Source organism: Streptomyces sp. NPDC049813 (assembly GCF_044465085.1).
GTDB lineage: Bacteria > Actinomycetota > Actinomycetes > Streptomycetales > Streptomycetaceae > Streptomyces.
In genome coordinates this window covers 110040-152766 of record NZ_JBITLI010000020.1, presented here as the reverse complement: position 1 = coordinate 152766, position 42727 = coordinate 110040, and the positions used below count along the sequence as shown (strand labels likewise).

Annotated in this window: 40 protein-coding genes (1 of these 40 running past the window's edge); 25 read left to right on the top strand and 15 right to left on the bottom strand. The window is 73.3% G+C overall.

The window, feature by feature from the left end:
- Positions 1 to 159: 159 nt before the first annotated feature.
- From ACIBW6_RS31730 to ACIBW6_RS31720, 3 genes are all read left to right on the top strand, one after another.
- Positions 160 to 1215 carry a Ppx/GppA family phosphatase gene (locus tag ACIBW6_RS31730; protein ID WP_399065742.1) on the top strand — a complete coding sequence of 352 codons (1056 nt, stop codon included), beginning with the start codon at positions 160 to 162 and terminating at the stop codon, positions 1213 to 1215.
- Positions 1216 to 1308: 93 nt separating this feature from the next.
- Complete coding sequence (locus tag ACIBW6_RS31725; RefSeq protein WP_399065739.1) at positions 1309 to 2166, top strand: AAA family ATPase; 858 nt, start codon at positions 1309 to 1311, stop codon at positions 2164 to 2166.
- Positions 2163 to 3518 (top strand): VWA domain-containing protein, encoded by a 1356-nt coding sequence (locus tag ACIBW6_RS31720; protein ID WP_399065737.1) that lies wholly within the window; start codon positions 2163 to 2165, stop codon positions 3516 to 3518. The genes ACIBW6_RS31725 and ACIBW6_RS31720 overlap by 4 nt, the downstream gene beginning before the upstream one ends.
- Positions 3519 to 3570: 52 nt before the next feature.
- Here the strand turns inward: ACIBW6_RS31720 and ACIBW6_RS31715 are convergent, their stop codons facing one another.
- The gene (locus tag ACIBW6_RS31715; RefSeq protein WP_399065735.1) at positions 3571 to 4827 is read right to left on the bottom strand and encodes an amidohydrolase; all 1257 of its coding nucleotides are present in this window, start codon (positions 4825 to 4827) and stop codon (positions 3571 to 3573) included.
- Positions 4828 to 4989: 162 nt separating this feature from the next.
- On the opposite strand from ACIBW6_RS31715, the gene ACIBW6_RS31710 reads away from it, so the two are divergent.
- Positions 4990 to 5529, top strand: a complete 540-nt coding sequence (locus ACIBW6_RS31710) for a two-component system response regulator (RefSeq protein WP_399065734.1) — start codon at positions 4990 to 4992, stop codon at positions 5527 to 5529.
- An 87-nt stretch (positions 5530 to 5616) separates the two neighbouring features.
- Positions 5617 to 6570, top strand: a complete 954-nt coding sequence (locus ACIBW6_RS31705) for an FUSC family protein (RefSeq protein ID WP_399065732.1) — start codon at positions 5617 to 5619, stop codon at positions 6568 to 6570.
- Between the two features lie 12 nt (positions 6571 to 6582).
- Here the strand turns inward: ACIBW6_RS31705 and ACIBW6_RS31700 are convergent, their stop codons facing one another.
- The 5 genes from ACIBW6_RS31700 to ACIBW6_RS31680 form a co-directional block, all read right to left on the bottom strand.
- On the bottom strand, positions 6583 to 7641 hold the full coding sequence (locus ACIBW6_RS31700; protein WP_399065730.1) for a chitinase: 1059 nt from the start codon (positions 7639 to 7641) through the stop codon (positions 6583 to 6585).
- 207 nt (positions 7642 to 7848) lie between these two features.
- Positions 7849 to 8964: an XdhC family protein gene (locus ACIBW6_RS31695; RefSeq protein WP_399065728.1), complete on the bottom strand. Its 1116-nt coding sequence runs from the start codon at positions 8962 to 8964 to the stop codon at positions 7849 to 7851.
- On the bottom strand, positions 8957 to 11125 hold the full coding sequence (locus tag ACIBW6_RS31690; protein WP_399065726.1) for a xanthine dehydrogenase family protein molybdopterin-binding subunit: 2169 nt from the start codon (positions 11123 to 11125) through the stop codon (positions 8957 to 8959). Before ACIBW6_RS31690 ends, ACIBW6_RS31695 begins: the two co-directional genes overlap by 8 nt.
- The gene (locus ACIBW6_RS31685) at positions 11122 to 12114 is read right to left on the bottom strand and encodes an FAD binding domain-containing protein (RefSeq protein WP_399065724.1); all 993 of its coding nucleotides are present in this window, start codon (positions 12112 to 12114) and stop codon (positions 11122 to 11124) included. The genes ACIBW6_RS31690 and ACIBW6_RS31685 overlap by 4 nt, the downstream gene beginning before the upstream one ends.
- Positions 12111 to 12665: a (2Fe-2S)-binding protein gene (locus ACIBW6_RS31680; protein ID WP_399065722.1), complete on the bottom strand. Its 555-nt coding sequence runs from the start codon at positions 12663 to 12665 to the stop codon at positions 12111 to 12113. The genes ACIBW6_RS31685 and ACIBW6_RS31680 overlap by 4 nt, the downstream gene beginning before the upstream one ends.
- A gap of 206 nt (positions 12666 to 12871) precedes the next feature.
- On the opposite strand from ACIBW6_RS31680, the gene ACIBW6_RS31675 reads away from it, so the two are divergent.
- On the top strand, positions 12872 to 13465 hold the full coding sequence (locus ACIBW6_RS31675; protein WP_399065720.1) for a TetR/AcrR family transcriptional regulator: 594 nt from the start codon (positions 12872 to 12874) through the stop codon (positions 13463 to 13465).
- 46 nt (positions 13466 to 13511) lie between these two features.
- Here the strand turns inward: ACIBW6_RS31675 and ACIBW6_RS31670 are convergent, their stop codons facing one another.
- Positions 13512 to 14297: a LysR family substrate-binding domain-containing protein gene (locus tag ACIBW6_RS31670; RefSeq protein WP_399065718.1), complete on the bottom strand. Its 786-nt coding sequence runs from the start codon at positions 14295 to 14297 to the stop codon at positions 13512 to 13514.
- A gap of 68 nt (positions 14298 to 14365) precedes the next feature.
- On the opposite strand from ACIBW6_RS31670, the gene ACIBW6_RS31665 reads away from it, so the two are divergent.
- Complete coding sequence (locus ACIBW6_RS31665; RefSeq protein ID WP_399065716.1) at positions 14366 to 14773, top strand: DUF5997 family protein; 408 nt, start codon at positions 14366 to 14368, stop codon at positions 14771 to 14773.
- Here the strand turns inward: ACIBW6_RS31665 and ACIBW6_RS31660 are convergent.
- Both ACIBW6_RS31660 and ACIBW6_RS31655 read right to left on the bottom strand, forming a co-directional pair.
- On the bottom strand, positions 14718 to 16004 hold the full coding sequence (locus tag ACIBW6_RS31660) for an MFS transporter (RefSeq protein WP_399065714.1): 1287 nt from the start codon (positions 16002 to 16004) through the stop codon (positions 14718 to 14720). The genes ACIBW6_RS31665 and ACIBW6_RS31660 overlap by 56 nt on opposite strands.
- The gene (locus tag ACIBW6_RS31655; protein ID WP_399065711.1) at positions 16001 to 16570 is read right to left on the bottom strand and encodes a helix-turn-helix domain-containing protein; all 570 of its coding nucleotides are present in this window, start codon (positions 16568 to 16570) and stop codon (positions 16001 to 16003) included. The genes ACIBW6_RS31660 and ACIBW6_RS31655 overlap by 4 nt, the downstream gene beginning before the upstream one ends.
- Here ACIBW6_RS31655 and ACIBW6_RS31650 point away from each other — a divergent pair.
- Positions 16569 to 17090 carry a GNAT family N-acetyltransferase gene (locus tag ACIBW6_RS31650; RefSeq protein WP_399065709.1) on the top strand — a complete coding sequence of 174 codons (522 nt, stop codon included), beginning with the start codon at positions 16569 to 16571 and terminating at the stop codon, positions 17088 to 17090. The two genes, ACIBW6_RS31655 and ACIBW6_RS31650, sit on opposite strands and share 2 nt — an antisense overlap.
- A 21-nt stretch (positions 17091 to 17111) precedes the next feature.
- Here ACIBW6_RS31650 and ACIBW6_RS31645 read toward each other — a convergent pair whose 3' ends face one another.
- The gene (locus tag ACIBW6_RS31645) at positions 17112 to 17423 is read right to left on the bottom strand and encodes an ANTAR domain-containing protein (protein ID WP_399065707.1); all 312 of its coding nucleotides are present in this window, start codon (positions 17421 to 17423) and stop codon (positions 17112 to 17114) included.
- Positions 17424 to 17642: 219 nt separating this feature from the next.
- On the opposite strand from ACIBW6_RS31645, the gene ACIBW6_RS31640 reads away from it, so the two are divergent.
- From ACIBW6_RS31640 to ACIBW6_RS31620, 5 genes are all read left to right on the top strand, one after another.
- Entirely contained in the window at positions 17643 to 18560 is a 918-nt protein-coding gene (locus ACIBW6_RS31640) for a helix-turn-helix transcriptional regulator (RefSeq protein ID WP_399065705.1), read from the top strand.
- A gap of 76 nt (positions 18561 to 18636) precedes the next feature.
- Positions 18637 to 18987, top strand: a complete 351-nt coding sequence (locus ACIBW6_RS31635) for an ANTAR domain-containing protein (RefSeq protein ID WP_399065702.1) — start codon at positions 18637 to 18639, stop codon at positions 18985 to 18987.
- A 161-nt stretch (positions 18988 to 19148) separates the two neighbouring features.
- Positions 19149 to 19820: a hypothetical protein gene (locus tag ACIBW6_RS31630; protein ID WP_399065700.1), complete on the top strand. Its 672-nt coding sequence runs from the start codon at positions 19149 to 19151 to the stop codon at positions 19818 to 19820.
- 2 nt (positions 19821 to 19822) lie between these two features.
- Positions 19823 to 20014 carry a hypothetical protein gene (locus tag ACIBW6_RS31625; protein WP_399065698.1) on the top strand — a complete coding sequence of 64 codons (192 nt, stop codon included), beginning with the start codon at positions 19823 to 19825 and terminating at the stop codon, positions 20012 to 20014.
- A 92-nt stretch (positions 20015 to 20106) separates the two neighbouring features.
- On the top strand, positions 20107 to 20916 hold the full coding sequence (locus ACIBW6_RS31620; RefSeq protein ID WP_399065697.1) for a hypothetical protein: 810 nt from the start codon (positions 20107 to 20109) through the stop codon (positions 20914 to 20916).
- A gap of 79 nt (positions 20917 to 20995) precedes the next feature.
- Here the strand turns inward: ACIBW6_RS31620 and ACIBW6_RS31615 are convergent, their stop codons facing one another.
- Positions 20996 to 21421 (bottom strand): secondary thiamine-phosphate synthase enzyme YjbQ, encoded by a 426-nt coding sequence (locus ACIBW6_RS31615; protein WP_399065695.1) that lies wholly within the window; start codon positions 21419 to 21421, stop codon positions 20996 to 20998.
- A 157-nt stretch (positions 21422 to 21578) separates the two neighbouring features.
- On the opposite strand from ACIBW6_RS31615, the gene ACIBW6_RS31610 reads away from it, so the two are divergent.
- The 6 genes from ACIBW6_RS31610 to ACIBW6_RS31585 all read left to right on the top strand — a co-directional run bounded on the left by ACIBW6_RS31610 (position 21579) and on the right by ACIBW6_RS31585 (position 27207).
- Positions 21579 to 21662 (top strand): putative leader peptide, encoded by an 84-nt coding sequence (locus ACIBW6_RS31610; protein WP_356490289.1) that lies wholly within the window; start codon positions 21579 to 21581, stop codon positions 21660 to 21662.
- A 119-nt stretch (positions 21663 to 21781) separates the two neighbouring features.
- The gene (locus ACIBW6_RS31605; RefSeq protein ID WP_399065693.1) at positions 21782 to 22660 is read left to right on the top strand and encodes an ABC transporter permease; all 879 of its coding nucleotides are present in this window, start codon (positions 21782 to 21784) and stop codon (positions 22658 to 22660) included.
- Positions 22633 to 23619, top strand: coding sequence for an ABC transporter ATP-binding protein (locus ACIBW6_RS31600; RefSeq protein WP_399065691.1), 987 nt, complete (start codon positions 22633 to 22635; stop codon positions 23617 to 23619). Before ACIBW6_RS31605 ends, ACIBW6_RS31600 begins: the two co-directional genes overlap by 28 nt.
- A gap of 45 nt (positions 23620 to 23664) precedes the next feature.
- Complete coding sequence (locus ACIBW6_RS31595) at positions 23665 to 24723, top strand: ABC transporter substrate-binding protein (RefSeq protein ID WP_399065689.1); 1059 nt, start codon at positions 23665 to 23667, stop codon at positions 24721 to 24723.
- 4 nt (positions 24724 to 24727) lie between these two features.
- A complete protein-coding gene (locus tag ACIBW6_RS31590; RefSeq protein ID WP_399065687.1) occupies positions 24728 to 25891 on the top strand; it encodes an LLM class flavin-dependent oxidoreductase in 1164 nt (387 codons plus the stop codon).
- A 236-nt stretch (positions 25892 to 26127) separates the two neighbouring features.
- Entirely contained in the window at positions 26128 to 27207 is a 1080-nt protein-coding gene (locus ACIBW6_RS31585) for an NAD(P)-binding domain-containing protein (protein ID WP_399065760.1), read from the top strand.
- A 31-nt stretch (positions 27208 to 27238) separates the two neighbouring features.
- Here the strand turns inward: ACIBW6_RS31585 and mltG are convergent, their stop codons facing one another.
- On the bottom strand, positions 27239 to 28090 hold the full coding sequence (mltG, locus tag ACIBW6_RS31580) for an endolytic transglycosylase MltG (protein WP_399065685.1): 852 nt from the start codon (positions 28088 to 28090) through the stop codon (positions 27239 to 27241).
- A gap of 107 nt (positions 28091 to 28197) precedes the next feature.
- Complete coding sequence (locus ACIBW6_RS31575) at positions 28198 to 30009, bottom strand: ABC transporter ATP-binding protein (RefSeq protein WP_399065683.1); 1812 nt, start codon at positions 30007 to 30009, stop codon at positions 28198 to 28200.
- A 120-nt stretch (positions 30010 to 30129) separates the two neighbouring features.
- Here ACIBW6_RS31575 and ACIBW6_RS31570 point away from each other — a divergent pair, with 120 nt between their 5' ends.
- The 3 genes from ACIBW6_RS31570 (at position 30130) to ACIBW6_RS31560 (ending at position 35293) form a co-directional block, all read left to right on the top strand.
- Positions 30130 to 30597 (top strand): MarR family winged helix-turn-helix transcriptional regulator, encoded by a 468-nt coding sequence (locus tag ACIBW6_RS31570; protein ID WP_399065681.1) that lies wholly within the window; start codon positions 30130 to 30132, stop codon positions 30595 to 30597.
- Between the two features lie 92 nt (positions 30598 to 30689).
- Positions 30690 to 33620 carry an FAD-binding and (Fe-S)-binding domain-containing protein gene (locus tag ACIBW6_RS31565; protein ID WP_399065679.1) on the top strand — a complete coding sequence of 977 codons (2931 nt, stop codon included), beginning with the start codon at positions 30690 to 30692 and terminating at the stop codon, positions 33618 to 33620.
- A gap of 143 nt (positions 33621 to 33763) precedes the next feature.
- Positions 33764 to 35293, top strand: coding sequence for an ArnT family glycosyltransferase (locus ACIBW6_RS31560; RefSeq protein WP_399065677.1), 1530 nt, complete (start codon positions 33764 to 33766; stop codon positions 35291 to 35293).
- A gap of 39 nt (positions 35294 to 35332) precedes the next feature.
- Here the strand turns inward: ACIBW6_RS31560 and ACIBW6_RS31555 are convergent, their stop codons facing one another.
- Positions 35333 to 36079: a L,D-transpeptidase family protein gene (locus ACIBW6_RS31555; protein WP_399065675.1), complete on the bottom strand. Its 747-nt coding sequence runs from the start codon at positions 36077 to 36079 to the stop codon at positions 35333 to 35335.
- A gap of 333 nt (positions 36080 to 36412) precedes the next feature.
- Between ACIBW6_RS31555 and ACIBW6_RS31550 the strand changes: the two genes are divergently transcribed.
- Together ACIBW6_RS31550 and ACIBW6_RS31545 are read left to right on the top strand one after the other, a co-directional pair.
- Entirely contained in the window at positions 36413 to 38278 is a 1866-nt protein-coding gene (locus ACIBW6_RS31550) for an ABC transporter transmembrane domain-containing protein (RefSeq protein ID WP_399065758.1), read from the top strand.
- Positions 38275 to 40074, top strand: coding sequence for an ABC transporter ATP-binding protein (locus ACIBW6_RS31545; protein WP_399065673.1), 1800 nt, complete (start codon positions 38275 to 38277; stop codon positions 40072 to 40074). The genes ACIBW6_RS31550 and ACIBW6_RS31545 overlap by 4 nt, the downstream gene beginning before the upstream one ends.
- 29 nt (positions 40075 to 40103) lie before the next feature.
- Here ACIBW6_RS31545 and ACIBW6_RS31540 read toward each other — a convergent pair whose 3' ends face one another.
- The gene (locus ACIBW6_RS31540) at positions 40104 to 40898 is read right to left on the bottom strand and encodes a metal-dependent hydrolase (RefSeq protein ID WP_399065670.1); all 795 of its coding nucleotides are present in this window, start codon (positions 40896 to 40898) and stop codon (positions 40104 to 40106) included.
- A gap of 25 nt (positions 40899 to 40923) precedes the next feature.
- On the opposite strand from ACIBW6_RS31540, the gene ACIBW6_RS31535 reads away from it, so the two are divergent.
- Positions 40924 to 42727 carry the 5' portion of a DUF3516 domain-containing protein gene (locus ACIBW6_RS31535; protein WP_399065668.1) on the top strand. 842 nt of this gene lie beyond the right edge of the window, so the window shows 1804 of its 2646 coding nt (coding positions 1-1804); it begins with the start codon at positions 40924 to 40926; the stop codon falls past the right edge of the window.

The following is a 42727-nucleotide window of genomic DNA, read 5'->3' as shown; positions in this document are numbered from 1 at the left end:
CGGCTGGCTGCACACCTACAATCACCACCGCGGACACACCGCGCTCGCGGGCCAACCACCCGCCAGCCGCGTCCCCAACCTCACGGGTCAGTACACCTAGGGCACCTCGCGCGGCGGACCCGGCTTTGCCGGACCCGACTTACGGGTAACCGAACGATCATGCGAATCAGTGTGGTGGATGTCGGTTCGAACACGGTGCGGCTGGCCATCGCGGACGCGCGGGACGGCGCGCCGCTGCCGGTGCACACGGCCAAGCGCCGACTGCGCCTGTCCGAAGAGGTGGGCGGCGACCGAAGACTCGGGCCGCGGGCGGTGGAGCGGATCGTGGCGGCGGTGGCCGAGGCGTACGCGGAGGCCGAACGGTGGGGCAGTGACGAGCCGTTCGCCTTCGCCACGGCCATCGTGCGCGACGCGCCCAACCGGGACGAGGTGCTGCGCGCCGTCGAGGAGGGCACCGGGGCGCGGCTGCGGGTGCTGCCCGGCGAGGTGGAGGCGGAGCTGACGTTCCTCGCCGCGCGGCGCTGGATGGGCTGGCGGGCCGGGCCGCTCGGGGTCCTCGACATCGGCGGCGGCACGCTGGAAGTCGCCCTCGGCCGGGGCCGGTTGCCCGACTTCGCCGTCTCGCTGCCGCTGGGCGCCCGGCGGCTGACCCGCGAGCACCTGCCCGGCGCGGAGGCACCCACGCAGGCCGCTCTCAAGGAGCTGCGCCGCCATGTGCGCCACCAGCTGCGGGACGTCGCGGCGCGGGTCCGCTGGGAGGGCCCGGTCACCATGGTCGCCACGTCCCGGACGTTCACACAGCTGGCCCGGATGTGCGGGGCGCCGGCCGGCCGGCACGGGCCCTTCGTCGACCGGGAACTCACCCGCAAGGCCCTGCGCCACGCCGTCGGGGAGCTGGCCGCGCTGCCCGCCGCCCGCCGGGCCGAGCTGCCCGGGATCTCGGCGCCGCGCGCGACCCAGTCCCTGGCCGGTGCGCTCGTCGGCCACACGGCGATGCAGCTGATGGACGTCCGCGCGCTGACGGTCTGCCCCTGGGCGATCCGCGAGGGCATCCTGCTGCGGCGCATCGAGGGCGACACGCAGTGGTGGACCGGGGACCCGGCGCCTCTCACCCAACGGGCGGCGGCCACCGCCACGTTGCGGCTCGCGCAGCGGTACGGGGAGGAGATCGGCGGTGCGCACCGGACGCGGCAGCCGGTGGCGGGCCCGGCGTGACGTGACGTTCGCCATGAAGGGCGCGGGCCGGTTGTGAGGACACCGGGCAGCTGATCAGCTGGCACTCCGCACCCTGACGAGCTGGAGGACCCGGTGTTCGCTTCCGTGGACGATGTCACCGCACGGCTGGCCGGGACCGGCTACCTGGCCTCGCCCGCGGTCGCCACCACCGTCTTCCTCGCGGACCGGCTCGGCAAGCCGCTGCTCGTGGAGGGCCCGGCGGGCGTCGGCAAGACGGAGCTGGCCAAGGCGGTCGCCGCGATCGGCGGTGCGCGGCTGATCCGCCTCCAGTGCTACGAGGGCGTCGACGAGTCGCGTGCGCTGTACGAGTGGAACCACGCCAAGCAGCTGCTGCGCATCACGGCGGGCCGGGACGAGACCTGGGACCAGACGCGCACGGACATCTTCAGCGAGGAGTTCCTGCTGGCGCGGCCGCTGCTCGCCGCGATCCGCGGCGACGAGCCGAAGGTCCTGCTCGTCGACGAGATGGACAAGGCGGACGTGGAGGTGGAGGGGCTGCTGCTCGAAGTGCTCTCGGACTTCCAGGTGACCGTGCCGGAGCTGGGCACCATCACCGCCACGCGCCGCCCCTTCACCGTGCTCACCTCGAACGCGAGCCGGGAGCTGTCGGAGGCGCTGCGCCGCCGCTGTCTGTTCCTGCACATCGGGTTCCCCGAGGAGGAGCTGGAGCGGCGGATCGTCGCGCTGAAGGTGCCGGAGCTCGACGCGGTGCTCGCCGAGTCCCTGGTCCGGGTGGTGGGCGCGCTGCGCGCGATGGACCTGCGCAAGGTGCCCTCGGTGGCGGAGACGGTCGACTGGGCGCGCACCCTGCTCGCCCTCGGCGCGGACCGGCTGGACGAGGAGGTCGTCCGGCAGTCGCTCGGCGTCGTCCTCAAGCACCAGGAGGACGTGGAGCGCGCCACGGCCAAGCTCGACCTGGACGCGGTGTGAGCACCCCGTCGGTCGCGGACCGGGTGACGTCCCTGGTCCGCAGCCTGCGCACGCACGGCATCCGGATCGGCACCGGCGAGAGCGTGGACGCCGCGCGGGCCGTGGCCGCGCTCGGTCTCGACCGGCGCGAGCACCTGCGCGAGGGTCTCGCCGCGGCGCTCCTGCACGACCAGGGGCAGCGTGCCGTCTTCGACCCGGTCTTCGACCTGTACTTCCCGCGCGACGTCGGGGCCCCTGGGCAGGACGGGGACGCCTTCGACCGGGACGCGCTGCGCGAGCAGCTCGCCGCGGCGCTGGCCGCGGGCGACCGGACGGCGACGGCACGGCTGGCCGCCGAGGCCGTCGAGGGGCTCGGCCGCTACGACGCGGACGGGTTCTCCTCGATGCAGACCCTGGACCGGCTGCGGCCGCAGACCCTGCTCGCCGGGATCATGGCGGGCGTCCGGGGGGCCGGCGGGGGCGGCTCCGACGCGTTCACCGACCGGATCGAGGCGGACGAGATCCGGCGCCGGATCGAGGAGTTCCGCGAGCAGGTCCGCTCCGAGGCGCGGCGCCGGGTCGCCGAGCGGCGCGGCACGGACGAGATGGCCCGGCGCGTCCCGGTGCGCACCCCCGACCGCACGGTCTTCCTATACGCGAGCAAGGAGCAGCTCGCCGAGGTGCGCCGGACCGTCCACCCGCTGGCCCGCAAGCTGGCGACCCGGCTCGCCGCCCGCAGGCGCCGGGCCGCGCGCGGCCGGATCGACCTGCGGCGCACACTGCGCGGCTCGCTCTCCACGGGCGGGGTCCCGATGCGCCCGGTGCTGCGCAGGCGCCGCCCGGCCCGGCCCGAACTCGTCCTGCTCTGCGACGTGTCGGGCTCGGTGGCGGGGTTCGCGAACTTCACGATGCTGCTGGTGCAGGCGGTGCACGACGAGTTCAGCAAGGTCCGGGTCTTCGCCTTCGTGAACCGGACCGACGAGGTCACCGACCTCATCGCCCGCGGCACCGCCGACCCGGAGGGGCTCGGGGACCGGATCGCCGCCGAGGCGAGCGTCACGGGGTGGCACGGCAGCAGCGACTACGGGTCGGCGCTCGGCGAGTTCGCCGAGCGGTACGCGTCGGCGGTCACCCCGCGGACCTCGGTCTTCGTCCTGGGCGACGCCCGCACCAACCAGCTGGACCCGAACGTGGCGGCGCTGCGCCGTGTCGCCCGCTCGGCCCGCCGCGTGCACTGGCTCAACCCCGAGCCCCGCTCCCAGTGGGACACGGGCGACTCGGCGGCCGGTGCGTACGGCGAGGTCGTGCCGATGTACGAGTGCCGCACCGTACGCCAACTGAGCACGCTGATCGGCCGGTTGCTGCCGGTGTGAGCGGTCGGGCCGAGACGGCGGGCCCCAGCCCGGCCCGGGCTCCGGGCCCTGTTCAGGCCGGGGCGCCGAGCCAGGCGAGGGCCGCGACGACGAGGGCTTCGACGCCGGTGCTGAGCGTCGGCTCGACGAGCGGCGCGAAGTGCGGCGAGTGGTTGCTCGGCAGCGTGTCGAGGCGGCCCTCTTGCAGTGCGCCGAGCACCGTCTGCGTCTCGAGTCCGCCCCAGAACCAGAACACGGTGGGCACGCCGAGCGCCTCGCCGAAGACGCCCACGTCCTCGCTCGCGTTGACCTGCGGCATCGGCAGCAGACGCTCCCGCCCGAAGTGCGCGGCGAACGCCTCCACCGTCCTGGCGGTGGCGTCGGGGTCGCTCACCAGGGCGGGGGCGCTGGGCAGCCACTGGAGGGTGGGCTCGGCGACCGCCGCGCTCGCCTGCGACTCGGCCCGCACGACGCGCTCCACGGCGGCGAGGACCAGCGCCCGCACCTCCGGCGTGTAGGTGCGGATGTTGATGCCCAGCTCGGCGGTGGCCGGGATGATGTTCTCCTTCGTGCCGGCCTGCAGGCGGCCGACGGTGACCACGGCCGTCTCGGCGGCGGGCACCTCCCGGCTGACGACGCCCTGCAACCGGGTCACGACGTTCGCCGCCATCAGGACGGGGTCCACGGCGGCCTCGGGCCGCGAGCCGTGGGCGCCGCGGCCGTGCAGTGTCACGTCGAGCGAGTCCGACGCGGCCATGACCGGACCCGAGCCGTGGCCGATGAACCCGGCGGGCAGCGGGCCGACGTGCTGGCCCAGCACGATGTCGGGCTTCGGGAAGCGCGCGAAGAGGCCGTCCTCGACCATGTCGCGGGCGCCGCGCACCAGTTCCTCGGCGGGCTGGAAGACGGCGAGGAGCGTGCCCGACCACTGGTCGCGGGCCCCGGCCAGCAGGGCGGCGGCGCCGGACAGGCACGCGGCGTGCATGTCGTGCCCGCAGGCGTGCATGACCGGCACGTCGCGGCCCTGGGGGTCGACGCCGCGGACCTGGCTCGCGTAGGGCAGGTCGGTCCGCTCCTCGACGGGCAGCGCGTCGATGTCGGCGCGGACCATGACGACCGGTCCGGCGCCGTTGCGCAGTACGCCCGCCACGCCGGTGCCGCCGATCCGCTCGACGACCTCGTCGAAGCCCGCGTCGCGCAGCCGCCCGGCGAGCAGCGCGGCCGTCCGCGTCTCCTGGAGCGAGAGTTCCGGATGCTGGTGCAGGTCCCGGTAGAGCGCGGCCAGGTCGTCCTTGATCGTGGCCAGCCCGGCGGTCACCGTATGGGTCATATGTCCTGCCTCCTCGCGCGCCGTCGGGGGCACGCTACTCCTGTGATGATCATGTCGCCAACGCTCGGCAAGGGGCCGCTGTGCTCCAGGTGAGGGCCGTCCGGCCCCTGTCGTCACGCGGATGGCATCGCGCATCGTGGAGAAAAGTTCCTGGACGGTGCCATGCCCACGCAACTCACGGTTCTGCTCGTGGACAACCACGAGGAGTCGCTCTTCGCCCTGGAGAGCGCCCTGGCCCCGCTCGGCTGTGCCACGCGGCGGGCGCAGAGCGGCGAGGAGGCCCTGAAGGCGGTGCTGCGGGGCGGGATCGACCTGATCATCCTGGATGTCGTCATGCCGGGCATGACGGGGGTACAGGTGGCCCGGCACCTGCACCGGCTCGACCAGACGGCCCACATCCCGGTGCTCCTGCTGACCGGCCTGTTCCGGCACACGCAACTCGCCGAGGAGGCGTACGAGTTACAGGTGCGGGACATCCTCACCAAGCCGCTCGACCCCTGGCTGCTGCGCGTCAAGGTCGCCTCCCACCTGCGCTACCTGAGCCGCATCGGACGCCTGGAGGCGGAGGTGGCCCGGGGCTCGGCGGCGGCGGGCGGGAACGGTGGGCCGGGCGCCGGGAGCGGCGCTGCCGGGCCGGGGGGCGAGGGCGGCGGGACGGGCGGGCCGTCCGCCCGGCGGGCAGGGCCTCCGCCGCCCCTTTAGGGTGGGGCGGAGCGGACGCCGGAGCGGCCCGACCCGTGTCGTCGCAGGTCAACGGCGTGCGCCCGCCCCACAGAGAGGGAGCCTCCCGTGACCGGTCCAGCCGTGCGGTGGCTGCCGCCGCCGGGGCTCGTGGCGCGGGCCGCCGCGCTCGTCCTGGCCGCGGTGGTGCCGGTGGTGGTGGCGTGGTGGCTGCTGGAGGGCGGCATCGCCCAGTCCGTGTACCTCGGGATGACCTTCATGACGGTCGCGGCCGGCCGGCTGACGCCCGTCGAACAGTGCGCGGCCGGCCTGTGCGCGGGGCTCGCCGCCGCCGCGGGCACGCTGGTCGCCGGGCACACCCCGGCCCTGCTCGTCGCCGTGGCCGCCGCCTGCGCGGCGCAGGCCGCCTTCAACCGGCGCAGCGCGGGCACCGCGGCCCTGCTCCCCTCGAACCTCGTGCTGTACGCGGCCCTGGCCCCGGACCACCCCTGGAGCGTGGCGGCGGCCACCTGGCTCGGCGCGGGCATCGTGATCGTCCTGGCGGCCGTCCTGCGGCTTCGGCTGCCCGCCTCGCCCGCCTCCGCCCGGGAGGTCGCGGTGCACGCCGCCGAACTCACCATCGGCTGCGTGGCGTTGATCCTGCTGAGCGACGCCCTGGACCTGCCCCGGGGAAACTGGGCCGTGCTCACCCTGTGCCTGGTCTTCGTACCGGCCGTGCACGAGACGCGGGCGCGCGTGCTGCACCGCGCCCTGGGCACGGTGCTCGGCGCGGTGGCGGCGGTCGCCGTGGCGGTCGTCGCCCCGTCCGCGCTCTGCTTCGTCCTGGCGGCCCTGTGCGCGGTGCTCACGGTCGCCTACGCGCTCCTCCCCGACGACCTGCTGTACGCCGCGTTCCTCACCCCGACCGTGCTGCTGCTGTTCTCCTCGGGCCGGGCGCACGCGACGGTCGAGGTCGCCGTCGAGCGGGTGGAGATGACCGCGGTCGGCGGCGCCCTCGCTCTCGCCCTGACCTGGGCGGCGGCGTGGTGGCTGCGGCGCGGGCCGGGGCCCGCCGCGCCCTGACCGCGGGTGCGGCTACCGCCCCTGCAGTGCCTTCACGTTGTCGCCGAAGGTCCAGTTCTTCGACCCGTCCCAGTTCATCGACCAGGTCATCAGCCCCTTGAGGCCGCCGCGGTAGGTGTTCCAGGCCTGCGCGACCTGGGCGGGCGTCAGGTGGCCGCCGCCCGCGCCGGGCTGGGCGGGCAGGCCGGGGACCTGCTTGTCGTAGGGGACCTTGATGGTGGTGCCCTGGACGACGAGCCCCTTGTTGAGGCAGTCGGTCTGGGCGGTGAAGCCCTGGACGGTCCCGGCCGCGTAGGAGTCGCCGGAGCAGCCGTACATGCTCCCGTTGTAGTACTGCATGTTCAGCCACCACAGGCGGCCGTTGTCCGCGTACTTCTTGATGACGGGCAGGTACGCGCCCCAGATCGACCCGTACGTGATGCTGCCGCCGGTCACGTACGCGGTCTCGGGCGCCATCGTCAGGCCGAAGCCGGCGGGCATCTTCGCGAGGATGCCGTCGATGATCCGGACCAGGTTGGCCTGGGAGGCGGAGAGCTGTCCGATGGCGCCGCTGCCGGTGAGGCCCGTCTCGATGTCGATGTCGATGCCGTCGAAGTTGTACTTCTTCAGGATCGGGACGATCGTCGCGACGAAGCGGTCGGCGACCGCGGTGGAGTTCAGGTCGATCCCGGCCGCCGCGCCGCCGATCGAGAGCAGGATCGTCTGTCCTGCGCTCTTGGCCTGGCACATCTCGGCCGGGGTCGCGACCTTGACGTTCGTGTCCATGCCGTCCTCCCACAGCGCGGTGCCGTCGGAGCGGATCACCGGGAAGGCGGCGTTGATCACGTTGTAGCCGTGCCGGGCGAGCGCCGGGTCGGTGATCGGGGTCCAGCCGAACGGCGGGTGGACGCCGTTGGCCGCGCCGTCCCAGTTCTCCCAGTAGCCCTGGAGGACCTTGCCCGCGGGCCGGGCCTTGGTCGCGCAGGTGTCGGCGGCGGGCGCCGCGGGGGCCGCGACGAGCACGGTGGACAGGGCGGCGGCGGCCGCGAGGGCGGCGCCGAGAAGACGGGAGGTGCGAGTGCGACCGGACATGGGGGCCTCCGCGGGATCGCCGGTGGGGTGAGGCGCGCGCACTGACGTGAACACGACGCACGGTAGGGAGGTCCAGACCTTTCGTCAATGGGTCTGGACCAATCACCACCGCTCCCGCACCTGCCCGCGCCGACACCGCAGCGGGGACCGGTACCGGTACAGGTACAGGTCCCCGCATTAGTCATGCGCGATCCGGCGGGCGCCGGCCTACGGGGTCGTGTGGATCGGCCCCCGGGCCTCGGTGAGCGGCGCTCCGCTGCCGCCACGCCGCACGGCGACGATCTCGGCGCCGATCGACACCGCCGTCTCCTCCGGGGTACGGCCGCCGAGGTCGAGGCCGATCGGCGAGCGCAGCCGCGCCAGTTCGGGCTCCGTGAGCCCGGCCTCCCGCAGCCGGGCGAGCCGGTCCTCGTGCGTGCGGCGCGAGCCCATCGCGCCGACGTAGGCCGCGGGCAGCCGCAGCGCCACCTCCAGCAGCGGCACGTCGAACTTGGCGTCGTGCGTGAGCACGCACAGCACCGTCCGCTCGTCCGTGTCCGTGGCCCGCAGATAGCGGTCCGGCCACTCCACGACCACCTCGTCCGCCTCCGGGAAGCGCGTCGGGGTCGCGAACACGCCCCGCGCGTCGCAGAGCGTCACGTGGAAGCCGAGCAGCTTGCCGACCCGCACCAGGGCGCCCGCGAAGTCGACCGCGCCGAAGACGATCATCCGGGCGGGCGGCACGCTCGACTCGACGAACAGGGCGACGTCGCCGCCGCACCGCGCCGAGCTCTCCGGCACCGCGCGGACGCCGGTCCTGCCGAGGTCCAGCAGGGCCCGGGTCTGCGCGGCGAGCCCCGGGTCGTCGCCGGAACCGAGCCCGCTCTCGTACGAGCCGTCGGAGCGGACCAGCAGCAGGCCGCCGCCGTCCGCGAGGGCGCCGGGCCCGTCGAGGACCCGCGCGAGCGCCACCGCCTCGCCGCGGGCCGCCGCACCGAGCGCCGCCTCCACCACGGGCCGGGACGGCGCGTCCGCGCGGACCGGGACGACGTGCACCTCCACGGCGCCGCCGCAGGTCAGCCCGACCGCGAACGCGTCGTCGTCGCTGTAGCCGAACTCCTCGCGCCGGACCGTCCCGTCCCGCAGGGCCTCGACGCACAGCTCGTAGACCGCGCCTTCGACGCAGCCCCCGGAGACGGAACCGATGACCTCGCCCGCGGCGTCGACGGCGAGGGCCGCGCCGGGCGGCCGGGGTGCGCTGCCGCTCACCGCGACGACGGTGGCGACGGCGAACTCCCGGCCCTGCGCGGCCCACGCGCTCAGCTCGGCGGCGAGATCAAGCATGCGTCCCGTCCCGCCGCGCCTCACCGAGCAGCACCCGGTCGGGGCGGATCGGCAGGTCGCGGTGGCGGACACCGGTCGCGTGCCACACCGCGTTGGCGATCGCGGCGGCCGTGCCGACGATGCCGATCTCGCCGATGCCCTTGATCCCGACGGGGTCGTCGGGGTCCAGGTCCTCGATCCACTCGGCCTGGATCTCCGGGATGTCGGCGTTCGCGGCGACGTGGTACCCGGCGAAGTCGGCGCCGACGTGCCCGCCGGTCGCCTCGTCCCGGACCGCTTCCTCGTGCAGCGCCATGGAGACGCCCCAGGTCATACCGCCGGTGAACTGGCTGCGCGCGGTGAGCGGGTTGATGATCCGGCCGGCCGCGAAGACGCCCAGCAGCCGTCGCACCCGCACCTCGCCGCTGGCCACGTCCACCGCGACCTCGGCGAACTGCGCGCCGTAGGAGTACCGCTCCTTCTGCGCGAGCTGGGCGATCAGCTCCGCGGTGTCCGTCCGGACGGTGAGGCCCTCCGGCGGGATCTCGCCGGGGGCGAGCGGCAGCCGTTCGCGCAGTTCGCGGGCGGCGGCCATGACGGCCCACCCCCACGACCGCGTGCCCATCGAGCCGCCCGCGACCCAGGCGGGCCCGAAGTCACTGTCGGCGATCAGCACGGTGACCCGCTCCGGCGCCACGTCCAGCGCGTCGGCGGCGATGAGCGTGAGGGCCGTACGGGCGCCGGTGCCGACGTCGGACGCGGTGATGCGGACGGTGAAGGTGCCGTCCGCCTCGGCGGTCGCGGACGCCGTGGACGGGAGGGCGCCCGAGGGGAACGTGGACGCGGCGGTGCCCGTGCCGAGCAGCCAGCGGCCCTCGCGGCGCATGCGCGGACGCGGGTCGCGCTCCGCCCAGCCGAACCGGCGCGCGCCCTCCTCGAAACAGCCGAGGAGGTTGCGGCTGCTGAACGGCAGCCCCGAGACCGGGCCCACCGTGGGCTCGTTGCGGGCGCGCAGCGCGATCGGGTCCATGCCGAGCCGCTCCGCGAGCTCGTCGAGCGCCGACTCCACGCCGAACGAGCCCGGGGCCTCGCCCGGCGCCCGCATCCAGGTGGGCGTCGCCACGTCCACCGGCACGACCCGGTTGACGGTGTGGTGCGCGACGGCGTCGTACATGCTGCGCCCGAACCCGGCCCCGCCCTCGACGAACTCGCGCAGGTTCGAGGTGAGGTTGAGGTGCTCGTGCCCGAAGGCGCGCAGCCGGCCGTCCGGGTCCGCGCCGAGCCGCACGCGCTGCGCGGTGGGGCTGCGGTAGCCGGTGGTCGCGAAGACCTGACGGCGCGTCAGCACCACGCGCACCGGCCGGTGCAGCTCGGTGGCGGCCATCACCGCGGCCACGTGGTGCGCGCGCAGGCCCTTGGAGCCGAAGGCGCCGCCGACGTGCTCGGAGCGGACGCGGACCGCCGACAGGTCGAGCGAGAACAGGTTGGCGAGGTCGTCGGCGATCCACTTGCTGCCCTGGTTGGAGTCGAACAGCTCCAGGCGCCCGCCCTCCCAGCGCACCGTCACCGCGTGCGGTTCCATGGCGCCGTGGTGCTGCTCGGGCGTGGTGTAGGAGGCGTCGAGCACCACCGCGGACGCCGCGAGTTCGGCCTCCAGGTCGCCCTTGGACGCCGCCGACTCCTCGGGGGTGTAGACGCCCGGCCGGTCCGCGTGGAAGGCGACGTCGTGCGGTTCCTCGTCGTACGCGACGACGAGCGCCTCGGCGGCCTCCCTCGCCTGCTCGGAGGTCTCGGCGACCACGAGGGCGACGGGCCAGCCCGCGTGCGGGACCCGGTCGTGCTGGAAGACCTCGACGATCGGGTCCGGGCGGCCGAGGGCACCGACGACGTCGTCGTTGACCCGCGGCGCGTTCCCGTGGTGCAGGACCGTCAGGACGCCGGGCAGGGCGCGGACCGCCGCGTCGTCGATCGAGCGGATCCGGCCGCGCGCCACGGTCGACAGGACCAGCCAGCCGTGGGCCAGCTCGGCGAAGGGGACCTCGGCCGCGTACCGGGCGGCGCCGGTGACCTTCGCGACCCCTTCGATGCGGGTGCGCGCGACCCCGACGGCGTCCTTCCTCGCGGCAGCGTCCCGCGTCTGCGTCGTCTGTGTCTGTGTCTGTGTCTGTGTCTGTGTCGTCACCGGGTGGCCTCCTGCGAGAGTTCGGTCAGCTGCGCCACCACGAGGTTGCGCATCAACGCCACCTTGTACGCGTTCTGCGCCAGGGGCTCCGCGGCCGCCAGCTCCGCGTCGGCGGCGGCGGCGAACGCCTCCGCGTCGGCGGGCGAACCGATCAGCGCGCGCTCCGCCGCGCGGGCCCGCCACGGCCGGGAGGCGACCGCGCCGAAGGCCAGGCGCACGTCGTGCACGACCCCGTCGCGCACGTCGAGGGCGGCGGCGAGCGACCCGATCGCGAAGGCGTACGAGGCGCGCTCGCGGACCTTGCGGTAGCGGGAGCGGGCCGCGACCGGCGCGGGCGGCAGGGTGACCGCCGTGATGAGCGCACCGGCCGGCAGCGCGGTCTCCAGGTGCGGGGTGGTGCCGACGGGCAGGTAGAAGTCGGTGAGCGCCAACTCCCCCGCGCCCTCGGCCGTCTCGTAGTGCACGACCGCGTCGAAGGCGGCGAGCGCGACGCCCATGTCGGAGGGGTGCACGGCCACGCAGGCCTCGCTGGCGCCGAGGATCGCGTGGTTGCGGTGCTCGCCGGTGATCGCGGGGCAGCCGCTGCCGGGCACCCGCTTGTTGCACGCCTTGGTGACGTCGGTGAAGTAGCCGCAGCGGGTGCGCTGGAGCAGATTGCCGCCGACGGTCGCCATGTTGCGCAGTTGTCCGGAGGCACCGGCGAGGACGGCCTGCATCAGCGCCGGGTAGCGGCTCCGTATGTCGGGGTGCGCGGCCAGGTCGCTGTTGGTGACGGTGGCGCCGATGCGCACGCCGCCGTCCGCGGTGGACTCGACGCCCCCCAGAGGCAGTTCGCGGACGTCGACCAGGCGTGCGGGGCGCTCCACCCCTGCCTTCATGAGGTCGACGAGGTTGGTGCCGCCGCCGAGGAAACGCGCCTCGGGGTCGGCGCCGAGCACCGCCACGGCGCCCGGGACGTCCAGCGCCCTTTCGTACCCGAACTCCTTCACGCCACCGGCTCCTTCGTGGTCTCGGCGGCCCGGGCGACGGCTTGCACGATCGACACGTACGCCCCGCAGCGGCACAGGTTCCCGCTCATCCGCTCCCTGATCTCCTCGGGCGTCAGGGGTGGCGGTCCCGCCTCGGGCCGGACGTCCTCGGTCGCGGCGCTCGGCCAGCCGTCCGCGTGCTCCTGCAGGACGCCGAGGGCCGAACAGATCTGGCCGGGGGTGCAGTAGCCGCACTGGAAACCGTCCAGCTCGACGAAGGCCTGCTGCACGGGGTGGAGTTCGTCGCCGTCGGCGACGCCTTCGATGGTGGTGATCTCGCGCCCTTCGGCGGCGACCGCGAGGGTCAGGCAGGACACGGCGCGACGCCCCTCGACGAGCACGGTGCAGGCGCCGCACTGGCCCTGGTCGCAGCCCTTCTTCGTGCCGGTCAGGTCGAGCCGCTCGCGCAGGGCGTCGAGCAGGGTGGTGCGGTGGTCGACGGGCAGCGTGTACTTCTCTCCGTTGACGTGCAAGGTGATCGAGCTGGACGTAGAGATGCCCGCTGGGGCCATGAGCAGCCTTCTTTCGCGTATCCGGTGCGAGGAGAATTCAGCGCTGTACAGGAGAATGGGCGAGGGTTCGGCGTCGGCATCGGCCGCGGTCGCCGCTATGGTGGGGGCGGCACGAAGCGGACACCTGTCCACTCTGTGGTCACGACCGTAGTGGACAACTGTCCGCCCAGCAAGGACCTTTCCCCGCCACGACCCGAGGAGGAGCCGTGCACCCTCCGAAGAAGCAGTCGGCGCTGCGCTCCGACGCGCAGCGCAACCGCGAGCGCATCCTCGCGGTGGCGCTGGCCGAGCTGACGCGCTCGGCGGACGCCCCGCTGAGCACCATCGCGCGCAAGGCGTGCGTCGGGCAGGGCACCTTCTACCGCAACTTCCCGAGCCGGGAGGCGCTCGTCCTGGAGGTGTACCGGTACGAGGTCCAGCAGGTCGCCGAGACGGCGGGCCAGCTGCTGTGCACCCGGCCGCCGGAGGCGGCGCTGCGCGAGTGGATGGACCGGCTCGCCCAGTACGCGATGGCCAAGGCGGGCCTGGCGGACGCGTTGCGCGAGGCCACGACGGCGCGCGGCACCTTCAAGACCCTGGCGCACGGGCCGCTCACCGAGGCGGTCACGCTGCTGCTCGCGGCGAACACCCGGGCGGGCACGATCCGGCCCGGCGTCACCCCGGACGACTTCATGCTGGCGATCGCGGGTCTGTGGCAGGTCGACCCGCACAGCGACTGGCAGTCACGGGCGGGCCGGCTGCTGGACCTGGTGATGGACGGGCTGCGGGCGGGCGCGCCGGGCCCCCCGCCGGACGCGTAGCGCGCCGCGCGCCGGACGCGTAACGTGCCGCGCGCGGTACGGCTGCCTACGAGCGCTTACGGGGCCTGCCGCGCTTGGCTCCCTGCTTGGTGCCCTTGGTGCCCTTGGTGCCGGGCTTGGGGCGGCCCGCGCCCCGGGCCGGGGCCGCCTTGCGGGCAGCGGCCGGTTTCTTCTTCTCCTGTGCCTTCGCCTGCGGGTCCGGTGCCTGGGCCCGGCCGCGGGAGCTGTTCACCGTGCGGCCGCGCACGATCCCCACGAAGTCCTCGACCTGATCGGTGGTGCGCTCCTGCGGCCAGGCGAGCGCCACGTCCGAGCCGGGCGCGTCCACGACCGGCCGGTAGGTGAGGTCCCGGCGGTGGTGGAGCCGGGCCAGCGACTGCGGAACGACGAGCAGGCCGACGCCCGCCGCGACCAGCTCGACGGCGTCGGCGGTGGTGGCGGGGCGCTCGAACGCGGGCTGCCCGGGCGGCCGCTCCCAGCCCATGACGTCGTCCAGGGGATGCTGCACGATCTCCTCGGCGAGATCGGCCAGGGTGACCTCCTCCACCGCGGAGACGACGTGGTCCTTGGGGACCAGTACGACGGTGGTCTCGGTGTAGAGCGGGATCGCGCTGAAGAACGTACGGTCCACCGGCAGCCGCACCAGACCGGCGTCGGCGTCACCGCGGCGCAGCACGTCCGGCGCCTCGCCCGCGTCCACCGGGACGAGGACGAGCGGGGTGCCGGGCAGCCGCTCGTTCCAGATCCGCACCCACTTGGCGGGGGTCGCTCCGGGGACGTACGCGAGCCGGAACGAAGGGGTCGCCGCGGGGTTCTTTTCCGTGCCTGTCACTCCGCAAGGCTACCCGGCGCCGTCCCGCGTGGTCGGGCGCGCGCCCCGCGCTCGATACCCTTGACCTCATGAGTTCGCATCAGAGCACCCAGACCATGAAGCCCGCCACGGCGGCGAAGAAGCTGGGTGTGTACCTCGAGGCCACGCCCGCCGAGTTCCGTGAGGGTGTCGTCTCCCGCAGTGAGCTGAGCGCGCTGCAGACCGAGCCGCCGCAGTGGCTGGTCGACCTGCGGGCGAACGGCCCGCACCCGCGCCCGGTGGTCGCGGAGAAGCTCGGCGTCTCCATCGCGGGCCTGGCCCGCGGCGGTGTCACCGAGCCGCTCACCACCGAGCAGATCGCCGCCCTGAAGGACGAGAATCCCGAGTGGTTGCAGAAGGAGCGGGCCACGCAGGCGGAGGTCCGCAAGGAGAACGTCCGCGTCAAGAAGCTGCACGCGGAGCAGGCGGAGAAGCGGGCCCGGCGCTCCGAGAGCTGAGCCACCGCGCACCTGACCGGCCGGGACGTCCGCGTCCCGGCCGTCGCGCGTCGCGGGGCCGCTCGTCCCGCGGGTCGCGGCGCAGGGCCAGCACCCCGGCGAGCAGCAGCGCGGCGAGCACCGCGCCGGACGCGGCCGGCCAGCCGCCGGACGCGATGAGCGGGGCGGCGAGCGCGGAGCCGACGACCCCGGCCAGGAAGTAGAGCAGCAGGTAGACGCCGCTGAGGCTGCCGCCGCGGCGGGGGTCGACGCCGAGGATGCGCGTCTGGTTGGCGGCCTGCGCGGTGAAGCAGCCCGCGTCGACCAGGGCGAGGCCCGCCGCGGTGACGGCCGGGCGGTCGAGGCCGGTGCAGAGCAGCGCGGCTCCGGCGACGGCCGTGGCCATGCTCGCGCAGATCACCCGGCGCGGCCCGAACCGGTCGCCGAGCCGCCCCGCCACCGGCAGCACGGCGAAGCCGAGCGCCCCGGCGAGGCTGTAGAGGCCGATCGCGGCGGCGTCGAGCGCGTACGGCGGCTCCGCGAGGCGCACGGTGAGCGCGACCCAGACGAGGCTGAAGGCGAAGTACCAGAGGCTGCCGGTGAGCACGGCCCGGCGCAGCACCGGGTGGCGGCGCAGGAGGCCGGGCAGCGCCGTCAGCGTGGCGAGGTAGCTGCCGGTGGGCGCGGGCCGCCCGGCCGGCAGCCGCAGCCACGCCCCGGCCGCGCAGGCCAGCACGAGCCCGGCGAAGGCGAGCAGCATGCCGCGCCAGCCGAGGGCGTCGGCGAGCGCCCCGCCGACGAGGCGGCTGAGCAGGATCCCCGCGGACATCCCGGCGGCCACCAGCGCGACGGCCGCGCCGCGCCGGGCCGGGGGCACCCCGCGTCCGGCGATCGTCGAGGCGCACGCGCTGACGCTCGCGCCCGCGCCGATGACCACGTACGCGACGAGCAGCACGCCGAGCCCGGGGGCGGCCGCCGCGAGGCCGAGCCCGGCGGCGAGCAGGAGGAGCTGGCCCGTGACGAGGCGGCGGGGTGCCGTGCGGTCGGCGAGCGGCAACAGGAAGGCGAACCCGGCGATGCAGCCGGCCAGCGCGGCGGTGGTGACCAGGCCGATCGCGGCGGCGGAGGTGCCGGTGGAGCGGGCGACGTCGCCGAGGGCGGGCTGCACGGCGTAGTTGTTGGCGAGGGCGATCCCGGCGCTGCAGGCGAGCAGCCCGACGGCGCCGCGCCGCAGAGCCGGGAGGTCGCTCATGGGGCGTCCCCGCGGACCAGGACGACGGCGTACCGGCACTCCTGCTCCGTTTCGTTGGCGAAGGCGCACGGCTGGGGCGGGCCCAGTTCGACGGTGTCCCCGGCGGCCAGCTCGTGCACCGTGGCGCCCTCGTGGAAGGTGAGGCGGCCGTCGACGACCCAGATGATCTGCCGGTGGAAGGCGAACGCGGCGGCGGGGTAGGGGACATGGGCCCCGGCGGGCAGCCGGATCTCCGCCACCTCGGCCGGGAAGCCGGGCCCGGAGAGCTGCCGCCGGACGTACCCGGTCTCCGGATCGTGCCACCGCGGGGCCGCGTCCGCGCGGTGGACCCGGTCCGGGACCTCCTCCGGGTCGAGCAGCGTGGCGATGCTGAGCCGGAGCGCCGCGGACAGCTTGCCCAGGACGACCGCGCTCGGGCTGGACTCACCGCGCTCGATCCGGTGGATCATCGCCCGCGACACCCCGGACTCCTGGGCCAGCTCCGACAGCGTCCAGCGGCGCCGGTCCCGCTCGGCCCGGACGCGCGCCCCGATCCGCTCGACGAGGGGGTCTACGATGTTGGACATGAATCCACCATACGAGACGGGGGCTCGGGCGGTGACCGTCCGGCCGGCCCGTCCCGAGGACCTCGACGCGGTGCTCGGGATCCGCAACCACGCCATCGAGCACGGCACGGCGCTGTGGACGGACACGCCGCAGTCCCGTACGCAGGGCGGGGCCTGGCTCGGGGCGCACCTGGAGCGGGGTTCCGCGTACGTCGCCGAGCACGCCGGTGCCGTCGTCGGGTTCGGGGTCTACGGCCCGTGGAAGGACTACTCGGGCTTCCGGCACACGGTCGAGAACTCCGTGTACGTGGCCGACGGCCACCACGGCAAGGGCATCGGCTCCACGCTGCTCGGCACGCTCGTCACCTCCGCCCGCGCGGCGGGTCTGCACGTGATGATCGCCGGGATCGAGGCGGGCAACACGGCGTCGGTGCGGCTGCACCAGCGCCACGGCTTCGAGCACGCGGGCACGGTGCGCGAGGTGGGCCGGAAGTTCGACCGCTGGCTCGATCTGACCCTGATGCGGCTGCAGTTGAGCTGAGGGGCGCGACGGCCCCGCGCGTCAGGACACCTGGTGGCAGCGGGTCAACGCCGAGTCCAGCGCGTGGCGCACGGAAGCGGACAGCTGCCCGCCGTTCGCCCACGCCACCACCTGCCCCGCGACCTCGCGGAGCTTGGTGTCGGTGTGCTGCGAGACGTCCTTGAGCACGTTCCAGCCCTGTTCGGGCGCGAGGCGGCCGAGCACGATGACGACCCCGATCGCCTGGTCGACGACGATGTGCGAGGCGATGGCCTGGCGCAACTGGCGTGCCTCGGCCCGCATCAGGGCGAGGGAGCCGATCCGGTCGCCGTCCCGCTCGTCATCGGTCACCACCGGTCGCCACCTCCCGCCTCTCCCCTGCCGTCAGCCGACCGTCCGACGATGCCGGGAACGGTGCGGGCCCGCGACACCGGGAACGAACACTCCCGCGCGCCGCTGTCCAGAAAACGAACCCCACCGGGCGAAGTCTCCGCCCCGGCACGCCGACGCGTTTCCCGGAAGTCGTGCGCTCTGGGACGAGAGCAGGCGCGGTAGGCACGAGGTGGAGGCGGCATGGAAACCCTGCGCTTCGACAGCACCGACATCGAGGCGACCGAGGAGTTCCTCAGCCAGGCCTACGCGCAGATGCGCATCGGCAACGGCACCACGGACTCCAGCCGGGCACGGATCCGGCGCGACGCCATGGCGGGCGACGTCACGCCGCTCGGCCGGATCTGCCTCTGCGTCGTCCACGACGGCACCATCCAGGACCACGGGTTCGCCGGGGTCGAGGACGCCTTCGGCCCCGGGGACGTGGTCTCGTTCGCCCCGCCCGAACTGCCGTACCAGAACCGGATCTGCGGCGCCCGCTACAACATCACGATGCTGGACCCGGCGCTGCTCAACCAGGTCGCCGCCACCGCACCGCACGCGGCGGCAGGGCCGGTCCGGCTGACCGGGCACCGGCCCACGTCCGAGGGCGCCGCCCAGCACCTGCGGCGCACCATCGTCCACGTACGCGAACACGTCCTGCACGTTCCGGAGGTGGCGGCGCAGCCGCTGGCGGCGGCCACCGCGGCGCAGTACCTGGCCGGCGCCGTCCTGGCCGCGTTCCCCCACACCGCGCTCACCGAGCCGACGGCGAGCGACCGCCGGGACGCGCGGCCCGCGTCGCTGCGCCCCGCGGTCGCCTACATGGAGGAGCACGCTGCCGAGCCGCTGACCGTGGCGGGGATCGCGGCCGCGGCCCATGTCACGGTCCGCGGCCTGCAGTACGCGTTCCGCTGCCACCTGGACACGACGCCGCTCGCGTACCTGCGCCGCGTCCGGCTCTCGCTGGCCCATCAGGACCTGGTCGGCGCCGACCCGTCGCGGGGCGCCACCGTCACGTCTGTCGCGGCTGCCTGGGGTTTCTACCATCCCGGCAGGTTCGCGGCCCATTACCGGGCGGCTTATGGGTACTCGCCGCACCGCACCCTCGCCGGCCGCTGACCCGGCCGGCCCTACCCGCCCTCGTCCGTTCTGTCCGTTCCTGTCCGTCCCCTCTCCCGAGCCCCCGGAGAAGTCCTTGACGCCTCATCACCTGCTCCCGACCCCGGACGAGCCCGCGTCCGCGGCCCAGGAGAGGGCGGAGCTGGAAGCACAGATCACCCACCTCAGGCAGGTGGTGCACGGCCGCGCCGTCATGGACCAGGCCGTCGGAGTCCTTCTCGCCCTGGGCCGCTTCACCCCCGCCGCAGGGCAGGAGGTCCTGCACGCGATGTCCGCCCGGACCGGCCTTGCGCCCCGGCAGGTCGCCCGCCACCTCGTCACGTACGCGAGCTCGGGCGAACTCCCCGCTCCGCTCCGCGAAGAACTGGAACGCCACATCGCCGCGGCCCGCTCGGCGGGCGGGGCGCAGGGGCATCCGCCGCTGTGACAGGGGTGTGACGCAGGAGCGTTGCAGGATGCGGGGCGGCTGCGGATGATGGTCGGCATGGCTGAGCACGGGGGTGCGGCGGATGAGCCGCGACAGGTACCGAGGCTGCGTCGCGCCGACGGCGCGGGGACGACCGCGGCGGGGCCGGTTGGGGCCGGCCTGTGACGGGCGGTGGCGGCGGTGCCGGGGGCAAGGACCTCCAGGCGGACGGCCTGGGCCTGGTCGCCAAGGGTCTGACCGAGGCGCTGGCGGAGCTGAAGGAACTCGGCATGGTCGGCGAGGCAGGCGCCGGGCGCGGCTTCGGTGACATCGCGCTGTCCGGCCTGGAGCTGGGCCATGAGGGCCTGACGGGCGACTTCAAGAGCTTCTGCGAGCGGTGGGAGTGGGGAGTGCGCTCGCTGGTCAACGAGGGCAACGCGTTCGCGGTCAAGACCGGCCTGTCGGCGGGCACCTACTACGAGACCGAGCAGTACGTCGAGGGTTCGCTGAAGGTCGTCACGAACGCCGCGATCGGCAACCCGTACGCCTCCGAGGACGAGGTCACCCAGCAGGGCTGGGGCGACATCGCGAAATCGGGTGCGTACGGCGGCGTGGACTACAGCAAGGAGTCCTTCGACCAGGCCCTGGCCAACAGTGAGCAGGGCTGGAAGGACGCCGGCCGCGACGTCATGACCTCGCACACCGTCGGCCCGATGGGGCTCAACCCGGAGAACCTGCACGGCGCCGCGGGCATGTCCGACGCCGAGTACGACAAGTGGCTCGACGACACCTTCGGCCCCTCCCCCGAGGCGCGGGCCAAGGCCGCCGAACAGCAGCAGGGCGGGGGTCAGTAGCCATGGGTCTTCTCGGTGACATCGGCAACGGTCTGAAGGACGCGGGCGGGGCTCTCAAGGACGGGGTCAACGACGGGGTCGACGACGGGCTCGGCAAGCCATCCGCGAGTCCGCTCACGTTCGCCTACGACGCCGACGCACGGGAGGTCCGGCGCCCCGGCGCGCGCTCGAGCTGGACGCCATCGGCCGGGTGACCGCCGTGACCGCCGACCACTGGACGGGATAGCTCCGCCTACGACTCCGCCGGCAGCCAGACCCGGGCGCAGTGGCCGTCCACATCCGGGCCATGAGGCCACCGGCAAGCGCGAATACGCGGGAACCAACGGCGTTCCCGGTCGGCGGCACGGTCGATGCCGAGTCGACGGCGCGTCCGTTGCGGTTCACCCCGCGCCTCGACCTGCCTGGGCAGCAACTGATCGTGGCCGGCTACACCGACGCCCGCGAGCGGGATGAGCAGGTGGCCGACACCTTCGGCAGCGTGCAGTGGCTGTGGTCGGAGAACGACTTCTTCCGGTTCGACAAGGACCGCTTGGAGCTGTGCAGCGCCACGTTCTACCTGCCCCCGCGGGCCGCCCCCCACGGCGCGAAACTGTGCCGGGAAGCACCCGTGCCGAGCAGTGCCCCAGCGGGGCTCCGCGCGGGTGAGCCGACGGATTTCGAGCTGCCGCAGGCGACCGTGTTCCGCTGCGCCTCGGACGGCGCCGAGCTGGTGTGTCTGCGCACCCCGGGCCTGCTCGCCAGGCAGCCGTACGCAGTCATCGGCATCGCCCCCGACGTCGACCTGCTGATCCACGACGGCGCCCTGACCGGATGGCGCCTGTCCGACCCGGCCCGCTGGCTCACGGACGGCTTCGCCCGCCCGTTCCCGCCCTCTGACGCGATCCCTGCCCCGTCGGCACGGACCCGGCACCACCTCGCCGAGTGCCTGCGCCTCACCTCCGCCCCGGTCGTCGACGCCGTCCTGGACCAGGACCCGGCCGCCTGGCGCGACCTCCTCGCGCTCCAGCGCGCCGTACACGCTCAGGCCGAGGACCGGGCCCGCGCGGACGTCCTGCAGTCCGTGCTGGACCGGCTGGTGGAGGACAACGGGGAGTGACATTGCGTCGACGGCGGAGTCGTCGCGGCCGTATCTGGTCCACCGTCCCGTCGGCGCCGACGGGACGACGCGCCCGCGCTCAGGAGCCAAGGAACGACAACCGGACCTGCCGCTCCGGATTGTCCTTATTGGTATCGACCAGGCACACCGACTGCCACGTGCCCAGTTCCAGCGCCCCGCCGACCACCGGCAACGTCGCGTGCGGTGGCACGAACGCCGGGAGTACGTGGTCGCGGCCGTGGCCGGGGCTGCCGTGGCGGTGCTGCCAGCGGTCGTCCGCGGGGAGCAAAGTGTGCAGGGAGGCGAGCAGGTCGTCGTCGCTGCCGGCGCCCGTCTCGATGATCGCGATGCCGGCGGTGGCGTGCGGCACGAAGAGGTTGAGGAGGCCGTCGCGGCCTCCGGACGCCTCGCGCAGGAAGGTCTCGCACTCCCGGGTCAGGTCGATGACCTGCTCGGAGGAGCCGGTGGTGACGTTCAGGACTCGGGTCGTGAAGGTGTCGGACATGGCTCCATTGTCGCCCGGACCCGCCCGTGGCCGCGGCACGGCGCGGCCGCCCCGGGCACGGCGTGCGGACCGCCACCGACCGTCAGTCGATACTGCTGGTCCGTACGGTGAGACAGGGTATTGACCGGCTGTCGACGAACTGGCTACGTTCTGCCGCATGTCGCGTTCAGTCCTGCTCACCACGCGCGGTCACATCGACCTGCTGCGAGTGACCTCCGCCGCGTGTCGCCGCGGTCACTGACGCCCTCGCGAACCTCCCCTCTTTTCCTTTTCCGCCGCCCCGGTCTCTTCTCCGCGCCGGCGCGCCGTTGACGCGCGCCCGCTGACGCCGGGGCGCGCCCTCCCCTGCCGTGGAGTGCCATGAGCATCAGCCATGCCCCGCCCGGGCCCGCAGCGACCGACATATCCGTCTCTCCGGATACGTGCCTCCCGTCGCCGGAGCTCGAAGCCCTCGTCCCCTCCTCCGCCCGCCGCGCCCGCGTCCCCCGCTGGCTGCGCCGTACCTCCGGACCGCTCCTCCTGCTGCTGGCGTGGCAACTGCTCAGCTCCACAGGGGCGTTGACCCCGGAGGTGCTGGCCTCGCCGGGCACGATCGCCCGGGTCGGCCGGGATCTCGTCGCCGATGGTTCCCTGACGCACGCGATGGGTGTCTCCCTGCGCCGCGTCGCACTGGGGCTGCTGTTCGGCGTCGTCGTCGGCATCGGGCTCGCCCTGGTGTCCGGCCTCTTCCGCGTCGGCGAGGACCTCGTCGACGCGGGGGTGCAGATGCTGCGGACCGTGCCGTTCGTCGGGCTCATCCCGCTGTTCATCATCTGGTTCGGGATCGGCGAGGCGCCGAAGATCGCCATCATCACCCTCGGCGTCTCCTTCCCGCTGTATCTGAACGTGTACGCGGGCATCCGCGGTGTCGACTCCCAACTCGTCGAGGCGGGCGAGTCGTTGGGCCTGAGCCGCTGGGGCCTCGTCCGCCACGTCGTCCTGCCGGGCGCGCTGCCGGGCGCGATGACCGGGCTGCGCTACTCGCTCGGCATCGCCTGGCTCGCCCTGGTCTTCGCCGAGCAGATCAACGCGGACTCCGGGATCGGCTTCCTGATGGTGCAGGCGCGGGACTTCCTGCGCACCGACGTCATCGTCGTCTGCCTGATCGTCTACGCCTTCCTCGGCCTCCTCGCCGACTTCGTCGTCCGTTCCCTCGAAAGGCTGCTGCTGCAATGGCGACCGACGTTCACCGGCCGGTGACCCACCGGGCCGACTGGTCCGCTGTCCGCGTGGCGGGGCTCACTCGCTCCTTCGACGGGCGCGCCGTCATCGAAGATCTCGAACTGGACGTCCGCCCGGGCGAGTTCGTGGCCCTGCTGGGTCGCAGCGGCTGCGGGAAGTCCACGCTCCTGCGCATTCTCGCCGGTCTCGACCGCGACATCGAGGGCACGGTCCTGGTGCCGCGCCGCAGGGCCGTCGCGTTCCAGGCGCCGCGGCTGATGCCGTGGAAGCGGGTCTGGCGCAACGTCGTGCTCGGACTGTCCGGCAAGCCCGAACGGGCTCTGGCGGACGCGGTGTTGGAGGAGGTGGGCCTCGGCCACCGGGCCGGGGCCTGGCCGAAGACGCTGTCCGGTGGCGAGGCCCAGCGTGCCTCGCTCGCGCGGGCCCTGGTGCGGGAGCCCGACCTGCTGCTGCTCGACGAGCCGTTCGGCGCCCTCGACGCGCTGACCCGGATCAAGGCGCAGCGGCTGGTCGCCGAGGTGTGGCAGCGGCGGGGCTGCGCCGTCCTGCTGGTCACGCACGACGTCGAGGAGGCGGTTCTGCTGGCGGACCGGGTGCTGGTCATGGACGCCGGTGTCATCGCCTACGAGACCCCCGTCGATCTGGGCCGGCCGCGCGACATCACCGATCCCCGCTTCGCCGCGCTCCGGGCCGAGTTGTTGAGCCGGCTCGGCGTCGACCATGACGCGCCGGGCGGCGGCGGTCGCCCCGGCGGGACGGGCGGGGACCGGGGGGACGCCACCGGCCTCGCCGGCTCTGCGAACCCTGCCGACTCCGCCGGCCCTGCGGACCCCACGGACCTCGCCGACCCTACGGACCCTGCTGACGTCGCCGGCTCTGCGAACCCTGCTGACTCCGCCGGCCCTGCGGGCCCTGCTCACCGGTCCGACCCGCCCGCCCCCGTCGAGAAGCGCACCGAGACGCACCTCACCGTCTGAGCCCGCCACCCGTCTGAGCCCGCCACCACCCCGAACGGAATCCTCATGCGACGCCTCCTCACCCCACCCACCCCCGCCCTGCCCGTTCTGCTGGTACCGCTCGCCCTGCTCCTGACCGCCTGCTCCACCGCCTCATCCGCCGGCACCTCGTCGGTGGGGTCCGGCGGCGGGACCGACGGGAAGGGCACGACGACCCTCAACGTCGGTGACCAGAGGGGCGGTTCGGAGGCGATCCTGCGCGCCGCCGGCGAACTCGACGACCTGCACTACAAGATCCGCTGGTCCACGTTCACTTCGGGGCCGCCCCTCCTCGAAGCCGTCAACGCCAAGGCCGTGGACATCGGCGCGGTCGGCAACACACCGCCCGTCGTCGCGGCCGGCGCCCACTCGAAGATCAAGATCGTGGCGGCGAGCCACGGCGCCGCGAAGGGCGACACCCTTCTCGTCCCGAACGACTCGCCGCTGAAGAGTCCGGCAGAGCTGAAGGGCCGGGCGATCGCGGTGGCGCAGGGCTCGTCAGCGCACTACCAACTCGTCGCCTCACTGCGGAAGGTGGGCCTCGGCCTCACGGACGTCAAGGTCAAGTACCTCCAGCCGGCCGACGCCCTGGCCGCGTTCACCAGCGGAAAGGTCGACGCCTGGGCCGTCTGGGACCCGTACACCTCGCAGGTCCTGCGCGGCAAGAAGGGGCGCGTGCTGACCGACGGCGACGGACTGACCAACGGCCTCGCCTTCCAGGTCGCCTCCCCCACCGCCCTCGCCGACCAGAAGAAGTCCGCCGTCATCAAGGACTACCTCGACCGGCTGCGACGCGCCCAGGACTGGGTCTACAAGCACCCCGAACAGTGGGCCAAGGTCTGGGCGAAGGACACCGGCCTCCCCTACGAGGTCGCGCTGGACGCCGTGAAGCGTACGAACGGCACCCGGGTGACCGTCGCCGTCGACAAGAACGCCATCGCCTCCGAGCAGCAGATCGCCGACGTCTTCGCCCGGCTGAAGCTCATCCCGGGCTCGGTGGACTTCGCGTCGTTCGTCGACCCCCGCTTCAACGGGAAGCTGCCGGCTTCCACCACCGCCCCCCGCACCTACGGCAAGGAGTCCTGACGTCATGACCGTTCATCTGCACTGGTTCCTGCCGACCGGCGGCGACGGCCGCACCCTCGTGGACCGGCACGCCTTCAGCCAGGGCGCGCTCCAGCGCACTCCGGGCCGGGCCGTCGCCGGGGTCCGGCCACCCGACCTCGACTACCTCGTCCAGATCGCCAAGGCCGCGGAACAGCTGGGCTTCGAAGCGGTCCTCACACCCACCGGCACCTGGTGCGAGGACGCCTGGCTGACGACCGTCGCCCTCGCCCAGCACACCCAGCGCCTGAAGTTCCTCGTGGCGTTCCGGCCCGGCGTCATCTCCCCCGTGCTCGCCGCCCAGATGGCCTCGACCTACCAGCGCCTGACGCGGGGGCGGCTGCTGCTCAACGTCGTCACCGGCGGCGACTCGGCCGAGCAGCGTCGCTACGGCGACCACCTCGACCACGACCGCCGCTACGCCCGTACCGACGAGTTCCTCTCCGTGGTGCGCGGGGTGTGGGGCGGCACGCCGTACGACTTCGCGGGCGAGCACTACGACGTGGACGGCGGGTTCACCGCGCTGCCGCCGGATCCGCTGCCGCAGATCTTCTTCGGCGGTTCGTCGGCCGCCGCGGGGCCGGTCGCGGCGCGGCACACGGATGTCTATCTGACCTGGGGCGAACCGCCCGAGCAGGTGAAGGAGAAGATCGACTGGATCCGGGCGCTCGCCGAGCAGGAGGGGCGCACCGTGCGGTTCGGCATCCGGCTGCACACGATCTCGCGCGACTCCGCCCGTGACGCCTGGTCCGCGGCCGACCGCCTCCTCGACGATCTCACTCCCGAGACCGTCGCCGCCGCGCAGGCCGCGCTGGGCCGCAGCGAGTCCGTGGGCCAGCAGCGGATGCTCGCCCTGCACGGCGGGTCCCGTGAAGGACTGGAGATCTCCCCGAACCTGTGGGCCGGGGTGGGCCTCGTGCGCGGCGGCGCGGGCACCGCGCTCGTGGGCAGCCACGCGGAGGTCGCCGACCGGATCGAGGAGTACCACGCGCTCGGCATCGAGCACTTCGTGTTCTCCGGCTACCCGCATCTGGAGGAGGCGTACTGGTTCGGGGAGGGTGTCATCCCCGACCTCGCCGCACGCGGGTTGCTGCCCGCCGGAGCCCCGGTCACGCGGAGTGCACCGCTCCTGGTGGCGGGCGGGCGCTGAGCCCCTGGCCGGGCCCTGCCGGGGGGGCGTTCGCTCGGGCCGGGCAGGCGGGGCGCCGCGCAGGCGGGAAGATCTCGGAACGTGGGTGAGTTGGTAGAAGCGTGAATGAGATCGGGGCAGCCGGAGGAGCCGGGGCCGCAGCGGCCGCCGGCGGTATCACGTCCGCGCGGGCCGTGCCGGGGCCCGAGGGCGGGGCTCGGGGCGACGTCGGGACTCCGGGACGCCCGGGTTCCGGCCTGGCCGGCGCCCGGCCGGTCGACGTCGTGGTGATCGGCGCCGGGCAGGCCGGCCTGTCGGCCGCTCACCATCTCCGGCGGGTCGGACTCCACCCGGACCGGGACTTCGTCGTCCTGGACCACGCACCCCGCCCGGGTGGCGCCTGGCAGTTCCGCTGGCCCTCGCTCACGTACGGCAAAGTGCACGGCATGCACGCCCTGCCCGGCATGGAACTGACCGGCGCCGACCCGGCGCGCCCCTCCTCCGAAGTGATCGGCGCCTACTTCGCGGCGTACGAGCAGCGGTACGACCTGCGGGTCCGGCGCCCGGTCGAGGTGCGGCGGGTCAGCGAGGGCGAGGGCGGCCGGTTGCTCGTCGAGACCTCGGACGGGGCGTGGGCGCCGCGCGCCCTCATCAACGCGACGGGCACGTGGGACCGGCCATTCTGGCCGCGCTACCCCGGCCAGGAGACGTTCCGGGGGCGGCAGCTGCACACCGCCCAGTACCCGGGGCCCGAGGAGTTCGCGGGGCAGCGGGTCGTGGTGGTGGGCGGCGGTGCCTCGGGCACCCAGCACCTCATGGAGATCGCCCCGTACGCCGCCGCCACGACCTGGGTGACACGCCGCCCGCCGGTCTTCCGTGAGGGCCCGTTCGACGAGAACCGGGGGCGGGCCGCCGTGGCGATGGTCGAGGAACGGGTACGCCAGGGGCTCGCCCCCTTGAGCGTCGTCTCGGTGACGGGGCTGCCGGTGAACGACGCCGTCCGCGCAGCCCGCGCCGACGGCGTCCTCGACCGCCTCCCGATGTTCGACCGGATCACGCCCACGGGGGTCGCCTGGGACGACGGGCGGGAGGTCGAGGCCGATGTGATCCTCTGGGCCACCGGGTTCCGAGCCGCGATCGAGCACCTGGCCCCGCTGAAGCTGCGCGAACCCGGCGGCGGCATCCGGCTGGAGGGAACCCGCGCGGCCCGCGATCCCCGGGTGCATCTCGTCGGATACGGACCGTCGGCCAGCACGATCGGGGCGAACCGGGCCGGGCGGGCCGCCGTCCGCGACATCCAGCACCTGCTGACGAACGGCGTGCCTGCGGCGGCGTGAACCCGGCGCCCACCTCGGCGGCCGCAGGCACTCAACCGCTCTTCTTCCGCTCTTCCTGAATCTTGTTGAACTCCGCCACGTTCCTCCGCTGTTCCGCGTAGTCAGCGGTGAAGCGGGTGTCGCCCGGCTTCACCGTCACGAAGTACAGCCAGTCACCCCGCGTCGGCTCGACCGCCGCTTTCAGCGCCGCCTCCCCCGGGTTCCCGATCGGCGAGGGCGGCAGCCCCTTGCGCGCATACGTGTTGTACGGGTTGTCCAGCTCGGTGTCCTTGGCGCTGGTGTCGAGCGTGGACCGGTCGAGCGCGTAGTTGATGGTGGAGTCCATCTGCAACGGCATGCCCTGTTCGATCCGGTTGTAGATGACGCGGGCGACCTTGCCCATGTCCTCGCCGTTGTCGGCCTCCGCCTGGACAATGCTCGCGACGGTGATCGTCTGGTAGCTGTTCACGGCGGCCCGGTCCGCGCCCGCGGCGGGCCGGCTGCCACCGAACTTCTGGGTCGCCGTGTTGACCATGTACGACAGCAGGGACTGCGGAGTCGACTTGTCGTCCACGGGGTAGGTCGCGGGGAAGAGGTACCCCTCGGGGTTCCCGTCGGCTTCGCCCGGCAGCTTGAGGTGCGCCTTGGGTACGGCCTTCTCGGTGGTACCGGCTGGGAGTTCGAGCGCCTTGTCGACCGCGGCGTAGACCTGCCCCGAACGCCAACCCTCCGGCACGGTCACCGTGTCCGGCCGTCCCCCGTCGTCCTCGGGAAGCATCAGCGGCACGGCCACGGCGGCGGCCGCCGCGGCGAGGATCCCGGCCACGATCAGGGTGACGCGCCCTCTGTGGGTGAGTCGGGAGGAGCTCCGGCGTGGCGCCTCGTGCGGTGTCTCGTCAGGCATATGAGCACGATAACCCGCAGATCATGACAGACCGCTCTCATCCCCGCCTCCCCCGGCAGGGTCCGTCCCGGTCTCCTCCTAGTCTGCCTGCGGCGTCCCGGCACGGGTCACGCCGCTGTCTCCAACTGCGCGTCCCGCCGGACCAGAGCCGCGTACCGGCCCGCGCTGTCGAGCAGTTCCTCGTGCGTGCCGCGCTCGGCTATCCGGCCACCGTCCAGGACCACGATCTGGTCGGCGGCGCGGATCGTGGAGAGGCGGTGGGCGATGGTGAGGGTGGTGCGGTCGGCCGACAGCGCGTCGATGGCTTCCTGCACCGCGTGCTCGGTGCGGGTGTCCAGGGCGCTGGTCGCTTCGTCCAGGATGAGGATCGGCGGGTCGCGCAGGATGGTGCGGGCGATGGCCAGGCGCTGCTTCTCACCGCCGGAGAAGCGGTGGCCGCGCTCGCCGACCACTGTGTCGTAGCCGTCGGGCAGGGCGGCGATGTGGTCATGGATCTGGGCGGCCGCGGCGGCCGCGTACAGCTCCTCGTCCGTGGCGTCCGGCTTGGCGAACCGGAGGTTGTCGGCGACGGTGGCGTGGAAGAGGTACGTCTCCTGCGAGACCACGCCGACCGCGCGGGCGAGGGTGTCGAAGTCCAGGTCGCGGACGTCGTGCCCGTCGATGGTGACCCGGCCGCCGGTGACGTCGTACAGGCGTGGGACGAGGTGGCTCAGCGTGGACTTGCCGGAGCCGGTGGGGCCCACGACGGCGAGGCTGCCGCCGGCCGGGACGGTGACGTCGATGCCGTCCAGGATCGGGCCCTGCCGGTCGTCGGTGTCGTAGCGGAACTGGACGTCCTCGAAGCGGATCTCGCCCTTGACCGCGTCCAGATGGACCGGGTCCGCGCGCTCGGTGATGTCGACGGGCAGGTCGAGGTATTCGAAGATGCGCTGGAACAGGGCGAGCGAGGTCTGGATCTGCACACCCGTCTGCAACAGGCTGACCGTCGGCCGGAACAGTCCCTGCTGGAGCGAGACGAACGCGACGAGCGTGCCGATGGAGACGCTGGGCCCGCCGAGCTGGAACGCGATGCCCGCCGCCCAGTAGATGACCGCGGGCATGGCGGCCATGACGATGCCGATGACGGCCATGCGCCAGCGCCCCGCCATGTTCGACCGGACCTCCAGGTCCACCAGCTGGTCCGACTCGTCGGCGAAGGACTTCGTGAGGGAGTCGGCGCGGCCCATCGTGCGGCCGAGCAGGATGCCGCTGACGGAGAGCGACTCGGTGACGGTCGCGGCCATGGCGGCCATCTGCTTCTGCCGCTGGGTGGCGATCTTCTTGCGCTCGCGGCCGACCCGCCGCGCTATCCACACGAAGACCGGCAGCAGGAGAAGGGAGACGATCGTGAGGCGCCAGTCGAGGGCGATCATGGCGACGATCGTGGCGATGACGCTCGTCAGGTTCGAGACGAGGGACGTCGCGGTGGAGGTCACGGTCGCCTGCATGCCGCCGATGTCGTTGGCGATGCGGGACTGGACCTCGCCGGTGCGGGTCTTGGTGAAGAAGGCGAGCGACATGCTCTGCAAGCGTCCGTAGACGGCCGTGCGCAGGTCGTGCATGACGCGCTGGCCGACGGTCGTCGAGATGAGGGTCTGCAGGACACCGAAGACGCTGGTGACGACGGCGCTGAGGATCATGCCGAGCGCGAGCAGGCTGAGCAGCCCGGTGCGGCCCTGCGGGATCGCGACGTCGAGGATCTCCTTCAGCAGGAACGGCGACGCGACCGTGACGAGCGAGGCCGCTGCCACGAGCAGGCCGACGAGGGCGAGCCGGGCGCGGTAGGGACGGAAGAGGGACAGGATGCGGCGGATCTGCCGCGGCTGGTCCGATGACCGGGCATCGGGCGGCGGCGACCAGGTGATGACGTCGCGGGGCATGGGCCTCCTAGGGGCGGGGAGACCTCGGCGGACAGCAGCCGAGATCGATTTCGACTTTCAGGAGCATAGCTCATTGTTACCTATACTCACAATGCACAAAGTCCTGGTAATGTTCCCGCCATGAGTACCCCGGACGCCGACGGCTTCCTCGCCGAGCAGCTACTGCGGCTCACCCGCCGCCTGCACCGGATCCAGAAGCGCCAGCTGGAGCCGGTCGGGATCACGCCCGCGCAGTCCAGGCTGCTGCGCACGCTGGTGCATTACGAGACGCCGCCGCGGATGGCCGATCTGGCCGCGCGGCTTGAGGTCGTCCCGCGTGCCGTGACCAGCGTCGTGGACGGTCTCGAGGCCGGGGATCTGGTGCGTCGGGTGCCCGACCCCGCCAACCGCCGGGTCATCCGGATCGAGCTGACCGGCAAGGGGCGCGCCGCCCTGTGGGAGCTGCGCAGCGCGCGCCGGGCGGCCGCGGAGGAGATCCTGGCCCCATTGGACACCCAGCAGCGGGCCCAGCTGACGGTTCTGCTGAACGCGCTGTTCGAAGCCCCGCCCGACCTCAGAACCGAATGCCCGCGCGAACACGAGAACTGACCGGCCCGCCGGTGCACGCGCACTGACGGGACACCCGTACAACCGCTGCCGGACCGCACGTCGTCCGGCAGCACGAGGAAAGGCGAGAGCCCATGCCGCTGCTGGAGCCGAAGCCGGAAGCCCTGCGTCCCGGGGCCCGTTCCTCGGGCCCCGCGCCCGACCGGGTCGCGGACGGCCAGGCGGGCGGCACCCCGGAGCCGCTGCGCTCGGAGCTGGAGCGCCTGCTCGGCGCGGAGAAGGTGCTCTCGAAGATCTCGGACCTGGTGCGCTACGCCTCGGACGCGAGCCCGTACCGGTTCGTGCCCCAGGTCGTGGTGGTCGCCGAGGACGTCGACGACGTGTCGGCCGTCCTGTCGTACGCGCACGGCAAGGGCCGCGAGGTCGTCTTCCGTGCCGCGGGCACCTCGCTGAACGGACAGGCGCAGGGCGAGGACATCCTGGTCGACGTCCGGAAGTTCTGGTCGGGCGTCGAGGTCATCGGTGACGGCTCGCGGGCGCGCATCGGGCCGGGCACCACCGTCGTCCGGGCCAACGCGACGCTGGCCCGGCACGGCCGTGTGCTCGGCCCGGACCCCGCCAGCGCCATCGCGTGCACCCTCGGCGGCGTCGTCGCGAACAACGCGTCGGGGATGACGGCCGGCACCACCCGGAACTCGTACCGGACGCTCGCCTCGCTCACCTTCGTCCTGCCGTCCGGCACGGTCGTGGACACCGCCGACCCCGCGGCCGACGCGCAGCTCGCGCTGGCCGAGCCCGAGCTGTGCGAGAACCTGCTGGCCATCAAGCGGGAGATCGAGGCGGACGCGGAGCTGACGCGCCGGATCCGCGCCAAGTACGAGATCAAGAACACGAACGGCTACCGCCTGGACGCCTTCCTCGACGGTTCGACCCCGGTCGAGATCCTGCGCGGTCTCATGGTCGGTTCGGAGGGCACCTTCGGGTTCATCTCGGAGGTCGTCTTCGACACGCTGCCGCTGGACCGGCGCGTGTCGACGGCGCTGCTCTTCTTCCCGTCGCTGCCGGCCGCGGCCGCGGCCGTGCCCGCCTTCAACGAGGCGGGGGCGCTGGCCGTGGAGCTGATGGACGGCAACACACTGCGGGCGTCGGTCAGCGTGCAGGGCGTACCGCAGGACTGGGCGGAGCTGCCGCGGGAGACGACGGCGCTGCTCGTGGAGTTCCGGGCGCCCGACGAGGAGCGCCAGGCCGCTTACGAGGCCGCGGCCGAGAAGGCGCTCGAAGGGCTGGAGCTGGTCACGCCCGTCGCCTCGGTGACCAATGTCTTCACCCGCGACCCGAAGACCATCGGCGGTTACTGGAAGGCGCGTAAGGCGTTCGTGACGGCGGTCGGCGGCGCGCGACCTTCGGGCACCACGCTCATCACCGAGGACTTCGCGGTGCCGCCGTCGCGGCTCGCGGAGGCCTGCGAGGCCCTGCTGGAGCTGCAGACGCGGCACGGTTTCGACGCCGCGGTGGCCGGCCACGCCGCCCACGGCAACCTGCACTTCCTGCTGGCCTTCGACGCGGCCCTGCCGGCGGACGTGGACCGGTACGCGGCGTTCATGGACGAGTTCTGCCGCCTGACGGTGGAGCGGTTCGACGGCAGCCTGAAGGCCGAGCACGCCACGGGACGCAACATCGCGCCTTTCCTGGAGCTCGAATGGGGGCCGCGGGCCACGGAGTTGATGTGGCGGACGAAGCAGGTCATCGACCCGGACGGCGTCCTCGCGCCCCGGATCGTCCTCGACCGCGACCCCCGGGCCCATCTGCGGGGACTCAAAACGATCCCCAAGGTGGAGCTGATCGCCGACCCGTGCATCGAATGCGGGTTCTGCGAGGACACCTGCCCGAGCGAGGACGTGACGACCACACCCCGTCAGCGCATCGTCCTGCGCCGCGAGATGATGCGCCAGTCCCCCGGCTCCCCGGTCGAGGACGCGCTGATCGACGCCTACGGGTACGACGCGGTGGACACCTGCGCCGGGGACTCCACCTGCAAGCTGGCCTGCCCGGTCGGGATCGACACCGGTGCCTTCATGAAGGGTTTCCGGCACGCGCGTCACTCGCCGCGCGAGGAGAGGATCGCCGCGCTCACCGCCAAGAACTTCAAGGCCGTGGAGGCGTCGGCACGGCTCGCGGTGGCCGCCGCCGACAAGATCGGCGACCGGCTGCTCACGGCCGTGACGAAGACCGCCCGCCGGGCGGTCCGCCCGGACCTGGTGCCGGAGTGGCTGCCGGAGATCCCCAAGGCCGCGGCACGGAAGCTGCCCCGCACCACGCGCGCGGGCGCCGCCGCCGTCTACTACCCGGCCTGTGTGAACCGTATCTTCGGCACCCCGGGCGAGCTGTCGCTGCCGCAGGCCGTCGTCGCGGTCTCCGCGCGCGCGGGCCGCCCGGTGTGGATCCCGTCCGACGTCACGGGCACGTGCTGCGCCACGATCTGGCACTCCAAGGGATACGACGAGGGCAACACCGTCATGGCGAACCGGATCGTCGAGGCCGCCTGGGGCTGGACCGCGGGCGGCCGCCTCCCGCTCGTCGTCGACGCGTCGTCCTGCACGCTCGGCATCGCCCACGAAGTGGTCCCGTACCTCACCGACGACAACCGGCAGTTGCACGCGGAGCTGACCATCGTCGACTCGCTCGTGTGGGCGGCCGATGAGCTGCTGCCGCGTCTCACGGTCGAGCGCACCATCGGTTCGGCCGTGCTGCACCCCACCTGTTCCATGGAGCACCTCGGCGACGTGGCTCAGCTGAAGGCGGTCGCCGAGGCCTGCGCCGACGAAGTGGTGATCCCGGACGACGCCGGGTGCTGCGCCTTCGCGGGCGACCGAGGCATGCTCCACAGGGAGTTGACCGAGACCGCCACCCGCAAGGAGGCCGCGGAGGTGACGTCCCGGGCCTACGACGCGCATCTGTCGGCGAACCGGATGTGCGAGGTGGGCATGGACCACGCCACGGGCCGCTCGTACCACTCCGTGTTGATGGAGCTGGAGCGGGCGACACGGCCGGCGGGCCGCGCCTGAGCAGGGTGCCGCGGATCGCGCCCGGCCCTGGCCCTGGGCCCCGTGCCCCGTGCCCCGGCGAGGAGTGACCCGGCCGGCGCGACGTCTCGACCGCTCCCCGTGCCGCCGGTACGCTCCCGGCGCACCGGGGGAAGGCGGGGGACATGGCCGAAGCACTCGCGCCGGCGACGCAGGGTGCGGCGCCGCTCGCACCGGTGGCCTGGCGGCCGCTGCTGTGCGTCGTCGCCGGGTACGCGGCACTGCTCACCCTGGTCTCGGCCCGGTACGGCTACCACCGCGACGAGTTGTACTTCGTCGCCGCGGGCCGCCGACTGGCCTGGGGGTATGTGGACCAGCCGCCGCTCACCCCCGCGCTGGCCCGTGTCTGCACCAGCGTCTTCGGGGACCATCCGGCCGGGCTGCGGGCGGCGGCGACACTGGCCGCGTCGGCGACCGTGCTCGTCGTGGCGCTGGTGGCACGGGAGTGGGGCAGCGGGCGCGGTGCCCAACTCCTCGCGGGCGTGCTCGCGGCGCTCGGCGCACAGGTCCTGGCCGTCGGGCACATGGTCTCCACCGCCACGTTCGATCTGCTGGTGTGGGCGGCGCTGAGCCTGTACGTCCTGCGGGTGCTGCGGACCGGCGACGCCCGATGGTGGCTCGCGGCGGGTGCGGTCACGGGGATCGGCGTGCAGAACAAGTACGTGGTCGTACTGCTGGTGGCCGTGCTGCTGGTGTCGGTCGGCTGGGTGGGCCCGCGCGCCGTGCTGCGCAGTGGCTGGTTCCTGGGCGGCTGTGCGGTGGCGCTCGCGCTGGCCGCGCCGACTCTGGGGTGGCAGGCGGCCCACGGCTGGCCGCAGTGGACCGTCGCCCGGGGCATCAGCGAGGACGACGGGGCGGAGAACCGCGCCCTGCTCGTCCCGCAGCAACTCATCTACCTGTCCCCGCTGTTCGTGCCGGTGTGGGTGGCCGGCTGGCTGCGGCTGTGGCGCGCCGCGGACCTGCGGTGGGCGCGCTCGTTCGCGGTCGCGTACCCGCTGCTGTGCGCCGTGGTGCTCATCCTCGGCGGCAAGGGCTACTACCCTGTGCCGCTGCTCGTGGTGCTGCTCGCCGCGGGGTGCGAGCCCACCCTTCGCTGGGTGCGGGCGGGGCGGGCCCGGCGCGCGCTGCTGCTGGGCGCCGTGGCCGTCTCCGCCGCGCTGAACGCCGTGATCACGCTGCCTGTGCTGCCGCCCTCCGCACTGGCCGTGCCGCTGGCCCTCAACAAGGAGCAGGGTGAGCAGCTCGGCTGGCCCGAACTCGCCGACGCGGTCCAGGGAGGCTGGGAGCGGATCCCGGCGCGGGAGCGGCGCCGGGCCGTGCTGTTCACCGGCAACTACGGCGAAGCGGGCGCCCTGGAGCACTACAGTCCCGCGCGCGGGCTGCCCGCCCCCTACTCCGGCCATATGAGCTACGCCGACTGGGGTCCGCCGCCCGACACGGCGAACGGTCCTGTCCTCCTCGTCCGGCTGGCCGATGCCTCCGGTATCGAGCGGCATTTCACCGGATGCCGGACGGTCGCCCACGTCGACAACGGTCACGGAGTCGACAACGGTCACGGAGTCGACAACGAGGAACAGGGTGCCGCCGTCGTCCTGTGCCAGCGGCCGGCACGGCCGTGGTCGCAGCTGTGGCCCTCGCTGCGCCACGCCTACTGACGAAGGAGCCCTCCGCCTACGGGCGCCACGGGGCCTGCCTCACGCCTTCAGCTCGGCCTTGTCCCCCATGACGACGACCGGGTGCTGCTGCGGGTCGAGCGTCTTGAGCAGGTACTCCATGTCGCCCTTCGACTGGCTCACGCAGGCCGACGTCCCGCTGCCGTGGTCCATGTGCAGCCAGATGCTCCCGCCCTTGGTCTGGCCCTGGGGGCGGGTCGGGTCGTTGGGCGGGGTGCCCTTGACGCGGTTGTAGTCGATGGCGATGACGTAGTCGAAGTCGTGCCAGTGCGACTTCGACCAGTAGTGCGGGGCCTGGATCGACGCGGTCTGCGTGTAGGGCAGCTTCGCGCCCGGGTCGGCGAGGACGCCCCCGGCGTCGCTGAGGGTGAACACGCCCACCGGGCTGCGCTTGTCGTTCTCCTTGTGCTGCGTCGTCCAGCCCTTCTTGCCGTTGTGCCCGGACCAGGCGCGCTCCTTCTTCCAGGTGTCACCGGCCTTGGTGAACAGGGCGATCGTCGCGTCCGCGGAGTCCTTGCCGTCGCCGTAGACGGCGACGACCTGCCGGGAGTCCGCCGGGATCTGCTTCTGGTAGCGGTCGCCGACGTCGGGGATGCGCTTGAGGTCGGCGGAGCTGGCCTCGTCACTGCGCGCGCCGCCCGCGGAGTCCTGCCCGCTCGACGCGCTCTTGCCGCCGTCCTCATCGGCCCCGCACGCCGCCAGCGTCGTCAGTAGGACCCCACTCGCCGCCAGCGCGACACCCGCTCGAACCGCTCCCGCATTACGCATGCGCTCCATGGTCGCACCACGCTCCACGGGCTCAGCGGATGGGCCGGGAGCCGCCGTTGATCCGGGCCGAATCTTTGCTCGGCACCGGAAAACCGTTTGCCTCCGGTCACTGTGAGACGCGAACCTTTCACGGTTTGTTCCGCCGCCGCAGAAATCCCGCCCCACCGAGCCCCGGGTCCCGTCTCCCACCGTCCGACCTGTCCCGCCCGCCTCATCTGCCCGCCACCTCTCCTCGCCCTCCGTCTCCTCTCCTCTTTCCTCTCCTCTTCTCCCTCCTCTCTTTCTCCTTCCGGTGTGTCGCTCGCCGGATCCCCTTTCGAGCTCTGGGACGTCATGCAGATCTCCGACCTTCCGTATCCCGACCCGGGCGTACCCGACGCGCGCTCCGGCCCCCGCTTCCTGCTCTGGCTCGGCCGCAACCAACTCGGCGGCCAGCTCAAGTCCCTCGCCTGGGGTCTGCTCCACTTCACGGCGGTCGCCGGCCTCCCGTACGGCGTCGGCTACGCCGTCCAGGCCGTCGTCGACGGCTCCGGTGCCCGCCTCGCCGCGGCGGGCGGGCTCATCGTGCTGCTCGGCGCCGCCATCGCCTGCGGCGACACGATGCTGCACCGCACGGCGGTGACGAACTGGATCACCGCCGCCGCCCGCGTCCAGCAACTGCTCGCCCGCAGGACCGCCGCGCTCGGCGCCGCGCTGACCCGGCGGGTCGCCGCGGGCGAGGTCGTCGCCGTCTCCACCGGCGACGTGGAGAAGATCGGCTGGTTCGTCGAGGCCCTCTCCCGCTTCGCGGCGGCCGCCCTCACCGTCGTGCTGGTCAGCGTCGGCCTGGTCGTCTACCAGCCCGCCCTCGGCACCGTCGTCGCGATCGGCATGCCGGTGCTCGCCCTCGCCGTGCTGCCGCTGCTGCCCCGCGCCACCCGGCGCGCGGACCACCAGCGCGAGAAGGCGGGCCGGGCCACCGAACTCGCCTCGGACACCGTCGCCGGGCTGCGCGTCCTGCGCGGGATCGGCGGCGAGGAACTCTTCCTCGACCGCTACCGCCGCGCCTCGCAGGAGGTCCGCGAGGCTGCCGTGCGCAGCGCCCGCATGTGGTCGCTGATCTCCTCGGTCCAGGTGCTCCTCCCGGGTCTGCTGCTGATCGTGGTCGTCTGGTACGGCGTCCACCTCGCGCGGGAGGGCCGGATCACCGTCGGTGAACTGGTGACCGTGTACAGCGCCGTGATGATGCTGAACTACCCGCTGCGGCACTTCGAGGAGATCGCGATGGCGTACTCCTTCTCCCGCCCGTCGGCGCAGCGCGCGGCCCGGGTGCTGGCGCTGGAGCGCGTCATCGAGCCGTCCGGCGCTCCGCGCGGCGCCACCGCCCCGTCCGGCGACCTGTACGACCCGGCGACGGGTCTGCTGGCCCCCGCCGGCCTGCTCACCGCCGTGGTGTGCGGCGACCCCGACCTGGCCGGCCGCCTCGCCGAGCGGCTCGGTGGCCACGCGACCAGCGACGACGCCGACCGGGACGGTCGCGACGGCCGGCGCGCGACGACGCCGTCCGCGCTGCTGGGCGGGGTGCCGCTCGACGAACTGCCGCTCGATGTGGCGCGGACTGCGGTGCTCGTCCAGGACAAGGACCCGGTGCTGCTCTCCGGCACGCTGAGCGAACTGCTCGACGTGCCGTCCGCCGGGTCCGTCCGGCCGGACGAGGCGCTCGCCGCGGCGCAGTGCTCCGACGTCCTCGACGCGCTCACCCAGGCGTCCCTGGACGACGATCCCCTGAACGCCCGGATCACCGAGCGCGGCCGGTCCCTCTCCGGTGGCCAGCGCCAGCGCCTTGCCCTGGCCCGCTCCCTCGTCACCGATCCGGAGGCGCTGGTCCTGGACGAACCGACGTCCGCCGTGGACTCGCACACCGAGGCCCGTATCGCCCAGGGTGTCCGCGCGCTGCGCCGGGGGCGTACGACGGTGGTCCTCAGCTCGTCGCCGCTGCTGCTCGACCGTGCCGACCGTGTCGTGTTCGTGCACGACGGCGAGGTCGCCGGGGTCGGCACCCACCGCGAGCTGCTGCACGCGGAGCCCCGGTACCGGGCCGTGGTCACCCGCGAGACCGACGAGGAGACGGCCGCCGTCCGGGCAGGGTCCGCCGCGCTCGCCGCGCCCGGCACCGGCCCGGCGTCCGACCTGGAGATCGACATCGAGGAGACGGCATGATCGGCGTAGCGCCTCCGACGCACGACCCGGCGGCCCCCACCACGGCGAACACGTTGCCGGTGGGCGCCCCGGCCACGGTCCGCGCCTATGTGGTCGAGCTGTACCGGCGCCACCGGCGCGCCTTCTTGCTGCTCATCGGCGTGAACACGATCTCCGTGGTCGCTTCGATGGCCGGCCCGTACCTGCTGGGGGACGTCGTCCAGAGCGTCGCCGACACCGGCGACGGCGTCCGCTCGCTGCGCGACCTGCACCTGGAACGCACCATCGGGCTGTTCGCGCTCGCTCTGGTGATCCAGGCGATCTTCGTCCGGCAGGTGCGGCTGCGCGGGGCGATGCTGGGCGAGCGCATGCTGGCGGACCTGCGGGAGGACTTCCTGGTGCGCTCCGTGGGGCTGCCGCCGGGTGTCCTGGAACGGGCCGGCACCGGCGATCTGCTGTCCCGGATCACCACCGACATCGACCGCCTGGCGAACGCGATGCGCGAGGCCGTGCCGCAGCTGTCCATCGGCGTCGTCTGGGCGGCGCTGCTGATCGGCGGTCTCGCCGTCACGGCGCCGCCGCTGGCCCCGGCGATCCTGGTCGCCGTGCCGGTGCTGGTGATCGGCTGCCGCTGGTACTTCAAGCGGGCCCCGGCGGCGTACCGCTCGGAGGCGGCCGGGTACGCGGCCGTGGCGGCGGCGCTCGCGGAGACCGTGGACGCGGGGCGCACCATCGAGGCGCACCGGCTCGGCGACCGGCGCGTGGAGCTGTCCGAGCGCCGCGTCAAGGAGTGGACGGCCTGGGAGCGCTACACCCTGTACCTGCGCTCCGTCCTCTTCCCGGTGATCAACGCCGTGCACGTCCTGGTGCTGCTCTCCGTCCTGCTGATCGGCGGGGTCTTCGTCCTCCAGGGCTGGATCACGGTGGGGCAGCTGACCACGAGCGCGTTGATCGCGCAGATGCTGGTGGATCCGGTGGGCCTGATCCTGCGCTGGTACGACGAGCTCCAGGTCGCCCAGGTGTCCCTGGCCCGCCTGGTCGGCGTCCGCGACATCGAACCGGACGCGGGCGACGCCTCCGTGCGGCCCGACGGCCGCGACGTCCAGGCCGACCAGGTGCACTTCGGGTACCGCGAGGGCGTCGACGTGCTGCGCGAGGTGACCCTCGACGTCGCTCCTGGCACCCGGCTCGCCCTGGTCGGGCCGTCCGGCGCGGGCAAGTCCACGCTCGGCCGGCTGCTCGCCGGGATCTACGCGCCCCGCGCCGGGCAGGTCACGCTCGGCGGCGCGGAGCTCTCCCGGATGCGGGCCGAGCGGGTCCGGGCGCACGTCGCCCTGGTCAACCAGGAGCACCACGTCTTCGTGGGATCGCTGCGGGACAATCTGCGGCTGGCCAGGACCGGCGCCGAGGACAGCGAGCTGTGGGCGGCGCTGGGCGCGGTCGACGCCGACGGCTGGGCGCGCGGCCTGGCCGACGGTCTGGACACGGAGGTCGGCTCCGGCGGGGCCGGGCTCACCCCCGCGCAGGCGCAGCAGATCGCGCTGGCCCGTCTGGTCCTGGCCGATCCGCACACGCTGGTCCTGGACGAGGCGACGTCGCTGCTCGACCCGCGCGCCGCCCGCAACCTGGAGCGCTCGCTGAGCCGGGTCCTCGACGGGCGCACCGTCGTGGCCATCGCGCACCGGCTGCACACCGCCCACGACGCGGACGTCATCGCCGTGGTCGAGGACGGCCGGATCCGGGAGCTGGGCAGCCACGACGAACTGGTCACGGCCGGTGGGGCGTACGCGGCCCTGTGGCGCTCCTGGCACGGGTAGCCCCGGGCCGGGGCGGGGCGCGGCCGGGCTCAGATGAAGTTGAGCGCGGCCGCGCAGCCCACCCCGCCGAGCAGCATGAACGCCGGCATGAGCACCTTCAGCTCGATCCAGCTGCCGGCCCGGAACCGCATCACCTTGGGCGGCCCGAGCGGGTACCAGCGCTTGCGGCCTATCGGGATGGGCCACAGGATCGGGCAGCCCGAGACGGTCAGCGCGTCCCCGATGTCGTGCACCAGCGCACCGAGCACGATGGGCAGGCCCAGCCACAGATACTCCTGGCCCGGCGCGGTGAACAGCCAGTCCGCTCCATTGCCCGGCTTGTCGAGGATGCCGGCGAGGATCCAGGCGCTGGTCGCCGCGAGCAGCCACACCAGGACATCGCTGCTGGAGCCTCGTGCCGCCCGCCACAGCAGGCCTTCGATGGCGAGCACCATGTGCACGAACAGGATGGCGAGGACGGCCCAGCGGCCGCCGGTGATCGCCGCGACGGAAGCGCCCGCGCCTATCAGGACCGCCCACAGCCACGTATGGGTGAGGGTGCGGTGGCCGCCGGAACGGCGCGGGTCGCCCTGCTTGCGGGTGGCCTTGTAGACGGCGTACGAAAGCTTGTCGACGATGCCGCAGATCGCTTTGGAGATCGGCCCGAACGCGCGCGAGATGGTGGCCGACTTGTGGTCGAGGTCGGGGGCGAGTGCGGCTCCCGCGCAGATCAGCGCTCCGACGAGGAGCACGGGCCAGGGCATCGGGTGACCGGTGGCGGCCGCGGCCGCGCCCACCCCCAGCCAGGCCGCCGCTCCTGACAGCGAGTGTGCCGGTCCCATCATGGTGGTGTTCCGCCCCGTTCCTTCGATGCCGACGCCCAGGTGCCCCCGTCGGGTGGGGCGTGTCCTGACGCCCCGTCGGCGACTCAGCGTAGCGTTCGTGATCTTCGTACGGGCATCCGATTCCCGGATCGGGACGGAAGCCAGGCAAGATGGTGACGTGACCCTCATCGATCAGCTCCCGAAGACCGCCGACCCGGACGCCCTCTATGACGCCTTCGAGTCGTGGGTCGTGGAGCGCGGCCTGACCCTCTATCCGCACCAGGAGGAGGCGCTGATCGAGGCGGTGTCGGGGGCGAACGTGATCGTCTCGACGCCCACCGGCTCCGGCAAGAGCATGATCGCGGCCGGGGCGCACTTCGCGGCGCTCGCCCGCGACGAGGTCACCTTCTACACGGCGCCCATCAAGGCGCTGGTCTCCGAGAAGTTCTTCGAGCTGTGCAAGCTGTTCGGCACGGAGAACGTCGGCATGCTGACCGGTGACGCGTCCGTGAACGCGGACGCGCCCGTCATCTGCTGCACGGCGGAGGTCCTCGCGTCGATCGCGCTGCGGGACGGCGCGCGGGCCGACATCGGCCAGGTCGTCATGGACGAGTTCCACTTCTACGCGGAGGCCGACCGCGGCTGGGCCTGGCAGATCCCGCTGCTCGAACTGCCGCAGGCCCAGTTCGTGCTGATGTCGGCGACGCTCGGCGACGTCGCGATGTTCGAGAAGGACCTGACGCGCCGCACCGGCCGCCCGACCTCGGTGGTGCGCTCCGCGACACGCCCGGTCCCCCTCTCCTACGAGTACCGGCTCAGCCCGCTCACCGAGACCCTGACCGAGCTGTTGGAGACCCGGCAGGCGCCGGTCTACATCGTGCACTTCACGCAGGCGCAGGCCGTCGAGCGCGCGCAGGCGCTGATGAGCATCAACATGTGCACGCGCGAGGAGAAGGACAGGATCGCCGAGCTGATCGGGAACTTCCGCTTCACCACCAAGTTCGGCCGCAACCTCTCCCGCTACGTGCGCCACGGCATCGGTGTCCACCACGCCGGCATGCTGCCCAAGTACCGGCGGCTGGTCGAGAAGCTCGCCCAGGCGGGCCTGCTGAAGGTCATCTGCGGCACCGACACGCTCGGCGTGGGCGTCAACGTCCCCATCCGCACGGTGCTGTTCACCGCCCTGACCAAGTACGACGGCACCCGGGTCCGCACGCTGCGCGCCCGCGAGTTCCACCAGATCGCGGGGCGCGCCGGGCGGGCCGGCTTCGACACCGCCGGTTTCGTCGTGGCTCAGGCCCCGGAGCACGTGGTGGAGAACGAGAAGGCACTCGCGAAGGCCGGTGACGATCCGAAGAAGCGTCGCAAGGTGGTGCGCAAGAAGGCGCCCGAGGGCTTCGTGGGCTGGACGGAGAGCACCTTCGAGAAGCTGATCGCCTCCGATCCCGAGCCGCTGACCTCGCGTTTCCGTGTCACCCACACCATGCTGCTGTCGGTCATCGCCCGCCCCGGGAACGCCTTCGAGGCGATGCGCACGCTGCTGGAGGACAACCACGAGCCGCGCAAGGCGCAGCTGCGGCACATCCGCCGCGCCATCGCGATCTACCGCTCGCTGCTCGACGGCGGCATCGTCGAGAAGCTGGACCGGCCGGACCCGACGGGCCGCATCGTGCGGCTCACCGTCGACCTGCAGCAGGACTTCGCGCTGAACCAGCCGCTGTCGACGTTCGCCCTCGCCTCCTTCGACCTGCTCGACCAGGAGTCGCCGTCGTACGCGCTCGACATGGTGTCGGTCGTGGAGTCCACGCTCGACGACCCGCGGCAGATCCTGCACGCCCAGCAGAACAAGG

What these genes read in the sequence shown, in the direction of transcription:
- ACIBW6_RS31730 (WP_399065742.1), top strand. Translation starts at nt 160, where the DNA reads ATGCGAATCAGTGTGGTGGATGTCGGTTCGAACACGGTGCGGCTGGCC.
- ACIBW6_RS31715 (WP_399065735.1), bottom strand. Translation starts at nt 4,827, where the DNA reads ATGACCCATACGGTGACCGCCGGGCTGGCCACGATCAAGGACGACCTG.
- ACIBW6_RS31710 (WP_399065734.1), top strand. Translation starts at nt 4,990, where the DNA reads ATGCCCACGCAACTCACGGTTCTGCTCGTGGACAACCACGAGGAGTCG.
- ACIBW6_RS31700 (WP_399065730.1), bottom strand. Translation starts at nt 7,641, where the DNA reads ATGTCCGGTCGCACTCGCACCTCCCGTCTTCTCGGCGCCGCCCTCGCG.
- ACIBW6_RS31695 (WP_399065728.1), bottom strand. Translation starts at nt 8,964, where the DNA reads ATGCTTGATCTCGCCGCCGAGCTGAGCGCGTGGGCCGCGCAGGGCCGG.
- ACIBW6_RS31680 (WP_399065722.1), bottom strand. Translation starts at nt 12,665, where the DNA reads ATGGCCCCAGCGGGCATCTCTACGTCCAGCTCGATCACCTTGCACGTC.
- ACIBW6_RS31665 (WP_399065716.1), top strand. Translation starts at nt 14,366, where the DNA reads ATGAGTTCGCATCAGAGCACCCAGACCATGAAGCCCGCCACGGCGGCG.
- ACIBW6_RS31660 (WP_399065714.1), bottom strand. Translation starts at nt 16,004, where the DNA reads ATGAGCGACCTCCCGGCTCTGCGGCGCGGCGCCGTCGGGCTGCTCGCC.
- ACIBW6_RS31650 (WP_399065709.1), top strand. Translation starts at nt 16,569, where the DNA reads ATGAATCCACCATACGAGACGGGGGCTCGGGCGGTGACCGTCCGGCCG.
- ACIBW6_RS31655 (WP_399065711.1), bottom strand. Translation starts at nt 16,570, where the DNA reads ATGTCCAACATCGTAGACCCCCTCGTCGAGCGGATCGGGGCGCGCGTC.
- ACIBW6_RS31640 (WP_399065705.1), top strand. Translation starts at nt 17,643, where the DNA reads ATGGAAACCCTGCGCTTCGACAGCACCGACATCGAGGCGACCGAGGAG.
- ACIBW6_RS31625 (WP_399065698.1), top strand. Translation starts at nt 19,823, where the DNA reads ATGGGTCTTCTCGGTGACATCGGCAACGGTCTGAAGGACGCGGGCGGG.
- ACIBW6_RS31620 (WP_399065697.1), top strand. Translation starts at nt 20,107, where the DNA reads ATGAGGCCACCGGCAAGCGCGAATACGCGGGAACCAACGGCGTTCCCG.
- ACIBW6_RS31615 (WP_399065695.1), bottom strand. Translation starts at nt 21,421, where the DNA reads ATGTCCGACACCTTCACGACCCGAGTCCTGAACGTCACCACCGGCTCC.
- ACIBW6_RS31610 (WP_356490289.1), top strand. Translation starts at nt 21,579, where the DNA reads ATGTCGCGTTCAGTCCTGCTCACCACGCGCGGTCACATCGACCTGCTG.
- ACIBW6_RS31605 (WP_399065693.1), top strand. Translation starts at nt 21,782, where the DNA reads ATGAGCATCAGCCATGCCCCGCCCGGGCCCGCAGCGACCGACATATCC.
- ACIBW6_RS31600 (WP_399065691.1), top strand. Translation starts at nt 22,633, where the DNA reads ATGGCGACCGACGTTCACCGGCCGGTGACCCACCGGGCCGACTGGTCC.
- ACIBW6_RS31595 (WP_399065689.1), top strand. Translation starts at nt 23,665, where the DNA reads ATGCGACGCCTCCTCACCCCACCCACCCCCGCCCTGCCCGTTCTGCTG.
- ACIBW6_RS31590 (WP_399065687.1), top strand. Translation starts at nt 24,728, where the DNA reads ATGACCGTTCATCTGCACTGGTTCCTGCCGACCGGCGGCGACGGCCGC.
- mltG (WP_399065685.1), bottom strand. Translation starts at nt 28,090, where the DNA reads ATGCCTGACGAGACACCGCACGAGGCGCCACGCCGGAGCTCCTCCCGA.
- ACIBW6_RS31575 (WP_399065683.1), bottom strand. Translation starts at nt 30,009, where the DNA reads ATGCCCCGCGACGTCATCACCTGGTCGCCGCCGCCCGATGCCCGGTCA.
- ACIBW6_RS31570 (WP_399065681.1), top strand. Translation starts at nt 30,130, where the DNA reads ATGAGTACCCCGGACGCCGACGGCTTCCTCGCCGAGCAGCTACTGCGG.
- ACIBW6_RS31565 (WP_399065679.1), top strand. Translation starts at nt 30,690, where the DNA reads ATGCCGCTGCTGGAGCCGAAGCCGGAAGCCCTGCGTCCCGGGGCCCGT.
- ACIBW6_RS31560 (WP_399065677.1), top strand. Translation starts at nt 33,764, where the DNA reads ATGGCCGAAGCACTCGCGCCGGCGACGCAGGGTGCGGCGCCGCTCGCA.
- ACIBW6_RS31555 (WP_399065675.1), bottom strand. Translation starts at nt 36,079, where the DNA reads ATGCGTAATGCGGGAGCGGTTCGAGCGGGTGTCGCGCTGGCGGCGAGT.
- ACIBW6_RS31550 (WP_399065758.1), top strand. Translation starts at nt 36,413, where the DNA reads ATGCAGATCTCCGACCTTCCGTATCCCGACCCGGGCGTACCCGACGCG.
- ACIBW6_RS31545 (WP_399065673.1), top strand. Translation starts at nt 38,275, where the DNA reads ATGATCGGCGTAGCGCCTCCGACGCACGACCCGGCGGCCCCCACCACG.
- ACIBW6_RS31540 (WP_399065670.1), bottom strand. Translation starts at nt 40,898, where the DNA reads ATGATGGGACCGGCACACTCGCTGTCAGGAGCGGCGGCCTGGCTGGGG.